This window comes from Pseudomonas sp. UBA3153, from assembly GCF_002364635.1.
GTDB lineage: Bacteria > Pseudomonadota > Gammaproteobacteria > Pseudomonadales > Pseudomonadaceae > Pseudomonas_O > Pseudomonas_O kuykendallii.
This window is the reverse complement of record NZ_DEYR01000067.1, coordinates 1-46,984: the sequence shown is the minus strand read 5'-3', so window position 1 is coordinate 46,984 and position 46,984 is coordinate 1. Positions and strand designations below refer to the sequence as shown.

Here is a 46,984-nt window from a genome sequence, read left to right as displayed (position 1 = left end):
GACGGCCGGCTCGGCGGCGCCTGGCGCGCCGAGCGGCTGGTCTGGACGCAGGGCGAACGACGCGTCGAGCTGGTCGCGCCGCAGCTGGACTGGTCGCCGGGCTGCCTGCTGCGCCTGACGTTGTGCCTGGACCGCGTGGTCGCCGAGCAGGTGATCCTCGCCTTGCCGCCGTCCACAGACGACGAAGAAGGCCCGGGTGGACTGCCGGATATCGGCCTGCCGCTATCCCTGCGTCTGGGCGAGGTTCAGATTGGCAGCCTGCTGCTGGACGGACAGGAAGAATTGCGCGGCCTGCGTCTGGCCGGGCAATGGACCGACGAGGGCCTGCGCATCGACTCGCTGAGCGTGCAGCGCGATGCGCTTTCCCTGCACCTGCAAGGCCTGCTCACGCCCACCGGCGACTGGCCGCTGAAGGCCGAGGGCTCGCTGTCGCTGCCGGCACCGGGGGAGCAGCCGTGGACGCTGGCGATCACCGTCGATGGCGACCTGCAACGCGAACTGAGCCTGCACGCCGACAGCAGCGGCTACCTGCAGGGCCGGCTGGACGGCCGGGTGAGCCCGCTGGCCGAACACCTTCCGGCGCGCCTGCGGGTCGTGGTGCCGAGCTTCAAGGCCAGCGCGGAACTGCCGGATACTCTGGTCCTGAACGATCTGGAGCTGACCGCCGAGGGCGATCTCGCCGCCGGTTATCAGGTGCTCGGCAACGCCCAACTGCCAGCTCAGGAACGGCCGATCAGCCTTGGCCTCAACGGCCATGTCACCGCCGAGGGCGCGCGTATCGAGGCGCTCGACCTCACGGCGAGCGCGAAGCAGCGTCTGGCGCTGACGGGCGAGCTGGACTGGCGCGAAGGGCTGATCGCCGATGCGCACATCGACTGGCAGGATTTCCCCTGGCGCCGGCTGTATGCCGAAATCGACGAACCGCCGGTGGCGCTGAAGACCTTCAAGGGCGATCTGCATTACGACAACGGCAGTTACCTGGGCAACTTCGCCGCCGACCTGCTGGGGCCGGCGGGGCCCTTCAGCCTCAGCAGCCCGCTGAGCGGCGACCTCGAACAGCTGAATTTGCCTTCACTGCGCCTGGTGGCCGGGCAGGGCAACGCCGAAGGGCAGTTGAACCTCGGCTTCGCCGAGGGCATCGCCTGGAAGGCGGCGCTGCAGCTCGACCGGTTCGATCCGTCCTACTGGCTCGCCGAGCTGCCCGGTAGCCTGGCCGGTCCGCTGCGCAGCGAAGGCAGCCTGACGAATGGCGAACTGGCACTGAACGCCGACCTGCGACTGGACGGCCGGCTGCGCGGGCAGACGACCCGGCTGCAACTCGCCGCAGAGGGCGCCGGCGAGCGCTGGAACCTGGCCAACCTCGACCTGCGTGTGGGCGACAACCGGGTGCAGGGCAAGGGCCAGCTGGATCAACGCTTGCAGGGGCAACTTGCGCTCGATCTACCGCGTCTGGGCCAGCTGTGGCCCGAGCTGCAGGGCGCGCTGAACGGCACGTTGAACCTGGCTGGCAGCCTCGCGGCCCCCCAGGGCCGATTGGCGCTGAAGGGGCAGACGCTGTCGTTCGGCGACCGCCGCCTGGCCACGCTGGATCTGCAGGCCACGCTCGATGCGGCGCAGCGCGGCACGCTGACGCTGAACGCCCGTGATATCCACTCGGGCGACACCGCGCTGGGCGATCTGCGCCTGACCGGGCAGGGCGACCGCAAGGATCAGCGCCTCGACCTGAGCCTGGTCGGTCCGCTGCTGCGTACCGCGCTTGGCCTGTCCGGGCGCTTGGATGGCGATGGGACGAAGGGATGGCACTGGCGCGGCCAGCTCGGCAACGGCGAAGTCGCCGCCGGCGGCCAGACCTGGACGCTGCGCACGCCCGCCCGCCTGGAGCGCCGTGCCGATGGCCGGCTGGAGCTGGGCGCACACTGCTGGGCCTATGGCGACGCCAGCCTGTGCGGCGAGGAACAGCGGCTGATGCCGGAACCCAGACTGCGCTATCACCTGCGCAATTTCGCCCTCGAGGGGCTGGCGCAGTTCCTCCCCGAAGACTTCGCCTGGAAGGGCAAGCTGAACGCCGACCTGCAGCTCGACCTGCCGGCCGCCGGCCCCAGCGGCCACATTCTTGTCGACGCCGGCAACGGCACCCTGCGCGTGCGCGATGGCGACGACTGGGTGGATTTTCCCTACCGGCAGCTGAGCCTGGACAGCCAACTGCAACCCAGCCGGGTAGACACCCAGCTGAGTTTTGCCGGCGGCCCCTTGGGCGAGCTTTCGCTGCACGCGCGCATCGACCCTCGGGCGGCAAACAAACCACTGCGCGGAGAGTTTTCCCTCAGTGGCCTCGACCTGTCGGTGGCGCGGCCGTTCGTGCCCATGGTCGAGCGCCTCGAAGGCTATCTGGACGGTTCCGGCACCTTGTCCGGCGATCTGCAGGAGCCACGCATCGACGGTCGCCTGCAACTGCGCGGCGGCCACGTGTCCGGGGCGGAACTTCCGACGCGCCTGGAAAACCTCCAGGTCCAGGCGCTGATCGCCGGGGAAAACCTGCAGCTCAGTGGCGACTGGAGTGCCGGTCGCGAAGGGCAGGGCAGCATCAGCGGATCGCTGGATTGGAGTCGTACGCTGGACCTCGACCTGCGCATTCGGGGCGACCGCCTGCCGGTATCGGTGGCGCCCTATGCCGACCTGGAAGTGGCGCCCGACCTGCAGGTCGCCTTCGATGGCGAGCAACTGGCGCTCAGCGGCAAGGTACGGGTGCCCCGCGGCAGCATCATCGTTCGCGAGCTGCCGCCGTCCACCGTGAAGGTCTCGGCGGACGCCGAAATCGTCGGCGCGGAGGCGCCGGTCAAGGGCGCATCGCCGGCTCTGCGGATGAGCGTCGACGTGGCGGTCGGCGAAGACAAGCTGACTTTCAGCGGCTTTGGCCTGAATGCCGAGCTGGCGGGGCAGATTCACGTTGGCGACAATCTCGACACGCGGGGCGAGCTGAGTCTGAACAAGGGCCGCTACCGCGCCTACGGCCAGCGCCTGACCATCCGCCGCGCGCGCCTGCTGTTCACCGGGCCGATCGACCAGCCCTATCTCGACGTGGAGGCGGTGCGCGTGGTCGACGAAGTCACCGCCGGCATCCGCCTCACCGGCAGCGCCGCCGCGCCACGTAGCGAAGTGTTTTCGGAACCGGCGATGAGCCAGGAGCAGGCGCTGTCCTACCTGGTGCTGGGTCGCCCCTTGGGCGGTGACAGCGGCGACAGCAACATGCTCGCCGAAGCCGCCCTCGGTCTGGGCCTGGCGCAGAGTGCCTCGATTACCGGCGGCCTGGCGCGCAACCTCGGCATCGAGAACTTCCAGCTCGACACCGAAGGCACCGGCAACACCACCAGCGTGGTGGCCAGCGGCAGCCTCACCGATCGCCTCAGCCTGCGCTACGGCGTCGGCGTGTTCGAGCCGGCGAATACCGTGGCACTGCGTTACGAACTGACCAGGCGCCTGTACCTCGAAGTCGCCAGCGGGCTGGCCAGCTCGCTGGACCTGTTCTACAAGCGCGACTTCTGATCGACACGAGCGTCCGGAACTCTATGGTCGGCGATACTGCCGTCTAAACGTCGAGCATCTTCATCACCTGTTCCGGATAGCGCCCGCCGGCCACCGCATCGGCCGGGAAGATCGCGTCGATCTGCGCCCGCTCGGCCGCGCTCAGCACGACGTCCAGCGCGCCCACGTTTTCTTCCAGGTACGTGCGCCGCTTGGTGCCGGGAATCGGGATGAGATCGTCGCCCTGGGCCAGGACCCATGCCAGGGCCAGTTGCGAAGGCGTCACGCCCTTGGTTTCGGCCATCGCCTTCACCTTCTCCACCAGCAGCAGGTTGCGGGTGAAATTCTCGCCTTGGAAGCGCGGGCTGAAGCGCCGGTAATCGTCCTCGGCGAAGTCTTCCGGCGAGGTCAGCGCACCGGTGAGGAAGCCGCGCCCCAGCGGGCTGTAGGGCACGAAGGCGATGCCCAGGCGCCTGCACGCCGCCAGCGTGCCGTTGCTTTCCGGGTCGCGCGTCCACAGCGAGTACTCGCTTTGCAGCGCGCTGATCGGATGTACGGCATGGGCGCGCTCCAGGGTCGCCGCCGACGCCTCGCTGAGGCCGAGGTAGCGCACCTTGCCTTCCTTCACCAGCGCGGCCATGGCGCCCACGGTTTCCTCGATCGGCACCTGCGGATCGATACGGTGCTGGTAATAGAGGTCGAGGTGGTCGACGCGCAAACGCTTGAGGCTGCCTTCAATGGAGGAGCGCACGTACTCCGGGCGTCCGCTGACACCGCGCAGCGCCGGGTTGGCCGGGTCGCGGAGGATGCCGAACTTGCTGGCGAGGAATACCTGGTCGCGTTTGCCGCGAATCGCCTTGCCGATCATTTCCTCGTTGCTGAACGGCCCGTACATGTCGGCGCTGTCGAGTAGGCTGACCCCCAGTTCCAGCGCGCGGTGCAGGGTAGCGACGGATTCCGCTTCGTCGCGTCCGGCGCCGTAGAAATCGCTCATGCCCATGCAGCCAAGGCCGATGGCGGAAACCTGCGGGCCGTCGCGGCCCAGTTGGCGAGTCTTCATCGAGGGGTTCTCCGTGGGAAATGTCGGTCCAGTGTCTGCCTCGCTCCTGGCTGGATAAACCCACCAAAAATGTATTGACTATTCGTAATTTCTACATAGTGGATCGGCAGATGGACCGCTTTCTCGCCATGCAGCTGTTCACCCGCATCGTCGAAATGGGCGCCTTCGGCCGTGCCGGCGAAAGCCTCGGGCTGGCTCCGGCGTCCGCCAGCCAGTTGATCAAGCAGCTGGAAAGCCACCTCGGCGTGCAATTGCTGCAGCGCACCACGCGCCAGGTCAGCCCGACCGTGGATGGCGCCGAGTTCTACGAGCGCTGCGTGCGCCTACTGGCGGACCTGGACGACGCCGAGGGCTCGTTTTCCGAGGCGCGGCGCAACCCGCGAGGCAAGCTGCGCATCGACCTGTCGCATTCGCTGGCGCGGCTGGTGGTGATCCCGCGACTCCCGGCGTTCTGCAGCCGCTACCCGCAGATCGAGCTGGAAGTGGGCACCTCGGACCGCACCCTCGACCTGATCCGCGAAGGCGTCGACTGCGTGCTGCGCGGCGGTGCGCCGCTGGACCCGGGGCTGGTGGCGCGGCCGGTGACGCAGCTGACCCAAGTCACCTGCGCCAGCCCGGCGTACCTCGCCGCCCATGGCGTGCCGCGCACGCTGGCGCAGCTCGACGGCCATCGCGCCATCGACTTCATCGGCTCCAGCGGCCAGCGCTTCGAGCTGGAGTTCCAGATGTCCGGCGGAACGCAGACGCGGCGTCTGCCCGCGCAGATCGCGGTGAACGGGGCGGATGCCTACGTCGCCGCCTGCGAAGCCGGTTTGGGGCTGATCCAGGTGCCGGTCTACCACGTCACCGAACAACTGCGCGCCGGCAGCCTGGTGGAAGTCCTCGCCGACTGCAGGCCGCCGGCCTACCCGCTGAGCGTGGTCTACCCGCCGCATCGCCAGCTGTCGCGGCGGGTGAGGGTGTTCGTCGACTGGCTGGTGGAGCTGTTCGAACAACCCGACTGGATGGCGCGGCCGAACCCCTGACGACTGAAAACAGGCGAAAACGCACGCTTTCCCGGCCGCGCGACCTGCCATTTTCTGGCGCGGGCATGATTTACTGGGCGCTCCATCCTCCCCACAAGAAGGAAACCTCCCATGCCCCAAGTGACCCGCCGCGGCAGCCCCGTGGACATCGACGGCGAGCTGCCGAAGGTCGGCCAGGCCGCGCCCGCATTCAGCCTGGTCAATGGCGATCTCGCCGATGTGACCCTCAAGGACTTCGCCGGAAAACGTAAAGTGCTGAACATCTTCCCCAGCGTCGATACGCCGACCTGCGCCACCTCGGTACGCAAGTTCAACGCCGAGGCCAGCAAGCTGAACAACACCGTGGTGCTATGTATCTCCGCCGACCTGCCGTTCGCGCAGAAGCGCTTCTGCGGCGCCGAAGGGCTGGAGAACGTGGTCAACCTGTCGACCCTGCGCGGCCAGGCGTTCCTCCGCGACTACGGCGTGGCCATCGCCAGCGGTCCGATGGTGGGCCTGGCGACCCGCGCGGTCGTGGTGCTGGACGAGAACGACCAGGTGCTGCACAGCGAGCTGGTCCCCGAGATCGGCCAGGAGCCGGACTACCAGGCCGCCATCGGCGTACTCGGCTGATACGCCGGGTGCCGACCGAACGGTCCGCCGCGGCGGGCCGTTTTTTTGCCGGCGTCTGAACCGTTGTCCCTGCGCGGAAACTTTTTGTTTTCAGCTCATACACTTGGCGAGGCAAGTAAAGGGTAAATAGGCGGTAAAGAGCCTTTGCATCGGGGGCAACAGTCCTTATCGTTCAGGCTCCTTCAAATTCCGAATCCTATTCATGTCCGAGCAAACGCCGCCCCCCGCGTTTTACCGTCGCCCGCGCGCCTGGCTGATCGGTATCGTCGTCCTCCTACTGCTGGCCGCCGTGGCCTGGAAATTCTGGCCCGCCAGCTCCACGTCTACCGATGCGGCGCAGCACACCAGCCGCCGGGGCCCCGGTGGAGCCGGCGTCGGCCGCGGTCCCGGCGGCATGGGAGGTCCGGGCGGCGGGCTGTTCAACAACGAGCCGACCCCGGTACGCGTGGCTGCCGCCCGGCAGGGTGACTTTCCCGTCTACTACAAGGCGCTCGGCACCGTTACCGCGCTGAACACGGTGAGCGTGCGTGGCCGGGTCGACGGCGAGCTGGTCAAGGTGGCGTTCGAGGAAGGGCAGAAGGTCAAGGCAGGCGACCTGCTGGCGGTGATCGACCCGCGCACCTACCAGATCGCCCTGCAGCAGGCCCAGGGCACCCTGGCGGAAAACCAGGCGCAGCTGAAGAACGCGCAGATCGACTACGACCGTTACCGCGGGCTGTATGCCGAAGACAGCATTGCCAAGCAGACGCTGGACACCCAGGAAGCACTGGTCAATCAGTACAAAGGCACGCTGCAGGGCAACCAGGCGGCGGTAAACCAGGCCAAGCTGAACCTCGACTTCACCAACGTGCGCGCGCCCATCTCCGGCCGCCTGGGCCTGCGCCAGGTCGACGTCGGCAATCTGGTCGGCTCCAGCGACACCACCGCGCTGGTGACCATCACCCAGACGCAGCCGATCAGCGTCGCCTTCACCCTGCCGGAAAACGAGCTGCCCACGGTGGTCCAGCGCTTCCGCGCAGGCGAGAAGCTCCGCGTCGAGGCCTGGGACCGCGCCGAAACCCGCCTGCAGGCCGAAGGCGTGCTGCAGAGCCTGGACAACCAGATCGACACCACCACCGGCACCCTGAAGTTCAAGGCGCGCTTCGGCAACGACCAGGAAACCCTGTTCCCCAACCAGTTCGTCAACGTGCGGGTACTCGCCGATACGCTGCGCAACGTGGTGCTGGTGCCGACCCCGGCGGTGCAGTTCGGCAATGCCGGCTCCTTCGCCTACGTCATGGACGGCGACGACAAGGTCACCATCCGCACGCTCAAGGTCGGCCCCAACGACGGTGCCAATACGGTGATCCTCGAAGGCCTGGCCAGCGGCGACCGTGTCGTACTGGAGGGTACCGACCGCCTGCGCGAAGGCAGCAAGGTGCTGGTGGTGCATGACAGCGACGCCATGCCGACCTCACCCAGCGAGCAACTGCAGGGCTCGCCGAAAGCCCCTGCGGGCGCTCCCGACGCGGCGGCGAAAGACGCCCGATGAACGTCTCGCGGCTGTTCATACTGCGTCCGGTCGCCACCACGCTGAGCATGCTGGCGATCCTCCTCGCCGGGCTGATCGCCTATCGCATGCTGCCGGTGTCGGCGTTGCCGCAGGTGGACTACCCGACCATCCGCGTCCTCACGCTATACCCCGGCGCCAGCCCGGACGTCATGACCAGCGCGGTCACCGCGCCGCTGGAGCGCCAGTTCGGGCAGATGCCGGGGCTCGCGCAGATGTCCTCGACCAGCTCCGGCGGCGCCTCGGTGATCACCCTGCGTTTCAGCCTGGCGATGGACCTGGATGTCGCCGAGCAGGAAGTGCAGGCGGCGATCAATTCCGCCAGCAACCTGCTGCCTAACGACCTGCCGGCGCCGCCGGTGTACAACAAGGTCAACCCGGCCGACACCCCGGTGCTTACCGTGGCGGTCAGCTCCAAGACCATGCCGTTGCCCAAGCTGCACGACCTGGTCGACACGCGCATGGCGCAGAAGCTCTCCCAGGTGAACGGCGTCGGCATGGTCAGCCTCGCCGGCGGCCAGCGCCAGGCGGTGCGGGTGAAGGTCAACGCGCAGGCGCTGGCCGCCGCCGGACTGAACCTGTCCGACGTGCGCACGCTGATCACCTCGTCCAACGTCAACCAGCCGAAGGGCAACTTCGACGGCCCCACGCGCACCTCGATGCTCGATGCCAACGACCAGCTGCGCTCGCCCGAGGAGTACGCCAACCTGATCCTCGGCTACAACGCCGGCGCCGCGCTGCGCCTGCGCGACGTGGCGGAGGTCGTCAGTGGCGCTGAAAACGAGCGCCTCGCCGCCTGGGCCAACCAGAACCAGGCCGTGCTGATCAACATCCAGCGCCAGCCCGGCGCCAACGTCATCCAGGTGGTCGACCGGATCAAGGCGCTGCTGCCGGCGATCACCTCGACCCTGCCTTCGGGGCTCGACGTCGCCGTGCTCACCGATCGCACGCAGACCGTGCGCACGGCGGTCAGGGACGTGCAGCACGAGCTGCTGCTTTCCATCGCACTGGTGGTGATGGTCACCTTCCTGTTCCTGCGGCGCTTCTCGGCGACCATCATTCCGTCGATCGCCGTGCCGCTGTCGCTGGTCGGCACCTTCGGCGTGATGTACCTCGCCGGTTTCTCGGTGAACAACCTGACGCTGATGGCGCTGACCATCGCCACCGGTTTCGTGGTGGACGACGCCATCGTCATGCTGGAGAACATCGCGCGATTCGTGGAGGAGGGCGACTCGCCGCTGCAGGCGGCGCTGAAGGGCGCGCGGCAGATCGGTTTCACCCTGATCTCGCTGACCTTCTCGCTGATCGCCGTACTGATTCCGCTGCTGTTCATGGCCGACGTGGTCGGCCGGCTGTTCCGCGAATTCGCCATCACGCTGGCGGTGGCGATCCTGATTTCCCTGGTGGTTTCGCTGACGCTGACGCCGATGATGTGCGCACGGCTGCTCAAGCGCGAACCGCCGGAAGCCGAGCAGGGCCGTTTCTACCGCGCCAGCGGTGCCTGGATCGACTGGCTGATCGAGCGCTATTCCGGCGGCCTGCGCTGGGTGCTCAGGCATCAGCCGCTGACCCTGCTGGTGGCCGTGGCCACCCTCGGCCTGACCGTGGTGCTCTACCTGGCGGTGCCCAAGGGCTTCTTCCCGGTGCAGGACACCGGGGTCATCCAGGGCATTTCCGAGGCGCCGCAGTCGGTGTCGTTCCGCGCCATGAGCGAGCGCCAGCAGGAGCTGTCGCGGCTGATCCTTGAGGACCCGGCGGTCGCCAGCCTGTCGTCCTACATCGGCGTCGACGGCGACAACGTCACGCTGAACAGCGGTCGCCTGCTGATCAACCTGAAACCGCACGCCGAGCGCGACGTCAGCGTCACCCAGGTGATCGAGCGCCTGCAACCGAAGCTGGCGCGGCTCAGCGACATCCGCCTGTACCTGCAACCGGTCCAGGACCTGACCATCGAGGACCGGGTCAGCCGCACCCAGTTCCAGTTCAGCCTGGAGTCACCGGACACCGAGCTGCTCAGCGAATGGAACGGCAAGCTGGTGGACGCGCTGCGCCGCCAGCCCGAACTCACCGATGTCGCCAGCGACCTGCAGGGCAAAGGGCTGCAGGTCTACCTGAACGTCGATCGCGACCTCGCCAGCCGGCTCGGGGTGAACATGAGCGCGATCACCGATGCGCTTTACGACGCCTTCGGCCAGCGCCAGATCTCCACCATCTTCACCCAGTCCAGCCAGTACCGCGTGGTGCTGCAGGCGGCCGCCGGCGAGCAGATCGGCCCGCAGGCGCTGGGGCAGATCCATGTCGCCACCCGCGAGGGCACCCAGGTGCCGCTGTCGAGCCTGGCGCGGATCGAGGAGCGGCAGGCGCAACTGGTGATCAACCACATCGGCCAGTTCCCCTCCAGCACGCTGTCGTTCAACCTCGCCGACGGCGTATCGCTGGGCAAGGCGGTCGAAGTGATCGAGCGCACCCAGCAGGAAATCGGCATGCCGGCCGGCGTGCAGAGCCGCTTCCAGGGCGCCGCCGAGGCCTTCCGCGCCTCGCTGTCGTCGACCCTGCTGCTGATCCTGGCGGCGGTGGTGACCATGTACATCGTGCTCGGCGTGCTCTACGAGAGCTATGTGCATCCGATCACCATCCTCTCGACGCTGCCGTCGGCCGGTGTCGGCGCGTTGCTCGCGCTGCTGCTGACCGGCAACGACCTCGGACTGATCGCGATCATCGGCATCATGCTGCTGATCGGCATCGTCAAGAAGAACGCGATCATGATGATCGACTTCGCCCTCGACGCCGAACGCCACCAGGGCATGGCACCGGAAGCGGCGATCTACCAGGCGGCGCTTCTGCGCTTCCGGCCGATCCTCATGACCACCCTGGCGGCGCTGTTCGGCGCGGTGCCGCTGATGCTCGCCAGCGGTTCGGGCGCGGAGCTGCGCCAGCCGCTGGGCCTGGTGATGGTCGGCGGGCTGCTGGTCAGCCAGGTGCTGACGCTGTTCACCACGCCGGTGATCTACCTGTACTTCGACCGCCTGGCCACGCGTTTCCGCCGGCCACGAGGCGAAGAAGGCGAGGTTCCGGCATGAACGCGTCGATGACCCTGCGATGAACCTTTCCGCGCCCTTCATCCGCCGGCCGGTGGCGACCATGCTGCTGAGCCTGGCGATCCTCCTGCTCGGCAGCCTCAGCTTCGGCCTGCTGCCGGTGGCGCCGCTGCCGCAGATCGACTTCCCGGTGATCACCGTGCAGGCCAACCTGGCGGGGGCGAGCCCGGAGATCATGGCGTCCAGCGTCACCACGCCGCTGGAGCGCTCGTTCGGCAGCATTGCCGGCATCACCCAGATGACCAGCCGCACCAGCCAGGGCTCGACGCGGATCATCCTGCAGTTCGAGGCGGACCGGGACATCAACGGCGCCGCGCGCGACGTGCAGGCGGCCATCAACGCCTCGCGCAACCTGTTGCCCAGCGGCATGCGCAGCATGCCCACCTACCGCAAGGTGAACCCTTCGCAAGCGCCGATCATGGTGCTCTCGCTGACCTCCGACGTGCTACAGAAGGGCCAGCTGTACGACCTGGCCTCGACCATCCTGGCGCAGAGCCTGTCGCAGGTGACCGGCGTCGGCGAAGTGCAGATCGGCGGCAGCTCATTGCCGGCGGTGCGCGTCGAGCTGGAGCCGCAGCTGCTCTACCAGTACGGGGTTTCCCTCGACGAGGTGCGCAGCGCGATCACCGCCGCCAACGTGCGGCGGCCGGTCGGCGCGGTGGAGAACGACCAGCACAACTGGCAGATCCAGGCCAACGACCAGCTCGAGCGCGCCGCCGACTACGAGCCGGTGATCATCCATTACCAGGACGGCGCGGCGCTGCGCCTGCGCGATGTGGCGAAGGTCAGCGACGGCGTCGAGGACCGCTACAACAGTGGCTTCTACAACGACGAATCGGCCGTGCTGCTGGTGGTCAACCGGCAGGCCGGGGCGAACATCATCGAGACCATCCGGTCGATCAAGGACCAGCTTCCGGCGTTGCAGGCGGTGCTCCCGGCGAGCGTCAAGCTGAACCTGGCGATGGACCGCTCGGCGACCATCCGCGCGACCCTGCACGAAGCCGAGCGCACCCTGCTGATCGCCGTGGCGTTGGTGATCCTGGTGGTGTTCCTGTCGCTGGGCAACCTGCGCGCCTCGCTGATTCCGGCCCTGGCCGTGCCGGTGTCGCTGATCGGCACCTTCGCCGTGATGCACCTGGCCGGCTTCTCGCTGAACACGCTGTCGCTGATGGCGCTGATCCTCGCCGCCGGGCTGGTGGTGGATGACGCCATCGTGGTGCTGGAGAACATCGCCCGGCACATCGACAACGGCGAGCCGCCGTTTCGCGCGGCGCTGCTGGGCACCAAGGAAGTCGGTTTCACCCTGCTGTCGATGAACCTGTCGCTGGTCGCGGTGTTCGTCTCGATCCTGTTCATGGGCGGCATCGTCGGCCAGCTGTTCAAGGAGTTCTCGATCACCCTGGCGGCGGCGATCATCGTCTCGCTGGTGGTCTCGCTGACGCTCACGCCGATGCTCTGCGCGCGCTGGCTGAAACCCCACGACCCGGCACGGCAAAGCCGCCTGCAACGCTGGAGCGAGGCGCAACACCAGCGCCTGGTGCGCTTCTACGACCGCACGCTGGGCTGGGTGCTGCGCCATCCGAAGCTGACGCTGCTGAGCCTGCTGGCCACGGTGGTGCTCAACGTCTACCTGTACGTCGCGGTGCCGAAGACCTTCATGCCGCAGCAGGACACCGGCCAGCTGACCGGTTTCATCCGCGGCGACGACGGCCTCTCGTTCAGCGTCATGCAGCCGAAGATGGAGACCTTCCGCCGCTCGCTGCTCAAGGACCCCGCGGTGGAAAGCGTCGCCGGCTTCATCGGCGGCAACGGCGGGACCAACAACGCCTTCATGATCGTCCGGCTGAAACCTATGAAGGAACGTTCGCTGTCCGCGCAGCAGGTCATCGAGCGGCTGCGCAAGAACATGCCCAAGGTTCCCGGCGGCCGGCTGATGTTGATGGCGGACCAGGACCTGATGTTCGGCGGCTCGCGCGAGCAGGACAGCTCGCAGTACCAGTACCTGTTGCAGACCGACGAGCTGAGCCTGCTGCGCAAATGGCTGCCGCAGGTCGCGGCGGCGCTCAAGGCGCTGCCCGAACTGACCGCGATCGACGCCAATGACGGTGGCGGCACCCAGCAGGTGACCCTGCAGGTCAATCGCGACGAAGCCCGTCGCCTCGGCGTGGACATGGCGATGGTCAGCGCCGCGCTGAACAACGCCTACAGCCAGCGGCAGATTTCCACCATCTACGACAGCCTCAACCAGTACCAGGTGGTGATGGAGGTCAACCCGAAATACGCCCAGGACCCGAAGACCCTGGAACAGGTCTATCTGGTTACCGCGGAGGGTGGGCGCGTTCCGCTGTCGGCGGTGGCCAGCTACGCCAACAGCCTGGCGGACGACCGGGTCAACCATGAGGGCCAGTTCGCCTCGGAAGCGATTTCCTTCGACCTGGCGCCCGGCGTCAGCCTGGATGCGGCCACCGTCGCCATCGACAAGGCGGTGGCGGCGATCGGCATGCCCACCGAAGTGATCGGCCGCCTCGGCGGCGCCGGCGACGCCTTCAAGAGCACCCAGCAGAACCAGCCGTGGATGATCCTGGCCTCGCTGGTGCTGGTTTACCTGGTGCTCGGCATCCTCTACGAAAGCTACATCCACCCGCTGACCATCCTCTCGACGCTGCCGTCGGCCGGGGTCGGCGCGCTGCTGACGATCATCCTGATCCGCGGCCAGTTCAGCCTCATCTCGCTGCTCGGGCTGTTTCTGCTGATCGGCATCGTCAAGAAGAACGCGATCATGATGATCGACCTCGCGCTGCAACTGGAACGCGAGGGGCAGTCGCCGGCGGAGTCGATCCGCCAGGCCTGCCTGCTGCGCCTGCGGCCGATCCTGATGACCACGCTGGCGGCGATCCTCGGCGCCTTGCCGCTGCTGATCGGCGGCACCGAGGGCGCGGAAATGCGCCAGCCGCTGGGTGTCACCATCGTCGGCGGTCTGGTGCTGAGCCAGATCCTCACCCTCTACACCACCCCGGTGGTCTACCTGTCCCTCGACCGCCTGCGCCACCGCTTCAATCGCTGGCGCGGCGTGCGTACCGATGCCGCCCTGGATACTCCGCTATGAGCCTTTCGCACCCGCCGCTTCGTCCCGTCGCGCTCGCCCTGTTCGTACTGCTGTCCGGCTGCGCCCTGGGGCCGGACTACCAGCGGCCGTCCGTGGACACCCCGGTACAGTTCAAGCAGGCGCAGGGCTGGAAAGCCGCGGCGCCGGCCGATGCGCTGGAGCGGGGCGCCTGGTGGGAGCTGTATGGCGACGCCGAGCTGAATACGCTGGTGGAGAAGCTCAACGTCTCCAACCAGAACGTCGCCGCGTCCGAGGCCGCCTACCGCCAGGCGCGCGCCCTGGTGCAAAGCGCGCGGGCGGCGTTCTATCCGACGCTGTCGGCGAACACCAGCATGACCCGTTCGGGGCAGGGCGGCGGCAGCAACACGGTGCGCACCTCGGACGGTTCGGTGATCACCAGCTCGGGCGGCGGCGGCATCTCCAAGAGCTACAACGCGAATCTCGGGGTGAGCTGGGAGCTGGACGTCTGGGGCCGCCTGCGCCGTGGGCTGGAGGCCGACCGCGCGAGCGCCGAGGCGAGCCTCGCCGACCTCGCGGCGGCGCGCCTGAGCCTGCAATCGGAACTGGTGCAGAACTACCTGCAACTGCGCGTGATGGATGAGCAGAAGCGCCTGCTGGATGCCACCGTGGCGGCCTATCAGCGCTCGCTGCGGCTGACCCAGAACCAGTACAACGCCGGCATCGTGCCGAAGTCCGACGTCAGCCAGGCGCTGACCCAGCTGAAAAGTACCCAGGCGCAGTCCATCGACCTCGACTGGCAACGCGCGCAGCTGGAACACGCCATCGCCGTGCTCACCGGCGCGCCGCCGGCGGAGTTTTCCATCGCCGTGCGCGAGTCGATTCCACAGCTGCCGGCGGTTCCCCTGGAACTGCCCTCGGAACTGCTCGAGCGACGCCCGGACATCGCCTCCGCCGAGCGCAGCGTGATCGCCGCCAACGCGCAGATCGGCGTGGCCAAGGCCGCCTATTTCCCCGACCTGAGCTTGTCCGCCAACGGCGGCTACCGCAACGACAGCTTCGCCGACTGGATCAACGTGCCGAACCGCTTCTGGTCGCTCGGCCCGTCCCTGGCACTGACCCTGTTCGACGGCGGCGCCCGCGCCGCCGAACTGGAGCGCAGCCGCGCCGGCTACGATCAGACCGTCGCGCAGTATCGCCAGGCAGTGCTCGACGGCTTCCGCGAGGTGGAGGACTACCTGGTGCAGCTGCAGGTGCTCGAGCGCGAATCCGGCTACCAGCGCGAGGCCCTCGACGCCGCCCGCGAATCCCTCCGCCTGATCGAAAACCAGTACAAGGCCGGCACCGTGGATTACAACGACGTCGTCAGCGTGCAGGCCACCACGCTGTCCAACGAGCGCACCAACCTGACCCTGTTGGGCAGCCGGCTTACCGCCAGCGTGCAACTGATCGCCGCGCTGGGCGGCGGCTGGAGTTCGGACCAGTTGAGCGAAGAGCCGGCGGCGAAGTAACGGGAAACCTCTGCGGGGCAGCGGTGGGCTGAAGCCCACCCTACACACCCGAGCAACCGTAGGGTGGGCTTCAGCCCACCATCCGTACTGATCGCCGCGCTGGGCGGCGGCTGGAGTTCGGACCGATTGAGCGAAGAGCCGGCGGCGAAGTAACGGGAAACCTCTGCGCGGCAGCGGTGGGCTGAAGCCCACCCTACACACCCGAGCAACCGTAGGGTGGGCTTCAGCCCACCATCCGCACTGATCGCCGCGCTGGGCGGCGGCTGGAGTTCGGACCAGTTGAGCGAAGAGCCGACGGCGAGGTAACAGGGGAACCTCTGCAGGGGCAGCGGTGGGCTGAAGCACACCCCACACACCCGAGCAACCGTAGGGCGGGCTGAAGCCCACCCTACACGCCCCGGCAACCGTAGGGTGGGCTTCAGCCCACCATTCTGCACGTCAGCCCACCATCCGCACTTCAGCCACGACCCCACTTCCGTCCTCCGCCGCTTCCTTCTCGATCCAGCGCAGGAACGCCTGCACCGCCGGTTGCCGCTCCCGTCCGGGTACGCACACCGCGCGGTACTGCGGGCCGGGCAGGGTGACGTCGCTGCGATAGGGCTGCAGCAGGCCAGTGGCGACGCTGTCCGAGGCCAGCACCGAGCTGGCCAGCACCAGGCCCTGGCCGGAGATCGCCGCCTGCAGCGCATAGTGCTCGTCCGGGTAATCGCGCCGCGCGGCCTGCGCCACCCAGTCCTCGCCGATGGCCGCGTTCCAGTCTTCCCAGCTCGGCAGCTCGCCGACCTGCGGCGTGGTCCAGGCCACGTTGATCAGCTCCACCCCGGCTTCCGGCAGGCTCGCCAGCAACTGCGGCGTGCCGTAGGCGCAGAAGTGTTCGCTCATCAGCGGGAAGCGCAGCAACTGCGGAACCTCCTCGAAACCGCAGCGGATCGCCAGGTCGATGCTGGCATCGCGCTGCAGGTCGGCGAGGCCGTTGCTGGTCTCGATGCGCACACGGATCTGCGGGTGCTTGCGGTAGAAGCGGCCGAGGCGGGGAATCAGCCAGAGCGCCGCGAACGCCGGGGTGGTGGTCAGGCTCAGGCTGTCGTCGCGGCCCACCGGCTGGAAGCTTTCCAGGCTGCGGCTGATCTCCAGAAAGGCGCCGTGCAGGCTGCGCTGCAGGCGCTCGCCGTCGGCGCTGAGGCTGACGCGCCGGCCAAGGCGCTCGAACAGCGAGACCCCGAGCAGTTCCTCCAGCGCACGAATCTGGTGGGACACCGCGGTGGGGGTGACGCAGAGCTCTTCGGCGGCGCCCTTGAAGCTGGCGAGGCGCGCGGCGGACTCGAAGGTGCGCAGGGCGGTGAGCGGCAAACGGGCGAACACGGCAATCCCTCGGATGATTTTAATTAACCTGAAGAGACTACAGCTCATTTGTCCCTCGCGCACCGCCCACATAGAGTCTCGTCCATGAGCGCAGCTGATTCGCCGCGCAGCACCGAACGTGGAGATGAAATCATGCAAGGCACCAAACGAAAGGTCGTCCAGGCGCTGCTTTACGAGCTTTGCGCGATGGGTTTCGTGTCGCCCGCGATCGCGTTCGCCTTCGACCGCAGCATGAGTTATTCGGGGATTCTGGCGGTGATGCTGTCATCCATCGCGATGTCCTGGAACATGCTGTTCAACGCCCTGTTCGAGCGCTGGGAAGCGCGCCAGCCGAGTCGCGAACGCACCCTGCGCCGGCGCCTGCTGCATTCGCTGGGTTTCGAGGGCGGCCTGACCCTGCTGCTGGTCCCGGTGATGGCCTGGTGGCTGGAGATCAGCCTGGTCGCCGCGCTGTTCACCGATATTGGTCTGCTGGCGTTCTTCTTCGCCTACGCGTTCGTCTTCCAGTGGTGTTTCGACCGCCTGTTCGGCGTGCCGGACTCGGCGCGCGACGTGCCGGGGTGTGCCTGAGCGTCCGCCGTAGGGTGCGCCGTGCGCACCGAATCATGCGAAGTGGTCCCCGGTGCGCATGGCGCACCCTACGTCGTGCTCCGCTGCCCGTAGGGTGCGCCGCGCGCACCGCGTTACGCCGAGCAGGCTTCACCTTTCCCAAGCCCAAAAAAAACCCCACGGCCAGGAGCGGTATCCGTGAGGTTGGAAAAAGCCGGCCAGGGGCAGCCGGCTCGGAGGAGCTCGATCAGCCCTGCAGTTGCCACCCGCCGCCAAGGGCCTTGTAGATGGAAACGATGCCGCGATAGAGGTCGATCTCGGCCTGCGCCTGCGCGTCTTCGGCGGCCAGGCGCTCGCGTTCAGCGTCCAGCAGCACGAGGAAATCGACGGTGCCTTCGCGATAGCGGATGCCGGCCTGCTCGGCCGCCGCGCGGCTGGCTTCGGACTGGCGGATCAGCGCGAGCAGGCGTTGCTGAGTCTTGCCGTAGTCGCTGAAGGCGTTCTCCGACTCTTCCAGCGCCAACAGCACCTGCTGCTCGTAGTTGGCCAGCGCGCCTTCGCTGTCGGCCTTGGCGCCGCGCAGACGGGCACGCACGCTGCCGAGGTCGAAGGCCGCCCAGGTGATCGTCGGGCCGAGGCCCCAGGCCTGCGCCGCGCTGGAGCCGATCTGCGAGCCGCGGCCGGCGGTGAAGCCGAGGAACCCGGACAGGCTGACCCGCGGGAACAGGTCCGCGGTGGCCACGCCGATGTTGGCGGTGGAGGCCGCCAATTGGCGCTCGGCGGCACGCACGTCCGGACGACGGCGCAGCAGCTCGGCCGGATCGCCCACCGGCAGCGCCTTGGAAATGCTCGGCAGCTTCTTCGGCGAGAGGTCCACGGTCAGCTCGGCAGGACGCTGGCCGAGCAGGGTGGCGATGCGGTTGCGCGCGCGGACCTGTTCGGCCTGCAGCACCGGCAGGCTGGCCTCGACGGCGGCGACCCGCGCATCGGAACGCAACACGTCCAGCTCGCTGCCGACGCCGGCGTCGCGCAGGTCGACCGTGACGCCACGCGAGGCGCGCTGGTTCTTCAGGTTGTCGCTGGCGATCTGCTCGCGCAGCTGGGCACCGCGCAGGTCACCGTAGGCATCCACCAGTTCGGCGATCAGGCTGACCTGCAGTTGGTACAGCTCCGCTTCGGAGACCTCGATCTGCGCTTCGCTGGCTTCCAGCTGGCGCTGGATACGACCGAACAGGTCGACCTCCCAGGCCATGTCCAGGCCCAGGTCGTAGCGCTCGAGGTTGACCCGGTCGGAGGTCTGCCCGGGCTGCTGGCCCTTGCCGATTTCCGAACTGGCGCGGCTGGTGACGGTGGGCAGGTTGTCGTTGGCGACGTCGTCGCGGATCGCCCGGGCCGCCTTGAGGCGGGCGAAGGCGACGCGCAGCTCGCGGTTCTGGCCGAGCGCCTCGGTGACCAGCGAATCGAGGATCGGGTCCTCGAACTGCTGCCACCAGGCGGCCTCGAAGCGGCTGTGGTCATAGTCCGTGCTCTGCGCGGCGGTGACCAGCGCCGCCTCGGTCTGCGGCGCCTTGTAGTCCGGGCCCACCGCACAGGCGCTCAGCGCGAGGACGAGCAGGGTAGGGGCGAAGATCGCTTTCATGCGTGCAGCTCCTGCGAACGGGCCTTGCGGGCCTCGCGCTTCTCGACGAAGGCGCGGATCAGTACATAGAACACCGGGGTCAGCAGCAGGCCGAAGAAGGTCACGCCGAGCATCCCGGAGAACACCGCGACCCCCATGGCGTGGCGCATCTCGGCGCCGGCGCCGGAGGAAAGCACCAGCGGCACCACACCCATGATGAAGGCGATGGAGGTCATCAGGATCGGCCGCAGACGCAGGCGGCAGGCTTCCAGGATCGCCGCCATGCGGTCCATGCCTTCTTCCTGCTTGTCCTTGGCGAACTCGACGATGAGGATCGCGTTCTTGCACGCCAGGCCCACCAGTACGATCAATCCGATCTGGGTGAAGATGTTGTTGTCGCCACCGGAGAGGATCACCCCGCTGATCGCCGAAACCAGCGTCATCGGCACGATCAGGATCACCGCCAGCGGCAGGCTCCAGCTTTCGTACTGCGCCGCGAGCACCAGGAACGCCAGCAGCACGCAGAGCGGGAAGACGAACAGCGCGGTATTGCCGGCGAGAATCTGCTGGTAGGTCAGGTCGGTCCACTCGTAGGTGATGCCGATCGGCAGTTCTTCCTTGAGCAGGCGACTGATCGCCGCTTCCGCCTGGCCGGAGCTATAGCCCGGCGCCGGTGCACCGTTGATCTCGGCGGTGACGAAACCGTTGTAGTGCATGACCCGGTCGGGACCGGAGGTACCGTCGACCTTGACGAAGCTGGACAGCGGGATCATCTCGCCACGGTCGTTGCGCACCTTCAACTGGCCGATCTGCTCGGGCTCGAGGCGGAACTGCTGCTCGGCCTGCACGTTGACCTGGTAGGTCCGGCCAAAACGGTTGAAATCGTTGGCGTACAGCGAACCGAGGTAGACCTGCAGGGTGTCGAAGATGTCGCTGATCGCCACGCCGTGGGTCTTGGCCTTGTCGCGGTCGATTGCGGCCTCGACCTGCGGCACGTTCACCTGGTAGCTGGAGAACACCGACATGGGCGCCAGTTCAGGCAGCTGACGGGCCTTGTTGATGACGTTCTGGGTCTGCTTGTACAGCTCGTCGTAGCCGAGGTTGCCGCGGTCCTGCACCTGCAGGCGGAAGCCCCCGATGGTGCCCAGGCCCATTACCGGCGGCGGCGGGAAGATCGCGATGTAGGCATCCTGAATCCCGCCGTACTGCGCGTTCATGTCGGCGACGATCGAGGCGGCGGACAGCGAAGGGTCCTTGCGCTGGTCGAAATCCTTGAGCGCGAAGAACACCACGCCGCTGTTCGGGCTGTTGGTGAAGCCGTTGATGTTCAGGCCGGGGAAGGCAACGCTGTGGTCGATGCCGGGGTTCTTCAGGGCGAGTTCGGACATCTTGCGGATCACCGACTCGGTGCGGTCGAGGCTCGCCGCATCGGGCAACTGGGCGAAGGCCACCAGGTACTGCTTGTCCTGCTGCGGCACGAAACCGGTCGGCGTGCTGGCGAAGCCCGCCCAGCCGAGGCCGAGCAGCCCGAGGTAGACCACCAGGGCGATGCCGCTGCCGCGCAGTACGCGCTTCACGGTGCCGACGTAGCCGTTGCTGGCGCGGTCGAAGAAGCGGTTGAACGGACGGAACAGCCAGCCACCGAAGATCGTGTCCAGGACACGCGAGAAGCGGTCCTTCGGCGCATCGTGGTCACGCAGCAGCACCGCGGCCAGGGCAGGCGAGAGGGTCAGCGAGTTGAACGCCGAGATGATCGTCGAGATGGCGATGGTCAGCGCGAACTGCTTGTAGAACTGCCCGGTGAGGCCGGAAATGAACGCGGTCGGCACGAACACGGCGCACAGCACCAGCGCGGTGGCGATGATCGGCCCGGTGACTTCGCCCATGGCTTTCTTGGTCGCTTCGACCGGTTTCAGCCCGAGGCCGATGTTCCGCTCGACGTTTTCCACCACCACGATGGCGTCGTCCACCACGATGCCGATCGCCAGCACCAGGCCGAACAGAGACAACGCGTTGAGCGAGAAGCCGAACATGTGCATGACCGCGAAGGTGCCGATCAGCGAGACCGGCACGGCGGCCAGCGGGATGATCGAGGCACGCCAGGTCTGCAGGAACAGGATCACCACCAGCACCACCAGCAGCAGCGCTTCGAACAGCGTGTGCACCACCGCCTCGATGGAACCACGAACGAAGATGGTCGGGTCGTAGACGATCGAATAGTCCATGCCCTGCGGGAAGGATTTCTTCAGTTCAGCCATCTTAGCGCGGACCTGGTTGGACACCTCGATGGCGTTCGAGCCCGGACGCTGGAAGATCGGGATGGCGACGGCCGGCTGGTTGTCCAGCAGCGAACGCAGGGCGTACTGGGCGGAACCCAGCTCGACCCGTGCTATGTCGCGCAGGCGGGTGATCTCGCCGTTCGGGCCGCTGCGGATGATGATGTTCTCGAACTCTTCCTCGCTGACCAGGCGACCCTGGGTGTTCACCGACAGCTGGAAGCTGGTGTCGCCGGGCGACGGCGGCGCGCCGAGCTGGCCGGCGGCGACCTGGCGGTTCTGCTCGCGAATCGCGGTGACCACGTCGGTGGCGGTCAGGTTGCGCTGGGCGACCTTGGCCGGATCCAGCCACACGCGCAGCGAGTACTCGCCAAGGCCGAACAGCTGCACGTCACCGACGCCGCCGAGGCGGGCCAGTTCGTCCTTCACGTTGAGCACCGCGTAGTTCGACAGGTAGAGCATGTCGTAGCGGTCATCCGGCGAGGTCAGGTGGACCACCATGGTCAGCTCGGGGGAGCTCTTGTCCACGGTGATACCGATCCGGGTGACCTCCTCGGGCAGCTTGGGCTGGGTCCGCGTCACGCGGTTCTGCACCTGCACCTGGGCGTTGTCCAGGTCGGTGCCGAGGGCGAAGGTCACGGTCAGCGTCATCTTGCCGTCGGCGGTGGCCTGGGACGACATGTAGAGCATGCCTTCGACGCCGGTGATCGCCTGTTCCAGCGGCGCGGCGACGGTTTCGCCGATCACCTTGGGGTTGGCGCCCGGGAAGTTGGCGCGCACCACCACGGTGGGCGGCACGACTTCCGGGTACTCGCTGATCGGCAGCTGGAACAGCGAGATGGCGCCGCCGATCAGGATGATCAGCGACAGCACCGCGGCGAAGATCGGCCGCTGGATGAAGAACTGGGAGAAGTTCATCGGGGTATTCCTTTGTGAAACGAACAGGCACAGCCGTTCCCCGCCCCCTCGGATCGAGAGAACGGGTGGAGGCATTCCAGGTGGTTAACGGACGGGCGACCCGTCCGGACCTCTCCGAAGAGAGGCAGAACGGCTTACTTCAGGCTGACCTTTAGCGCTTCCGGCTTGCCTGGCCGCTGGGCCAGGGCTTCGCGTTGCTCTTTCAGCGCGGAGAGTGTCTGCTCGCTGGCCATCGGCACGGTTTCCGGGTCCACCGGTGCACCGGGGAATGCCCGCTGCAGGCCGTTGACGACGATCCGCTCACCCTTTTCCAGGCCCTTGCGGACGATCCGTAGACCTTCCAGCTTGGGGCCCAGCTCGACCGGCCGGTAGGCGACCTTGCTGTCGGCATCGAGCACCAGGACGAATTTCTTGCCGAGGTCGGTGCCCACGGCGACATCCTGGATCAGCATGGCGTCGTAGGTGTTGCTACCCACCAGCTTGAGCCGCGCATAGAGGCCCGGGGTGAACTGGCCGTCCTTGTTGTCGAACACGGCGCGACCACGGATGGTGCCGGTGCGCGGGTTGACCTGGTTGTCGAGGAAGTCCAGCTGGCCCAGATGCGGGGTGCCGTCTTCGCTGGTCAGGCCCAGGTAGACCGGGCTGGCATCGCGGGTGTCGGCGCCGCGGCTGCGGGCGAGGGCGGAATACTTGAGGAAGGCGCGTTCGTCGGCGTCGAAGTAGGCATACACCTTGTCGGTCGAGACCAGCGAGGTGAGCAGTGACTGACCGGCATTGACCAGGTTGCCCGCGGTGATCTCGGCGCGACCGACGCGACCGTCGATGGGCGCGGTGACACGGGTGAAACCGAGATCAAGGCGGGCGTTTTCCAGTTGCGCCTGGATGGCCGCGACCGCGGCCTTGGCCTCGGCAGCGGTGCTGGTGCGGGCGTCGGCGAGCTCGGCGGAAATCGCGTTACTCTGGCGCAGACGGTCGCCGCGACGGGCTTCGTTATCGGCGCGGCTCAGCGCGGCGCGGGCTTGTTGCAGTTGCGCCTGCAGGCGTTCGACCTCGGCCTGGAAGGGGCGCGGATCGATCTGGAACAGCAGGTCGCCTTTCTTCACCAGCGAGCCTTCCTCGAAGGCCACCTTGTCGACGTAACCGGAAACGCGCGGACGGATTTCCACCGACTCGGGGGCTTCCAGGCGACCGGTGAACTCGTCCCACTCGTTGACCGGTTGTTCGATCACCTCGGCGACGCTGACTTTCGGCACCGGCATCTGCTGGGCGGTTTCCGTGTTCTTGCCACAGGCAGTCAATACCAGCAGAGCCGCGAGGCTCAGCGGCAGACGCCAGAGTGAATTGATTGACTGTTCCATAGGGTTGCTCCGCCAGACGATTGCTGAATGGAGCGGAGTCTGCTTCGGAGGCCACGGCTAGGCGAATCGAACGAGCCGAATGTGATTATCGATATGGCTGATGGATACATCTCGCGATATCGATAGTTCCATCACAGGTGTTTCCGCGCGCGTCGAATCGCCCGCGGTTGCCGGTCAGAGGCTGTCCGGATCACCGATGAACATCTGGATGCGCGAACGCAGCCAGCGTTCGGCCGGGTCGTTGTCCTGGGCGCCGCGCCAGGCCATCGACAGCTCGAAGGAGCGGGTGCTGTCGAACGGCAGCGGCTCGACGCGCAGCCCGCCTCCGGCGGCCATCACGTCGGCGGCGTAGTCCGGCACAGTGGCGATGATGTCGGTGCCGGCGATCAGCGTGCTCAGGCCGTTGAACTGAGGCACGGCGAGCACCACGCGGCGCTTGCAGTTGACCAGTTCGAGTTCCTCGTCGATGAAGCCGTTGAGGTCCCCGGCGAACGAGACCATCGCGTGCGGCCTCGAGCAGAAATCCTCCAGCGTCAACGGGCCGGGAATCGAGTCGGCGCGCAGCACCTTGGGTTTGCTGCGGCGCAGGACCTTGCGCTTGGCGTTGGCCGGCAGCTCGTCGGTGTAGCTGACGCCAACGGAAATCTCGCCCGAGGCCAGCAGGTTCGGCATCAACAGGTAGTTGGCGCGACGCACCACCAGCACCACGCCGGGGGCCTCGGTTCGGATGCGGCGCAGCAGCGGCGGCAGCAGGGCGAACTCGACTTCATCGGAGAGGCCGATGCGGAACACCAGGTTGCTGGTGGACGGCTCGAACTCGCTGGCACGGCTGACCGCAGTGGAAATCGAATCCAGCGCCGGCGAGAGCAGGGCGAAGATTTCCTGCGCCCGCGCGGTCGGTTCCATGCTGCGTCCGGTGCGCACGAACAAGGCGTCGTCGAACAGGCTGCGCAGGCGGGACAACGCCGCGCTGATCGCCGGCTGACCGAGGAACAGCTTCTCCGCGGCGCGGGTCACACTGCGCTCGTGCATCAGCGTCTCGAAGACGATCAGCAGGTTGAGGTCGAGGCGACGCAAGTCGTTGCGGTTCATTCCCTTCACTCGCGGCACGGGGTCTAGGCGGGGCTCCCGGACGTACGCCGGGCATTTTTTTCGTTTCGGCATCTTACTCAGCCGGGCCTGGATTTGAAGGCTTTTTTGCAGCCTGCCGGCACATCGAATCACTGCCAGGCATGACCACTATCGATGCCGACAGGTAGAGTTGCCTCCCTTCAACGGATAAAGTCCGTAGGCATTGAGAGTGAATTCGAGGTATGCGATGAACCGCGTGATCCGTTTCCACCAGTTCGGTCCGGCCGATGTGCTGAGGATCGAAGAACAGTCTGTTCGCCAGCCGAATGCCGGTGAAGTGCTGGTGCGTGTCGAGGCGATCGGCGTCAATTGGGGCGATGTGCTCTGGCGCCAGGACCTGGCACCGCAGCATGCGCAACTCCCCGCGGGGCTCGGCAGCGAGCTGGCCGGCGAGGTCATCGCGATCGGTAGCGAAGTCACTCGTTTCAAGGTCGGCGACCGTGTCGCGAGCTTCCTGGGCCACAGCGTCAACGAGTATCCGGCGTATGGCGAATGCATGCTGATGCCGAGCACTTCGCTGACCCATTATCCGGACGTGCTCAGCGCCGAGCAGGCCGCGGTGCACTACATGCCGCTGCTGATCGCCTTCCTGGGCTTCACCGAGCTGGCGCGAATGAAGGCCGGCCAGCGGGTACTGATCACCGATGCCAGCCACTGTTCGGGGCCATCCTCGATCCAGATGGCCAAGGCGCTGGGCGCCCAGGTGTTCGCCACCAGCGACACCTCGGACGATCGCGACTACCTGATCGGCCTCGGCGCCGACAAGGTCATCGCCACCGAGGAAGAAGACCTGGTCGGACGCCTCAAGAAGCTCACCGACGGGCACGGCGTGGATGTGGTGCTGGATGCCTGCGGCGGCCCGCAGATGGGCCTGCTCGGCGACATCATGGCGCCGCGCGGCAAGCTGATCCTCTACGGACTGAACGGCGGCAACCAGACACCGTTTCCGGCCTGTGCGGCGTTCGAGAAGAACTTCAAGTTCTTCGTGCACTGCCTGGTGGATTTCACCGGCAGCCCGGAGCTGGGCATCCAGCCGGACCACGAGGTGGTCGAGCGGGCGCTGGCGCAGATCAACCAGCTGACCCGCGACGGGCTGCTGCGGGCGAACATCGACAAGGTCTTCGCGTTCGACGACGTGGTCGCGGCGCACCAGTACCTGGAAAGCGGCGACTGCCGTGGCCGGGTCGTGCTGAAGGTCTGATGCGCGTTTCGTGATACACAATGCCGCCTTCGGGCGGCATTTTTTTTGCGCGCCGGAAGCCGCGGTAGCCCGGACGGCGGCGCCTGACGGCTGGTCGTCCCGGCGAAACTTTTTTTCGCCCGGCCCACTCCTCATAGGACGTGAGAAACGAGGAGAGCGACATGCCGAGGGTAATCTGGAAGGGCGCGGTGAGTTTCGGCCTGGTGCACATTCCCGTGGCGCTGGTGCCGGCGACTACGCGCCAGGGCGTCGACTTCGACTGGCTGGACAAGCGCAGCATGGACCCGGTGGGCTACAAGCGGATCAACAAGGTCACCGGCAAGGACATCGAGAAGGAAAACATCGTCAAGGGCGTCGAGCTGGAGAAGGGCAACTACGTGGTGATCAGCGAGGAGGAAATCCGCGCCGCGCACCCGAAAGTCACCCAGACCGTGGATATCGTCGCCTTCGTCGATGCCGAGAAAATCCCCTTCCTGTTCATCGATACGCCGTACTACCTGACACCCGACCGCCGCGGCGAGAAGGTTTACGCGCTGCTGCGCGAGGCGCTAGTAGCCACCGGCAAGGTCGGCCTGGCGAATGTCGTGCTGCACACCAAACAGCACCTGGCGGTGGTCATGCCGCTGGGCGAGGCGCTGGTGCTCAACACCCTGCGCTGGGCCGACGAGGTCCGCGGGATCGAGGCACTCGAACTGAAGGACGAGGCGATCAAGCCCGACCTGGCCAAGCGTGAACTGGACATGGCGACCCGGCTCATCGAGGAAATGAGCGAGGACTGGCAGCCGGAACAGTACAAGGACACCTTCCAGGAACAGATCATGGCGCTGGTGGAGCAGAAGGCGAAGGAGGGCAAGGTGGAAGCCGTCAGCGAGCCCGACGAAGACGGTGGCGAGCGTCGCAGCGCCGACGTGATCGACCTGACCGAACTGCTCAAGCGCAGCCTCGGCGCCAAGCCCGCCGCGAGCAAGCCGGCGGCGAAGGCGGCGCTAAAGAAAACCGAAAAGACCGAGAAAGCCGAAAAAGCCGAAAAACCGGCGCGCAAACCGGCGGCCAAAACGGCGACGAAACCGGCCGCAAGCCGTACAACGAAGAAAAAGGCCAGTTGAGCGGGCGGCTGTCGGAGAATGGCCGAACGCCCGCGCCGCAGAGGCCTCGCCGATCCATCGGTGGCAGCGACGGGCGTCGCGCAGGAGGAACTTTTGTCAGGCCTCCCGTTCGGAATTAACAGGGTCGCAGCGCACCGCGGCCATCTCTTTTCGGCCTCTCCTACCGCCTTCAACGATCAGCTTCTTGCCAGGGCGGCAGGCGAAGCAGTTCACCCGATGCGCCATTCAGGAGTCGCTCGATGCCAGATGCTCCCATCCACGATCCACGCGAACAGGGCACTCTGCTGACGCTGGATCGCGCCCTGCAACTGCCACGAATCGCCATCGAAGCGTGTCAGCCCACGCTCGATGAGGGCCGTTTCGCCGCCAAGACCATCGCCGGACAACCGGTGATCGTCGACGCGAAGATTTTCGCCGATGGCCACGACAAGCTCGGCGCCTGCATCGCCTGGCGCGCCGACGACGAAACCGAGTGGCACCGGGTGCCGCTCGCCGAGCTGGGCAACGACGCCTGGCAGGGGCACTTCACGCCGATCCGCGTCTGTCGCCACCATTTCGTCGTCGAAGCCTGGTGGGACCTGTTCGAGTCCTATCGCTACGAGTTGAGCAAGAAGCACGCAGCCGGCGTGTCCATCGACCTCGAAATCGAGGAAGGTCGCGCGCACCTGATGCGCGTCTTCGGCTTCGCCCAGGGCCAGGCCCGCGACGTGATCAGCGGACTGCTGGACAAGTTCGGCACGGCGCCGGACCAGACCGCCAGGGTCGCCGTGCTGCTCTCCGACGAGGCGGCGCAGGCGATGGCCGAGGCGGACGAAAAGAAGCACCTGGTGCGCAGCAACGTGTTCCCGCTGGAGGTGGAGCGCACGCAAAGCCAGTTCGCCAGCTGGTACGAGCTGTTCCCGCGCTCGCAGACCGACGACCCGGCGCGCCACGGCACCTTCAACGATGTCATCGGCCAGTTGCCGCGCATCCGCGACATGGGCTTCGATGTTCTGTACTTCCCGCCGATCCATCCGATCGGCCGGGCGCATCGCAAGGGCCCGAACAACTCCCTGTTCGCCGGGCCGGACGATCCCGGCAGCCCGTATGCCATCGGTAGCGCCGACGGTGGCCACGAGGCGATCCATCCGCAACTCGGCAGCCGCGAGGATTTCCGCGAGCTGGTAGCCGCGGCGGCGGAGCACGGCCTGGAGATCGCTCTGGATTTCGCCATCCAGTGTTCCCAGGACCATCCCTGGCTCAAGGAGCATCCGGGCTGGTTCGCCTGGCGTCCGGACGGGACCATTCGCTACGCGGAGAACCCGCCGAAGAAGTACCAGGACATCGTCAACGTCGACTTCTACGCCGAAGACGCCATGCCCGACCTGTGGATCGCCCTGCGCGACGTGGTGGCCGGCTGGGTGGAAGAGAGCGTTAAGATTTTCCGCGTCGACAACCCGCACACCAAGCCGCTGCCCTTCTGGGAGTGGCTGATCGCCGATATCCGCCACAAGCATCCCGAGGTGCTGTTCCTCGCTGAGGCCTTCACCAAGCCGGCGATGATGGCGCGCCTGGGCAAGGCCGGCTTCAACCAGAGCTACACCTACTTCACCTGGCGCACCACCAAGGACGAGCTGACCAGCTACTACACCGAGCTGAACCAACCGCCGCTGCGCGACTGCTACCGACCGAATTTCTTCGTCAACACGCCGGATATCAACCCGGTGTTCCTGCATGAAAGCGGGCGCGCCGGATTTCTCATCCGCGCCGCCCTGGCGACCATGGGCTCCGGCCTGTGGGGCATGTATTCCGGCTTCGAGCTGTGCGAGGCCGCGCCGATACCGGGCAAGGAAGAGTACCTGGACTCCGAGAAGTACCAGCTGCGCCCGCGCGACTACACCGCGCCCGGCAACATCAGCGCCGAGATCGCCCAGCTCAACCGCATTCGCCGGCAGAACCCCGCGCTGCAGACGCACCTGGGCTTCCAGGCCTACACCGCCTGGAACGACAACATCTTCTACTTCGGCAAGCGCACGGCGGATCGTTCCAACTTCATCCTGGTCGCCGTCTGCCTCGATCCGTTCAACGCCCAGGAAGCGCACTTCGAGTTGCCGCTCTGGGAACTGGGCCTGCCCGACCATGCAGACACCCACGGTGAAGACCTGATGACCGGCCACCGCTGGACCTGGCACGGCAAGAACCAGTGGATGCGCATCGAACCCTGGCACCAGCCGTTCGGAATCTGGCGCATCAGCGCGAACTGAACCCAACCGCCTCACAGCGAGATTTCGGGCGCCGCGCGCCCGGCCAAGAAGGAAAGCCACGATGGCGAAGCCCAAGAAAAGCCCACGTTCCCGCAAGCCTGCCGCGTTCATCGATGATCCGCTCTGGTACAAGGACGCGGTCATCTACCAGGTCCATGTGAAATCCTTCTACGACTCCAACAACGACGGAATCGGCGATTTCCCCGGCCTGATCGAGAAGCTCGACTACATCGCCGAACTCGGCGTGAACACCATCTGGCTGCTGCCGTTCTACCCCTCGCCGCGCCGCGACGATGGCTACGACATCGCCGAATACCGTGGCATCCATCCCGACTACGGGACCATGGCCGACGCCCGCCGCTTCATCGCCGAGGCGCATGCCCGCGGGCTGCGGGTGATCACCGAGCTGGTCATCAACCACACCTCGGACCAGCACCCGTGGTTCCAGCGCGCGCGCAAGGCGAAGAAAGGCTCCAAGGCCCGCGACTTCTACGTCTGGTCCGATACCGACCAGAAGTACGACGGCACGCGGATCATCTTCCTCGATACCGAGAAATCCAACTGGACCTGGGACCCGGTCGCCCAGCAGTACTTCTGGCACCGTTTCTATTCGCACCAGCCGGATCTGAACTTCGACAACCCGCAGGTGATGAAGGCGGTGATCTCGATCATGCGCTACTGGCTGGACATGGGTATCGACGGCCTGCGCCTGGACGCGATTCCCTACCTGATCGAGCGCGACGGCACCAACAACGAGAACCTGCCGGAGACCCATGCGGTGCTCAAGCAGATCCGCGCCGAGATCGACGCCAACTATCCGGACCGCATGCTCCTGGCCGAGGCCAATCAGTGGCCGGAAGACACCCAGCTGTACTTTGGCGACGGCGACGAGTGCCACATGGCGTTCCACTTCCCGCTGATGCCGCGGATGTACATGGCGATCGCCCAGGAAGACCGCTTCCCGATCACCGACATCCTGCGCCAGACCCCGGAAATCCCGGCCAACTGCCAATGGTCGATCTTCCTGCGCAACCACGATGAGCTGACCCTGGAAATGGTCACCGACCGTGAGCGCGACTACCTGTGGAACTACTATGCCGCCGACCGCCGCGCACGCATCAACCTGGGCATCCGCCGCCGCCTGGCACCGCTGCTGGAGCGCGACCGCCGGCGCATCGAGTTGCTCAACAGCCTGCTGCTGTCGATGCCGGGCACCCCGACGCTGTACTACGGCGACGAGATCGGCATGGGCGACAACATCCACCTGGGCGACCGTGACGGCGTGCGTACGCCGATGCAGTGGTCGGTGGACCGCAACGGCGGCTTCTCGCGCGCCGACCCGGCCAGCCTGGTGCTGCCCTCGATCATGGATTCGCTGTACGGCTACCAGGCGATCAACGTCGAGGCACAGTCGCGCGATCCGCATTCGCTGCTCAACTGGACGCGGCGCATGCTCGCCGTGCGCAAGCAGCAGAAGGCCTTCGGCCGCGGCACGCTGAAGATGCTGGCGCCGAGCAACCGGCGCATCCTCGCCTACCTGCGCGAGTTCGACGGCCCCAACGGCGAACACGAAACCATCCTCTGCGTGGCCAACGTGTCCCGCGCCGCCCAGGCCGTCGAGCTGGACCTGTCCGCGCTGGAAGGCCGGGTACCGGTGGAAATGCTCGGTGGCAGCGCCTTCCCGCCCATCGGTCAACTGCCGTACCTGCTGACGCTGCCGCCCTATGGCTTCTACTGGTTCCTGCTGGCCTCCGAGGCGACCATGCCAAGCTGGCACCAGGTTCCGGTCGAAACGATGCCGGACTTCCCGACGCTGGTGCTCAAGCGCCGCGTCGAGGAACTGCTCGAGGAGCCGTCGCGCGGCGTGCTGGAAGGCACCTCGCTGCCGGCCTATCTGCCCAAGCGGCGCTGGTTCCCCGGCAAGGATTCGGTGATCAGGAACGTCAGGATCGCCTACGCGACGCGCCTGAACGACGGCCCACGGCCGATGCTGCTCAGCGAGATCGAGGTGGAAACCGATACCGCCACCAGCCGCTTCCAGCTGCCGCTCGGCTTCCTGCCGGAAGAGGAATTCGGCGCCGCGCTGCCGCAGCAACTCGCGCTGGCGCGCGTGCGCCGCGGTCGCCAGGTCGGCCTGCTGACCGACGCCTTCACCCTGGAGAGCTTCGTCCGTTCGGTGCTCCAGGCGTTGCGCGGCGAGCAGCAGGTGAGCAGCGAGGCCGGCGAAATCCGCTTCGTGCCTACGCCGCAGCTGGCGGCCATCGAGGAACCCGCCGAGTCCAGCGTGCGCTACCTGTCCGCCGAGCAATCCAACAGCTCGGTGGTGATCGGCGACTCGATGGTGCTCAAGCTGTTGCGCCGCGTGTCCGCCGGTGTGCATCCGGAACTGGAGATGGGCCTGTACCTCACCGCCGGGGAATTCCCCAACATCGCCGCGGTGCTGGGCGAAGTGCAGCGCATCGACGCCAACGGCGAAGGCCACGTGCTGATGATCCTGCAGCGCTACATGGCCAACCAGGGCGATGCCTGGGAATGGACGCAGAACAGCCTGGAACGGGCGATCCGTGATGAGATCGCTGGCGGGCTCTCCGGCCACGAGAACCAGTACAGCACCCTCGCGGAACTGCAGGATTTTTCGCGCCTGCTCGGGCAGCGCCTGGGCGAGATGCACAAGGTGCTCGCCGTGCCGACCGACAATGCCGACTTCAAGGCGGAGCCGACCAGCAAGAAGGACGGCGCCGCCCTGGCGAAGAGCATTCGCCAGCAGCTCGAACATGCATTCTCCCTTCTCGAAGGCCGCAGCGCTGTCGACGCGGAAACCGGCGAGGCCATCGCCGCGCTGCTCAAGCAACGCAAACGCCTGCTCGGCGCCGTCGATACGCTGGCCAAGCGGGCGGTGGGCGGCCTGCGCATCCGCGTGCATGGCGACCTGCACCTCGGCCAGGTGCTGGTGGTGAAAGGCGATGCCTACTTCATCGACTTCGAGGGCGAGCCGGCTCGGTCGCTGGCGGAGCGGCGCGCCAAGCACAGCCCGTACAAGGACGTCAGCGGCATCCTGCGCTCGTTCGACTACGCCGCCGCGATGGCGATCAGGAGCACACATACGGCGGACGTTTCCGCCGAGGCTGATGCCGCCCGACGCAAGATCGCCGAGACCTATCAGCAGACGGCTGGTCTGGTTTTCCTCGAAGCCTACCGGGCCGCCGCTGCCGATTTGCCGCACGCGTGGTCAGAGGAGGGTGGAGACGAGGCTGCGCTGGTATTGTTCAGCCTCGAGAAGGCCGCTTACGAGATTGCCTACGAAGCCGAGAACCGCCCGGCGTGGTTAAGCGTGCCGGTGCAGGGCCTGCTCGACCTGGCGCAACAGCTATCCGATGGAGACACCAACTCATGAGTGACCGCCCGGCCATTTCCCTCCCAGGGGTCGGCCTGCTGCCCGACGATTCCGCCGTGGAGGCGCTGATTCGCGCCGAGCATGGCGACCCGTTCTCGATTCTCGGCCCACACCCGGACCGCGACGGGCTGATCATCCGCGCCTACCTGCCCAACGCGCTGGGGGTGGATGTCCTCGAACGCGACACCGGCAACCGCATCTGCGCGATGGACCAGGCGCAGGCTCCCGGCCTGTATTTCTGCCGTCTCGACATCGCCCAGCCGTACCTGCTGCACATCCGCTGGGCGACCGGCGAGCAGATCACCGAAGACCCCTATAGCTATGGTGAGCTGCTGGGAGAAATGGACCTCTACCTGTTCGCCGAAGGCAATCACCGCGACCTCGGGCGCTGCCTCGGCGCGCAGGTGGTCACGCTCGGCGACGTCGAAGGCGTGCGCTTCGCCGTGTGGGCGCCCAATGCCCGGCGGGTCTCGGTGGTCGGCGCCTTCAACGGCTGGGACGGTCGTCGCCACCCAATGCGCCTGCGCCATCCGAGCGGGGTATGGGAGATCTTCATCCCGCGGCTGCAGCCCGGCGAACCCTACAAGTTCGAGCTGCTCGGCCAGGACGGCGTGCTGCCGCTGAAGGCGGACCCGATGGCGCTGTCCACGGAGACGCCGCCCAGCACCGCGTCCATCGTCGCCGCGCCGCTGCGCCACGACTGGCAGGACCGCGAGTGGATGGACCAACGCGGGCAGCGCCAGGCGCTGAGCGCCCCCTTGTCGATCTACGAACTGCACGCCGCCTCCTGGCGCCGCGAGGGCGGTGACGAAGGGCGCCTCTACAACTGGCGGGAACTGGCTGAACGGCTGATTCCCTATGTCCAGGAAATGGGCTTCACCCACATCGAACTGCTGCCGATCATGGAACACCCGTTCGGCGGCTCCTGGGGTTACCAGCCGCTGTCGCAGTTCGCCCCGAGCGGACGCTTCGGCACGCCACAGGACTTCACCGCCTTCGTCGACGCCTGCCACGGTGCCGGCATCGGTGTGATTCTCGACTGGGTGCCCGCGCATTTCCCCACCGACCCGCACGGCCTGGCGCGTTTCGACGGCACGGCGTTGTACGAGTACGAAAACCCGCTCGAAGGCTTCCACCAGGATTGGGAAACCTACATCTACAACCTCGGCCGCACCGAGGTGCACGGTTTCATGATCGCTTCGGCGCTGCACTGGCTGAAGGATTTCCACATCGACGCGTTGCGTGTGGATGCGGTGGCCTCGATGCTCTACCGTGACTATTCGCGCAAGCAGGGCGAATGGGTTCCGAACCGTTTCGGCGGGCGCGAGAACCTCGAAGCCATCGACTTCCTCCGCCACCTGAACGATGTGGTGAACGTCGAGGCGCCCGGCGCCCTGGTGATCGCCGAGGAATCCACCGCCTGGCCGGGCGTCAGCAAGCCGACGTCTGAAGGCGGGCTGGGCTTCGATTACAAATGGAACATGGGCTGGATGCACGACAGCCTCAAGTACATCGAAGAAGATTCGATCAACCGGCGCTATCACCATGACAAGCTGACGTTCGGCCTGCTGTACGCCTTCTCCGAACGCTTCGTGCTACCGATTTCCCATGACGAAGTGGTGCACGGCAAACGTTCGCTGATCGACAAGATGCCCGGCGACCGCTGGCAGAAGTTCGCCAACTTGCGTGCCTACCTGTCATTCATGTGGACGCATCCGGGCAAGAAGCTGCTGTTCATGGGCTGCGAGTTCGGCCAGTGGCGCGAATGGAGCCACGACCGCGAGCTGGACTGGTACCTGACGAAGTACGCCGATCACCAGGGCGTGCAGCGCCTGGTCAGCGACCTCAACCGGCTGTATCGCGAGCAGCCCGCGTTGCACGAGCGCGACTGCGATGCGGAAGGCTTCCAGTGGCTGATCGGGGACGACTCGGGGAATAGTGTTTACGCCTGGTTGCGCTGGAGCCTGGCGGGCGAGCCCTTGCTGGTGGTCGCCAACTTCACGCCGGTGCCACGTCACGGTTATCGCATCGGTGTGCCGCGTGAAGGCAACTGGCAGGAGCTGTTCAACAGTGACGCCGAATGCTACGCCGGCTCGAACCTGGGCAATTCAGGGGCGATCCTCGCCGAAAGCATCGACAGCCATGGGGAGAAGCAGTCGCTGTCACTCAACCTGCCACCGCTTGGCGTGCTGATCCTGCGCCCCGCCTGATCGACTCTCGCGCGCCGGGCTGGCGCGCCTTCCGCTGAAAAGCAAACGCCGGACATTATCGTCCGGCGTTTTGCATTTACGGATGGGTCGGGACGGGAAGGGCGAAAGCCCGACCGTGAACACGGCCGGGCAGAGGCTTAAAGGCTGTAGCTCATCTGCTTGCGGAGTTTGGCGACGGACAGCTCCTGGCGAATCTCCAGGACCAACTGGGAAATCGCACGGATGGTGGCGTAGCGTTCGGGCGCTATGGCTGTGACCACCAGTTGCGGCTCGCCGCTTTGCGCGTGGAACAAACGGACAGTAATGCCCTGTTCCTCTTCCTTGCATTCGCAGGCAAGCGGCACGAAGGACAGCTCGATGATTTGCCGAGCCTCCTGAAAAGATATCGTCATCATTGTTGGCTCATCCACATTCGTAGTGTCCAACAAGGCTAGCCGCATTTGGTGACATTTCAACGAAACGAACCAGCGTTCCGCCCGCTGGTGCACCTACCGGGCGACCATTCCGGGTGAGAATCAGCCCTGCTTGTCGCTGTTCATGTTGCGCAGTTTCTTCGCCTGGGACTCCAGCAGGAGGTACACCAGCGAGGCGATCAGCAGCGGGATCAGGAAGTAAAGCACCCGATAGCCGATCAGCGCGGCGAGCATGCTGCCCTTGGAAACCTGCCCCTGCAGCAAGGTCACGAAAACCGTCTCCAGCACGCCCAATCCCGCGGGAATGTGCGTGACGACACCGGCGATGCTGCTGATCAGCAGGACGCCCAGCACGGTTGGATAATCGACCTTGTCCTGCAACATGATGTACACCACCAGCGCCATCAGCCCCCAGTTGCAGCCGCCAACCACCAGCTGGCTGGCGGCCATGCGCAATGAGGGCAGGCCGATTTCGTGCCCCCGGATCGTCCAGGAACGGCGCTTGGAGAAGGCGCAGAGGCCGAGGTAGATCAGCGTCACCGCGACCAGCAGGACACCGATCAGACGCAGCGTGCCCGTACCGATGGACCAGCTCTCCGGCATTTTCACCCAGCCCAGGGCGAACACAGTCCCGCCCAGCGCCATGTAGCCGAGCCAGTTGGTCATCAGGCTCAAGGTGAAGATCTGGGTGATCACCGAATTCTTCAGGCCGAGGCGCGAGTACAGTCGGTAGCGGAAGGCGATGCCACCGACCCAGGCACTGAGGTTGAGGTTGAAGGCATAGCAAACGAAGGTCACCGGCAGGATTTGCGACGCCGGCAGGCTATGCCGCGTGTAGCGTTTCCCGAGCAGGTCGAAGCTGGTGTAGACGAGGTAGCTGCCTAGCGTCGCCAGGCCGGCGAGCAACAGCGTCTTCATGCTGTATGCGCGCAGGGTGGTGATCACCTCGTCCCAGTCGACCTTCTTCGCCAGGGCGACCAGCAGCACCACCACCATGATGAAGAACGCATAGGTCAGCAGTTTCTTGGCGATCGGCCACCATCGATGGCGCTCGGCGAACGAGGACTGGCGGGTTTCGCTGGATGCGCTCATTGACCGTCTCGCTGCAGGTTGGCGACGGCGGGGGATTCCACCGTCGGAGGTTCGACAAGGGCGAGGCGCGGCTTACTGGCCGGGAGCTTGGCGATCATCGAGGGGAAATAGCGCAGAAAGTGGAATATCAGGAACACCAGAGGGGCGCGCCAGAAATACCCGCGCACCATGCGCTCCAGGGGAACCGTCTTGCAGTGGTCCTGAATGAGCAGGTCCAGCCGCTCGTGCAGGTGCCGGTTGAACACCGGGTCGCGAATGATCACGTTGGCTTCAAGGTTCAGCGACAGACTCAGCGGGTCGAGGTTGCTGGAACCCACGGTGGACCAATCGTGGTCGGCCAGCGCCACCTTGCCGTGCAGCGGACGCTGGCAATATTCGAGAATCTGCACGCCGTCGCGCAGCAGGTAGTTGTAGAGCATTCGCGCGGCGAGTTTGGCGATCGGCATGTCCGGCTGGCCCTGCAGCACCAGACGCACGCGCACCCCGCGGCGGGCCGCGTTGCGAATCTCTCGCAGCACGCGATAACCGGGGAAGAAGTAGGCGTTGGCGATCAGCAGATGGCTGCGCGCCGAACGGATCGCCTCGAGGTAGTGCTCCTCGATGTCATTTCGATGGTTCTCGTTGTCGCGGGTGACCAGGAGTACGCGGGCGTTGCCGCGGCTGTGGTTGTAGGTTCGGCCGATGGACTCCTGTACGCGGCGCTGCCACCAGCGCTTCGGATGCTCGCGGGGGGCGATGGTCTTCAGCGCGAAGCGATGGATGTCGTCCACGGCCGGCCCTTCGATCTCCACGGCATAGTCCTGCTTGGCTTCCGGGCCGAAGTCAGCGAGATGATCGGCGGAGTAGTTGATTCCGCCGATGAAGGCGCGCTCCCCGTCGATCACCACGATCTTGCGATGCAGGCGGCGGAACAGATTGGTGCGCATGCCCAGGAACTTGGGCTGCGGGTCGAACAGGTGCAGGCGCACGCCAGCGGAGGTCAGCCCGGCGATGTAGTCCGGGGTGAGGTCCGCGCAGCCATAGCCGTCCAGCGTGATGTCGACGCGCACGCCGCGTTGGGCGGCGTCGATCAACACGTCGCGTAGTTCGTTACCGACCTTGTCCTGATAGACGATGAAGGTCTCCAGCAGAACTTCCTTCTTCGCCTGACGAATCGTCTCGAATACGCGTGGGAAGAATTCCTCACCGTTTTCCAGCAGCTGCAGGCGGTTTCCATCACGCCAGCTGAATTTCATAGGTGGATCTCCACGGCCAGGGGTACATGGTCTGACAAGTGCGACCAGGGCCGGTTCGACAGAACCTGCGGGTTGCGCGTGGTGGCGTTGCGCACGTAGACGCGGTCCAGGCGCAGCAGCGGCCAGTGCGCCGGGAAGCTCCTGGCGACGATGCCGTGCGCCTGGGCGAAGGCCTCGTGCATGTTCGCGCCGCGCTCCAGCACCGGGCTGGCCTTGAGCCGCCAGTCGTTGAAGTCGCCGGCCACCACCACCGGCGCATCCGGCGGCAGGCTGGAGATCAGTTCGCAGAGCAGGCCCAGCTGCTGCTGGCGGTGCGCCTCGCGCAGGCCGAGGTGAACGCAGATGGCGTGGAAGGCGTCGTGACCGGGCACCTGCAACTCGCAGTGCAGCAGCCCGCGCCGCTCCGGACCGCTGATGGACACGTCGAGGTTCTGGTAGCGCAGGATCGGAAACTTGGAGAGCAGCGCGTTGCCGTGGTCGCCATCCTGGTAGACCGCGTTGCGGCCGTAGGCGAAGTCGCTCCACATGCTGTCGGCGAGAAACTCGTACTGCGAGGTGGCCGGCCAGTCGGGAAACCGCAGCGCGTGCTTCTCATGGGTGCCGTGGACTTCCTGCAGGAACACGATGTCGGCAGAAATGCTGCGCACCGCATCGCGCAGCTCGGGCAGGATGAAGCGCCGATTGAACAGCGTGAAACCCTTGTGCGTGTTCACCGTCAGCACCTTGAGCGAATGCACCGAACTCGCCAGGTGCGCATCCAGTTGGGAGCTTTGCAAATTCAAATCTGAACTCCTTGGCGTCTTTGCCGGGGCGGGGCGCTCAATGGGCCTGGGCCACACCAAGCAGCACGGTGCTCTGGGCGCGATCACTGAAGGTGCTGGCGATGTTGCCGAGCGACACCACGCCGACCAGGCGTTTCTCACGATTGAGCACCGGCAGACGGCGCATCTGGTTGTGCGCCATGTTGCGGGCGACCTGCTGCACGTCTTCGTCATCGAAGCAGTAGCGCACGCCCGAGCTCATGATCCGGCGAACCGGCGTCGCAGCGTCGAGCCCTTCGGCGACGGCGCGCAGGGTGATGTCGCGGTCCGTCACCATGCCCACCAGACGGCCGTTCTCGTGAACCAGAAGGGCGCCAGTGTCGATCCGCGCCATCAGCGTCGCCGCATCGCGGATGCTCTGCTCCGGACGCAGGGTCTGCACGTTGCGGGTCATGATCTGCTTGATCTTCATGGGCTCGCTCCTTTGCATAAGAACCGGCGCTGCGGCCGCAAGGCCGCAGGCTGCACCCGCGATGGGCGCCTAGTTATTCCGACTGATCAGGAGGAGCAGGGTTCCGGCACGAGACGTGCCAGAGGGCGATGACGGGGGGGCGACGATTCGGCGAGCCGAACCCTGGATCAGGCCAGGCCTTCGCGCGCGGCCACGCTGGTGCCGTCGCGCGACCACGACTGCATGACGAAATCCGGCTCGGTGTGGGTCATCAGGCATTCCATCTGCAGGGCGTCGCCAAGTAGCTGATGCACCTGGTCGCCCATCAGCGGGCAGCCGTCGATGGGATGCCGCCAGTGGCAGGCGACGAGAATTCCGTCCTCGGTGAGCGACGAGCGCATGCATTCGGCCAGGGCCAGGAGATCGTCCTGGGCCAGGTAGTAGCCGACCTCGCTGAGGACGATCAGGTCGAAACGCTGCTCCGGCCAGCCCTGCGGCAGACGCATCTGCTCGACGCGGGCATGGGGGAACGCTTCCAGACGCTGGCGCGCCAGTCGAACGGCGGCGGCCGAGGTATCGCCGCAGAGCAGGCTGTCGCAACGCTCGGCCAGTTCCGCGCTCAGTTCGCCATTGGCGCAGCCGGGTTCGAAGGCCGCGGCGAAGCGGTCGCGGGGCAGGGCGGCCAGGGTCAGGGCGCGCTTGCGACGCTCGTACCAGCGCTGGCGAAACGCCCAGGGATCGTCGTTGCCGGCGAACAACTCATCGAAATAGGCATCGCCCACGCTCATAGGAAGAACACCTCGAAGGGTCGCAACAGGCGCTCGAGCGCATGCGCGTCCAGCACCGGTGGCAGATTAATGTCGGGATCGCCTTCCAACTGGCTGGCGTGCGCCTGCATGGCCTGGCGCTTGCGCGCGAGCATGGCCTCGTCGATGACCATCTTGCGGGCGCGTTGCCAGGGCAGGCGTGGGTCCTCCGGGTCCGCCCAGTGCCAGGCCCAGATCGGTACTTCCACCAGGCGGGCACCTGCCGCGCGCGCAGCCGCCGCCGCGGCGCGTCCGACCGCTTCGTGGTCGCAGTGGCCGTCCTCGCGCCAGGTGGCGAAAACCACGTCGCCCGGCTGCAAGGCCTCGGCGATGAGGGCTTGCAATTCGTCTTCCCGGGAGGCCACGGCGCTGTCGGGCAATGCCGCGCGAATCCACGGCAACGCGTCGACATCGATCTGCAGCCGACGCAACGCTTCGGCGCTTTCCAGCGGGCGGGCCTGGACCAGCCGTTCCACCGGCCAGCGCCGCGAGCCGGGATGGCTGGCATCGCCGTCGGTGACGGAAATCAGCAGAAGCGGATTGCCGGCGCGCGACAGCGCCTGCAACAGACCGCCGCAGCCCAGCACCTCGTCGTCCGGATGCGGCGCGACGATCACCGCGCGACTGCCGGCCGAGACCAGATGCTGCAGGTCGATTTCTTCCACTTCCGCCAGGTGCCGGGAGCCGGCCCAGGCCTCGATCGAGGTGCCGCTGCCGACGATGGGATTGGCCTTCATAGCAGCCAGCTGCCCGCCGGATCCCTCACCACCAGTTCGCCGAGTGCGGCCAGGTCGCGTTCGGCATGGCTCTGGCGCAGGAACACCGGCAGATCGGTGGCCAGCCGGGCGTAGCGCCGGTTCAGGCACAGCGGCGCAGCGCCGAGCGCGCGGCCGACGTGCCGCAGCAGCGACTCCGCGGCGTCCTCGCACACGGCACGGGAACGGCGGACCGCCAATTCGGCGCTGGCGGTGGGGTTGCGATCGATCCACTCGGCACAATCGCGCAGCAGTGCAGCACTGGCCTGCAAGGCCGCGTCCACCGCGCCCAGATGGGCCAGCGTGTGCGGCTCGCCACGACGGCCCTGGCCGCGCAGGTATTCCGCCAGGGCCTGAGCCGCACCGTGCCAGCAGGCCGCGATGCCGCCACCGCCCTGCCAGAATCCGGGACGACGAAGGTAATCGCCCGGCCCGCCGACGAGCACGCCATGGGCACGGCGGAAACTGACCTCGACGCTCTGCGTGGCACCCATGCCGATCGCCTGCCAGCTAGCGCTGTTGGTGCTGATGCCGGGTTGGTCCATCTTCACCGCCACCAGCTGCTGCTCGCCGTTGGCGTTCCAGGCGGTGAGCAGGCCGTGGGTGAGCTGGTCGGCACCCGAGCACCAGGCCTTGGTGCCGTCCAGGCGCACTTCGCCACCGGACTCGGCAACGATGCGCACCTTGGCCTGCGGCGGTTCGGCCGCCCACATGCCCCACAGCGAATCTTCCTCCGGCGCCGGCGCGCCCAGTTCGGCCATCACCGCCAACGCGTCGGTGTGGCCTTCGTAGAGCTTGCACAGGTTGAGGTCATGGCTGGCGACGCAGGAGAGCGCGCGCCAGCGTTGGAGGGTCTGCCCGGAACCGGGCAGAGGTAGATCGTCCAGGCCGGCGAGGCGCAGCTCGCGCAGGCAGGCGATCAACTCGCCCAGCCCCGCGTGGCCATCCTCGCGGCCGTTCAGCCATTCGCCCAGCGCTGCGGGCAACAGAGCCCGTTCATTCACGCCGACTTCACCTTCTGCAGTTCGAAGAGCAACAGCGAGCGGCCGGTGATGCCGTACTCGGTGTCGAACTCGAAGAGTTCCTCACCGCTGGCGTCCGCGCGGTTGGTATCCACCAGGCAGGTCCAGTGCTCGCCCTCGGGCACCGCTGGCAGGCGGAAATTCACCACGTCGAAGTGCGAGTTGAAGATCAGCAGCAGGGTGACGTCGGCGCCGGCGCGGCGGATGCCGGTCGGCTGGGCGCGGCCGTCGAGCAGCATGCCGAGGCATTTGCCGTGCGGGTCGTGCCATTGCTCGACGGTCATTTCCTCGCCATTCGGCGCGACCCAGGTGACGTCCTTGACGCCCAGTTCCTCGTTGTAGGCGCCGACCAGGAAACGCCCGCGACGCAGCATCGGGTACTTCAAGCGCAGCTGGATCGCCTGACGAACGAAGGCGAGCAGGGCTTCGCCGTCTTCATCGAGGTTCCAGTCGATCCAGCCGATCTCGCTGTCCTGGCAGTAGGCGTTGTTGTTGCCATGCTGGGTACGGGCGAATTCGTCACCGGCGACCAGCATCGGCGTGCCTTGCGAGAACAACAGGGTGGCCATGAAGTTGCGCATCTGGCGCAGCCGCAGCGCGCGGATTTCCGGATCGTCGGTGGGGCCCTCGACGCCGTGGTTCCAGGACAGGTTGTTGTTGCTGCCGTCCTGATTGTTCTCGTCGTTGTCCTCGTTGTGCTTGTCGTTGTACGACACCAGGTCGTGCAGCGTGAAGCCATCGTGGGCGGTGATGAAGTTGACCGAGGCGAATGGCCGGCGACCACGCTGGTTGTACATGTCGCCCGAGGCAGTGATGCGCTTGGCGAACTCGGACAGCTTGCCCTCGTCGCCTTTCCAGAACGAGCGCACGGTGTCGCGGAAACGGTCGTTCCACTCCATCCAGCCCGGCGGGAAGCCGCCCACCTGATAGCCCCCGGGGCCGCAGTCCCAGGGCTCGGCGATCAGCTTGGTCTGGCTCAGCAGCGGGTCCTGGCGACAGGCGACCAGGAAGCCGTGGCGCTCGTCGAAGCCGTCGTGCTCGCGACCCAGAATGGTCGCCAGGTCGAAGCGGAAACCGTCCACGTGCATCTCGCCGGCCCAGTAGCGCAGCGAGTCGGTGACCATCTGCAGCACGCAGGGGTGCGAGAGGTCGAGGGTGTTGCCGGTGCCCGAATCGTTGATGTAGTAGCGCTTGTCGTCCGGCATCAGGCGGTAGTAGCTGGCGTTGTCGATGCCGCGCATCGACAGCGTCGGGCCGAGCTCGTTGCCCTCGGCGGTGTGGTTGTAGACCACGTCGAGGATCACTTCGAGGCCGGCATCGTGGAGGTGCGCGACCATCTGCTTGAACTCGCTGATGCTGCTGCCCGCCAGGTACTTCGCATGCGGTGCGAAGAACGCGATGCTGTTGTAGCCCCAGTAGTTGGACATGCCCTTTTCCAGCAGATGCTGGTCCTGGACGAAGCCATGGATCGGCAGCAGTTCCACCGAGGACACGCCGAGCTTGCGGATGTACTTGACGACGGACTCGTGCATCAGCCCGGCGAAGGTGCCCTGGAGGTTTTCCGGCACGTCCGGATGGCGCTTGGTGAACCCGCGAACGTGGGTTTCGTAGATGATCGTGCGGTCCCACGGCACACGTACCGGGCGGTCGTCGCCCCAGGTGAATGCCGGGTCGACCACCTTGCACTTCGGCACGAAGGGCGCGCTGTCGCGCTCGTCGAAGCTGAGGTCTCCGTCCTTGTGGCCGATGGTGTAGCCGAACAGCGACTCCGACCATTTCAGCTCGCCGATGAGCTGCTTGGCGTAGGGATCGATGAGCAGTTTGTTGGGGTTGAAACGGTGGCCTTCGCTCGGCTCGTAGGGCCCGTGCACGCGGTAGCCGTAGATCAGTCCGGGATGGGCGTCAGGCAGGTAGCCATGCCAGATCTCGTCGGTGTACTCGGGCAGTTCGATGCGTTCGAGTTCCACTTCGCCCGTTTCGTCGAACAGACAGAGTTCGACCTTGGTGGCGTGCGCGGAAAAGATCGCGAAATTCACGCCCAATCCATCCCAAGTCGCGCCGAGAGGATGGGGCAGCCCCTCGCGTATTCGCGAAGGGCTGGTCACGGATGCAGCGGCTTTACGCTCAGTACTCATGCTTTCTCCTATGCGCAATGGCAAGCGCACTGCAAGGGACGTTCAGGCTTTAGGGGCGGTTGGCTTGGCAGCCGGCTTGGCGGGCTTGGAAGCGGCGGGTTTCGGCGCAGCTGGTTTGGCCTCCTTGGGCGCGCTCGACTTGGGCTCGGCCGGCTTGCGCGGCTTCTTCACCAGGGCAGGCTTCTCGCTGGCGCCGGCAGCGGGTGCGGCGGCTGCGGGTTCCGGTGCTGCCTTGGGCTTGCTGGCCTTGCGCGGCTTGGCCGGAGCCTTGGCCTTGCTCGCGGGCAGCGCCTCGGCGGCGGCCAGCTTGCGGGCCATCTCCCAGTGCCGCTCCTCCTGACCGTCTGGGCGGCCTTCGGACTCCCAGATCTGGTAGGCGAATTCGCGTATACGCTCGTCTTTAGCACTCATGTTGAAGTCTCCATGTTTTACGTTGGTTCAGATCGCAAAATGCCTAGCGGAAACGTAGCCAGGACCTCGGCAAGCCGCACCTGCTCGTTGTGTGTGACTGCGCCACCGTCAAAAAGTCCCCTCAGCCCCCGATTCGCCAGACTTTCAGGCAGTTGCACGTAGGTATCGCCCCAGCTATCGGGCGCGATGGCCGGATTATCACCACCTCCGAGCAGCGTGAACGTCAGCCGCGGCACTATGACCACGACGCTCCTCCCTTCATGGCGGCGGGCGAACGCGAGAACGCGCTCCGCCTGCTCGCCATGCACCTCCAGCGGCAGGTAATCACCTGCCGTGAACAGTTCCGGCAGCTCCGCACGCAGCTGCAACGTCTGGGCGATCAGCCACTGTTTGATACGTCCATCGCGCCAGCTGGCAATCAGTTCGGCGGGACTCCGCTCGGCGGGACCTCGCTCGGCGGCGAGGGCCTGGCGGCGGGCGACGAAGTCGACCGGGCGGCGGTTGTCCGGGTCGACCAGGCTGAAGTCCCAGAACTCGGCGCCCTGGTACAGATCGGGCACGCCGGGCGCCGTCATTCGCAGCAAGGTCTGGACCAGACCATTGAGTGCGCCGGCCGGGGCGATGCTCATCGCCGCCGCGGCGATCTCGCGACGCAACTGCGCGCCTTCGTCCTGTTGCAACAGACGCTCCAGATAGGCGCGGCAGGCGCCTTCGTACGCCTCGTTGGGCGCGCTCCAGGTGCTGCGCAGCTTGGCTTCGCGGACGGCCTTCTCCTGCCACTGGCCGATCCGCCCTGCGTACTCCTGCATGCCGGCATCGTCGTCGGGATCGAGGTCCAGCGGCCAGCTGCCGAGCAGGATCTGCATCAGCATCAGCTCGTCACCGGGCGACGGCGCGACGCCATCGGCGAGGTCCGCGCGCAGCGGTGCGGCCATTTCCAGCCAGCGGTCCACCTGCTCGGCGAACCAGGACGCACGCTCGCTGAGCACGGTGATCCGCGCCCGGGTGTCCTCGCCCCGTTTGTGGTCGTGGGTGGCAGTGGTCAGCAGGTTGCGCGGAAACGCCTCGGCACGCTCCAGCGCGGCGGCGTGGAAGGCCTGGGGCGAGGCGCTGAACAGCTGCGGGTCGAAGCCGACGTCGTTGCGCGAGAGCAGCACGGCGCTGCGGTAGCAGGCGGTGTCCTCCACCGCCTTGGCCGCCGCCGGCGAGGTGAGCTGCTGGAAACGCACGCAGGCCTGCTTGCGGGCGGCCCGGATCGGCCCCGGCGGCACGTCGCGCAACGGTTCGCCGCCGAGCCAGCGCTCCAGGCGCGCGAGCAGCGGCCAGTCGGCCTCACCGAGCGTGGTGCGCGCGCCTTCCAGCGCCTGCTGGAAAAACGGTTCGTCCGATTCTCGGCGGCCGGTGGCGCCGATGTAGGTGCGGTACACCGGGAAATGCACGATCAGTTCGAGCAGCGCGCGGCGGATCGCGCCGAGCGTGAGGTCGCGGGTCATCAGGTCGCCACGGGCGACCTGCAGCAGCAGTTGAGCGACCGTCTCGTAGTCGCCGGCCAGGGAACCGGTGACGACGAGTTGCTTGGCGGCGCGCACTTCCTCCATGAAATCCGCCGTGCGCTCGCTGACCCGGCTCCACAGTTCGCCGAGCACCGCCTCGCCAGCCGGGTCGTGCTGCAGCAGCGACACCTGGTTCATGAATTCGTAGCCGGTGGTGCCGTCTACGCCCCAGTCGCGTTGCAGTTGCTCCTCGGGGCCGAGGATTTTCTCGACGTAGATCGGGAAGTGCTCCAGGGCGGTCTCTGACGGGCGCCCGGCGATCAGCCGTTCGACACGCCGACGCAGCTGGCGACAGTAGCCGCGCGGGTTGGCCAGGCCGTCGACATGGTCGATGCGCAGGCCGTCGACCTGTCCGTTGGCGACGAGCTCGAAGATTTTCGCGTGGGTTTCCTCGAACACCATCGGCCGCTCGACGCGCAGACCGCCGAGCTCGTTTATGTCGAAGAAGCGCCGCCAATTGATGTCGTCGCCAGCCGTGCGCCAGCTCGCCAGGCGGTAGTGCTGGCGTTCGAGCAGGGCATGCAGGCGCTGGAAGCCGTCTGGCTGGGTGGCGTCGAAGCGCGCCAGCATGCGCTGGATATCCTCGGCGGCATCGCCCCGGCTCGCGGCCTCGGCCAGCTCGGCGCGCAGTTCCTTGGCGCACTGGTAGGGATTTTCCTGCTCGCGCAGGGTGGCGAAGCGTTCGCCGAGCGCGATCAACTCGGGGTTACCGCTGCCGCTGAGCAGCTCGACATAGCTGGGCGGGCTGATCGGGAAGCGGTGCTCGTAGTGCTCCGCGTAGAACGCGCCACTGGCGGCGTCGAACCGAACGACGATCTCGCCGGCCTGCAGCACCTCGCCGTAGTCGGAGCGCAGGAAGGGCACCAGCAATTGTCCTTCCAGCAAGGGGTCGGGCGAATTCCACTGGATGTCGAAGAACTGCGCGTAGGGGCTGCGGGTGCCCCACTCGAGCACGTCGAGCCACCAGGGATTGTTCGATCCGCCCACGGCCATGTGGTTGGACACGATGTCGAGGATCAGCCCCATGCCGCGCTCGCGCAGCGCCGCGACCAGGCGATGCAGCGCGGCTTCGCCGCCGAGTTCCGGGTTGATCGCGGTGGGGTCGACGACGTCGTAGCCGTGCATCGAACCGGGGCGGGCTGTAAGCAGGGGCGAGGCATAAAGGTGGCTGATGCCCAGGCTGGCGAAGTAGTCGACCAGCGGGACGGCATCGTCCAACGTGAAGCCTTTATGGAACTGCAAGCGCAGCGTGGCGCTGAGTGGCTTCATCTAGTGTTGCTCCGTTTGGTGGCGGGCCTTGTCGAGAACCAGCAGGCGCTGGCGGGGTAGCGGGGCGTCGAGCAGGTCGGCGCAGTCGCCTTCCCAGCGGCGCCGCCAGTTCGGGTGTTCGTCGGTGGTGCCGGGGAGGTTGGGTTGCTCTTCCAGGCCGAGCACGTCCTCCATCGGCAGCAACGCCAGCGGCGCGGGCGTCAGGCCGATGAAGGCGGCCGCGGCGTCACCCAGCGCGGGGGACTGCGCGGTGACGTCGGCGGGCAGATCGCAG

The 46,984-nt window shown here is 66.5% G+C and carries 31 protein-coding genes; 13 read left to right on the top strand and 18 right to left on the bottom strand.

Annotated features, from left to right (window positions below; genetic code table 11):
- A partial coding sequence (locus B2X67_RS15960; protein ID WP_286786082.1) for a translocation/assembly module TamB domain-containing protein occupies positions 1 to 3,543 on the top strand: 3,543 nt, incomplete at its 5' end.
- 43 nt (positions 3,544 to 3,586) lie between these two features.
- On the opposite strand, the gene B2X67_RS15955 is transcribed toward B2X67_RS15960, so the two are convergent.
- Positions 3,587 to 4,582, bottom strand: a complete 996-nt coding sequence (locus tag B2X67_RS15955) for an aldo/keto reductase (RefSeq protein ID WP_286786081.1) — start codon at positions 4,580 to 4,582, stop codon at positions 3,587 to 3,589.
- Between the two features lie 110 nt (positions 4,583 to 4,692).
- On the opposite strand from B2X67_RS15955, the gene B2X67_RS15950 reads away from it, so the two are divergent.
- The 6 genes from B2X67_RS15950 (at position 4,693) to B2X67_RS15925 (ending at position 15,441) form a co-directional block, all read left to right on the top strand.
- On the top strand, positions 4,693 to 5,607 hold the full coding sequence (locus B2X67_RS15950; protein WP_273230669.1) for a LysR family transcriptional regulator: 915 nt from the start codon (positions 4,693 to 4,695) through the stop codon (positions 5,605 to 5,607).
- 111 nt (positions 5,608 to 5,718) lie between these two features.
- Positions 5,719 to 6,219 carry a thiol peroxidase gene (gene tpx / locus B2X67_RS15945; RefSeq protein ID WP_273230671.1) on the top strand — a complete coding sequence of 167 codons (501 nt, stop codon included), beginning with the start codon at positions 5,719 to 5,721 and terminating at the stop codon, positions 6,217 to 6,219.
- 202 nt (positions 6,220 to 6,421) lie between these two features.
- Positions 6,422 to 7,750, top strand: coding sequence for an MdtA/MuxA family multidrug efflux RND transporter periplasmic adaptor subunit (locus B2X67_RS15940; RefSeq protein ID WP_286786080.1), 1,329 nt, complete (start codon positions 6,422 to 6,424; stop codon positions 7,748 to 7,750).
- Positions 7,747 to 10,848 (top strand): MdtB/MuxB family multidrug efflux RND transporter permease subunit, encoded by a 3,102-nt coding sequence (locus tag B2X67_RS15935; protein ID WP_286786079.1) that lies wholly within the window; start codon positions 7,747 to 7,749, stop codon positions 10,846 to 10,848. Before B2X67_RS15940 ends, B2X67_RS15935 begins: the two co-directional genes overlap by 4 nt.
- 19 nt (positions 10,849 to 10,867) lie before the next feature.
- Positions 10,868 to 13,972, top strand: a complete 3,105-nt coding sequence (locus tag B2X67_RS15930; protein WP_273230676.1) for an efflux RND transporter permease subunit — start codon at positions 10,868 to 10,870, stop codon at positions 13,970 to 13,972.
- Entirely contained in the window at positions 13,969 to 15,441 is a 1,473-nt protein-coding gene (locus B2X67_RS15925; RefSeq protein WP_273230678.1) for an efflux transporter outer membrane subunit, read from the top strand. Before B2X67_RS15930 ends, B2X67_RS15925 begins: the two co-directional genes overlap by 4 nt.
- Before the next feature lie 438 nt (positions 15,442 to 15,879).
- Here the strand turns inward: B2X67_RS15925 and B2X67_RS15920 are convergent, their stop codons facing one another.
- On the bottom strand, positions 15,880 to 16,803 hold the full coding sequence (locus tag B2X67_RS15920; protein ID WP_286786078.1) for a LysR substrate-binding domain-containing protein: 924 nt from the start codon (positions 16,801 to 16,803) through the stop codon (positions 15,880 to 15,882).
- Between the two features lie 132 nt (positions 16,804 to 16,935).
- On the opposite strand from B2X67_RS15920, the gene B2X67_RS15915 reads away from it, so the two are divergent.
- Positions 16,936 to 17,373, top strand: coding sequence for a PACE efflux transporter (locus B2X67_RS15915; protein ID WP_273230758.1), 438 nt, complete (start codon positions 16,936 to 16,938; stop codon positions 17,371 to 17,373).
- A gap of 226 nt (positions 17,374 to 17,599) precedes the next feature.
- On the opposite strand, the gene B2X67_RS15910 is transcribed toward B2X67_RS15915, so the two are convergent.
- The 4 genes from B2X67_RS15910 to B2X67_RS15895 all read right to left on the bottom strand — a co-directional run bounded on the left by B2X67_RS15910 (position 17,600) and on the right by B2X67_RS15895 (position 24,614).
- Positions 17,600 to 18,991, bottom strand: a complete 1,392-nt coding sequence (locus tag B2X67_RS15910; RefSeq protein ID WP_273230681.1) for an efflux transporter outer membrane subunit — start codon at positions 18,989 to 18,991, stop codon at positions 17,600 to 17,602.
- Positions 18,988 to 22,164: an efflux RND transporter permease subunit gene (locus B2X67_RS15905; RefSeq protein WP_286786077.1), complete on the bottom strand. Its 3,177-nt coding sequence runs from the start codon at positions 22,162 to 22,164 to the stop codon at positions 18,988 to 18,990. The genes B2X67_RS15910 and B2X67_RS15905 overlap by 4 nt, the downstream gene beginning before the upstream one ends.
- A gap of 134 nt (positions 22,165 to 22,298) precedes the next feature.
- Positions 22,299 to 23,522 (bottom strand): multidrug efflux RND transporter periplasmic adaptor subunit MexE, encoded by a 1,224-nt coding sequence (gene mexE, locus B2X67_RS15900; protein ID WP_286786076.1) that lies wholly within the window; start codon positions 23,520 to 23,522, stop codon positions 22,299 to 22,301.
- 174 nt (positions 23,523 to 23,696) lie between these two features.
- Entirely contained in the window at positions 23,697 to 24,614 is a 918-nt protein-coding gene (locus tag B2X67_RS15895) for a LysR family transcriptional regulator (RefSeq protein ID WP_273230685.1), read from the bottom strand.
- A gap of 226 nt (positions 24,615 to 24,840) precedes the next feature.
- Between B2X67_RS15895 and B2X67_RS15890 the strand changes: the two genes are divergently transcribed.
- The 5 genes from B2X67_RS15890 to glgB all read left to right on the top strand — a co-directional run bounded on the left by B2X67_RS15890 (position 24,841) and on the right by glgB (position 34,807).
- A complete protein-coding gene (locus B2X67_RS15890) occupies positions 24,841 to 25,854 on the top strand; it encodes a zinc-dependent alcohol dehydrogenase family protein (protein WP_286786075.1) in 1,014 nt (337 codons plus the stop codon).
- A 161-nt stretch (positions 25,855 to 26,015) separates the two neighbouring features.
- Complete coding sequence (locus tag B2X67_RS15885; RefSeq protein WP_286786074.1) at positions 26,016 to 26,960, top strand: Ku protein; 945 nt, start codon at positions 26,016 to 26,018, stop codon at positions 26,958 to 26,960.
- Positions 26,961 to 27,199: 239 nt separating this feature from the next.
- The gene (locus B2X67_RS15880; RefSeq protein ID WP_286786073.1) at positions 27,200 to 29,203 is read left to right on the top strand and encodes an alpha-1,4-glucan--maltose-1-phosphate maltosyltransferase; all 2,004 of its coding nucleotides are present in this window, start codon (positions 27,200 to 27,202) and stop codon (positions 29,201 to 29,203) included.
- 61 nt (positions 29,204 to 29,264) lie between these two features.
- Positions 29,265 to 32,597: a maltose alpha-D-glucosyltransferase gene (gene treS, locus B2X67_RS15875; RefSeq protein ID WP_286786072.1), complete on the top strand. Its 3,333-nt coding sequence runs from the start codon at positions 29,265 to 29,267 to the stop codon at positions 32,595 to 32,597.
- Complete coding sequence (gene glgB / locus B2X67_RS15870) at positions 32,594 to 34,807, top strand: 1,4-alpha-glucan branching protein GlgB (protein WP_286786071.1); 2,214 nt, start codon at positions 32,594 to 32,596, stop codon at positions 34,805 to 34,807. The genes treS and glgB overlap by 4 nt, the downstream gene beginning before the upstream one ends.
- A gap of 137 nt (positions 34,808 to 34,944) precedes the next feature.
- Here the strand turns inward: glgB and B2X67_RS15865 are convergent, their stop codons facing one another.
- From B2X67_RS15865 to B2X67_RS15810, 12 genes are all read right to left on the bottom strand, one after another.
- Positions 34,945 to 35,202: a DUF1652 domain-containing protein gene (locus tag B2X67_RS15865; protein WP_286786070.1), complete on the bottom strand. Its 258-nt coding sequence runs from the start codon at positions 35,200 to 35,202 to the stop codon at positions 34,945 to 34,947.
- Between the two features lie 120 nt (positions 35,203 to 35,322).
- The gene (locus tag B2X67_RS15860) at positions 35,323 to 36,312 is read right to left on the bottom strand and encodes a lysylphosphatidylglycerol synthase domain-containing protein (RefSeq protein WP_286786069.1); all 990 of its coding nucleotides are present in this window, start codon (positions 36,310 to 36,312) and stop codon (positions 35,323 to 35,325) included.
- A complete protein-coding gene (clsB, locus tag B2X67_RS15855) occupies positions 36,309 to 37,547 on the bottom strand; it encodes a cardiolipin synthase ClsB (protein ID WP_273230696.1) in 1,239 nt (412 codons plus the stop codon). The genes B2X67_RS15860 and clsB overlap by 4 nt, the downstream gene beginning before the upstream one ends.
- The gene (locus tag B2X67_RS15850) at positions 37,544 to 38,329 is read right to left on the bottom strand and encodes an endonuclease/exonuclease/phosphatase family protein (protein WP_286786068.1); all 786 of its coding nucleotides are present in this window, start codon (positions 38,327 to 38,329) and stop codon (positions 37,544 to 37,546) included. Before B2X67_RS15850 ends, clsB begins: the two co-directional genes overlap by 4 nt.
- Before the next feature lie 37 nt (positions 38,330 to 38,366).
- Positions 38,367 to 38,780 (bottom strand): CBS domain-containing protein, encoded by a 414-nt coding sequence (locus B2X67_RS15845; protein ID WP_286786067.1) that lies wholly within the window; start codon positions 38,778 to 38,780, stop codon positions 38,367 to 38,369.
- A 167-nt stretch (positions 38,781 to 38,947) separates the two neighbouring features.
- On the bottom strand, positions 38,948 to 39,547 hold the full coding sequence (locus B2X67_RS15840) for a class I SAM-dependent methyltransferase (RefSeq protein WP_286786066.1): 600 nt from the start codon (positions 39,545 to 39,547) through the stop codon (positions 38,948 to 38,950).
- Positions 39,544 to 40,302 carry a PIG-L deacetylase family protein gene (locus tag B2X67_RS15835; protein WP_286786065.1) on the bottom strand — a complete coding sequence of 253 codons (759 nt, stop codon included), beginning with the start codon at positions 40,300 to 40,302 and terminating at the stop codon, positions 39,544 to 39,546. Before B2X67_RS15835 ends, B2X67_RS15840 begins: the two co-directional genes overlap by 4 nt.
- Positions 40,299 to 41,324, bottom strand: coding sequence for an acyl-CoA dehydrogenase (locus B2X67_RS15830; protein ID WP_376747751.1), 1,026 nt, complete (start codon positions 41,322 to 41,324; stop codon positions 40,299 to 40,301). The genes B2X67_RS15835 and B2X67_RS15830 overlap by 4 nt, the downstream gene beginning before the upstream one ends.
- Positions 41,321 to 43,477 carry a glycogen debranching protein GlgX gene (gene glgX, locus B2X67_RS15825; RefSeq protein WP_273230705.1) on the bottom strand — a complete coding sequence of 719 codons (2,157 nt, stop codon included), beginning with the start codon at positions 43,475 to 43,477 and terminating at the stop codon, positions 41,321 to 41,323. Before glgX ends, B2X67_RS15830 begins: the two co-directional genes overlap by 4 nt.
- A 42-nt stretch (positions 43,478 to 43,519) precedes the next feature.
- A complete protein-coding gene (locus B2X67_RS15820; RefSeq protein WP_286786064.1) occupies positions 43,520 to 43,888 on the bottom strand; it encodes a DUF2934 domain-containing protein in 369 nt (122 codons plus the stop codon).
- A gap of 17 nt (positions 43,889 to 43,905) precedes the next feature.
- Positions 43,906 to 46,710 carry a malto-oligosyltrehalose synthase gene (locus tag B2X67_RS15815; protein ID WP_286786063.1) on the bottom strand — a complete coding sequence of 935 codons (2,805 nt, stop codon included), beginning with the start codon at positions 46,708 to 46,710 and terminating at the stop codon, positions 43,906 to 43,908.
- Positions 46,711 to 46,984 (bottom strand): 4-alpha-glucanotransferase (locus B2X67_RS15810; protein ID WP_286786062.1); only part of this gene is annotated, 274 nt, incomplete at its 5' end.

Excerpts from the sequence above, each read along its gene's own strand:
- B2X67_RS15955 (WP_286786081.1), bottom strand. The coding sequence starts at position 4,582 with ATGAAGACTCGCCAACTGGGCCGCGACGGCCCGCAGGTTTCCGCCATC.
- B2X67_RS15950 (WP_273230669.1), top strand. The coding sequence starts at position 4,693 with ATGGACCGCTTTCTCGCCATGCAGCTGTTCACCCGCATCGTCGAAATG.
- tpx (WP_273230671.1), top strand. The coding sequence starts at position 5,719 with ATGCCCCAAGTGACCCGCCGCGGCAGCCCCGTGGACATCGACGGCGAG.
- B2X67_RS15940 (WP_286786080.1), top strand. The coding sequence starts at position 6,422 with ATGTCCGAGCAAACGCCGCCCCCCGCGTTTTACCGTCGCCCGCGCGCC.
- B2X67_RS15935 (WP_286786079.1), top strand. The coding sequence starts at position 7,747 with ATGAACGTCTCGCGGCTGTTCATACTGCGTCCGGTCGCCACCACGCTG.
- B2X67_RS15930 (WP_273230676.1), top strand. The coding sequence starts at position 10,868 with ATGAACCTTTCCGCGCCCTTCATCCGCCGGCCGGTGGCGACCATGCTG.
- B2X67_RS15925 (WP_273230678.1), top strand. The coding sequence starts at position 13,969 with ATGAGCCTTTCGCACCCGCCGCTTCGTCCCGTCGCGCTCGCCCTGTTC.
- B2X67_RS15915 (WP_273230758.1), top strand. The coding sequence starts at position 16,936 with ATGCAAGGCACCAAACGAAAGGTCGTCCAGGCGCTGCTTTACGAGCTT.
- B2X67_RS15910 (WP_273230681.1), bottom strand. The coding sequence starts at position 18,991 with ATGAAAGCGATCTTCGCCCCTACCCTGCTCGTCCTCGCGCTGAGCGCC.
- B2X67_RS15905 (WP_286786077.1), bottom strand. The coding sequence starts at position 22,164 with ATGAACTTCTCCCAGTTCTTCATCCAGCGGCCGATCTTCGCCGCGGTG.
- mexE (WP_286786076.1), bottom strand. The coding sequence starts at position 23,522 with ATGGAACAGTCAATCAATTCACTCTGGCGTCTGCCGCTGAGCCTCGCG.
- B2X67_RS15895 (WP_273230685.1), bottom strand. The coding sequence starts at position 24,614 with ATGAACCGCAACGACTTGCGTCGCCTCGACCTCAACCTGCTGATCGTC.
- B2X67_RS15890 (WP_286786075.1), top strand. The coding sequence starts at position 24,841 with ATGAACCGCGTGATCCGTTTCCACCAGTTCGGTCCGGCCGATGTGCTG.
- B2X67_RS15885 (WP_286786074.1), top strand. The coding sequence starts at position 26,016 with ATGCCGAGGGTAATCTGGAAGGGCGCGGTGAGTTTCGGCCTGGTGCAC.
- B2X67_RS15880 (WP_286786073.1), top strand. The coding sequence starts at position 27,200 with ATGCCAGATGCTCCCATCCACGATCCACGCGAACAGGGCACTCTGCTG.
- treS (WP_286786072.1), top strand. The coding sequence starts at position 29,265 with ATGGCGAAGCCCAAGAAAAGCCCACGTTCCCGCAAGCCTGCCGCGTTC.
- glgB (WP_286786071.1), top strand. The coding sequence starts at position 32,594 with ATGAGTGACCGCCCGGCCATTTCCCTCCCAGGGGTCGGCCTGCTGCCC.
- B2X67_RS15865 (WP_286786070.1), bottom strand. The coding sequence starts at position 35,202 with ATGATGACGATATCTTTTCAGGAGGCTCGGCAAATCATCGAGCTGTCC.
- B2X67_RS15860 (WP_286786069.1), bottom strand. The coding sequence starts at position 36,312 with ATGAGCGCATCCAGCGAAACCCGCCAGTCCTCGTTCGCCGAGCGCCAT.
- clsB (WP_273230696.1), bottom strand. The coding sequence starts at position 37,547 with ATGAAATTCAGCTGGCGTGATGGAAACCGCCTGCAGCTGCTGGAAAAC.
- B2X67_RS15845 (WP_286786067.1), bottom strand. The coding sequence starts at position 38,780 with ATGAAGATCAAGCAGATCATGACCCGCAACGTGCAGACCCTGCGTCCG.
- B2X67_RS15840 (WP_286786066.1), bottom strand. The coding sequence starts at position 39,547 with ATGAGCGTGGGCGATGCCTATTTCGATGAGTTGTTCGCCGGCAACGAC.
- B2X67_RS15835 (WP_286786065.1), bottom strand. The coding sequence starts at position 40,302 with ATGAAGGCCAATCCCATCGTCGGCAGCGGCACCTCGATCGAGGCCTGG.
- glgX (WP_273230705.1), bottom strand. The coding sequence starts at position 43,477 with ATGAGTACTGAGCGTAAAGCCGCTGCATCCGTGACCAGCCCTTCGCGA.
- B2X67_RS15820 (WP_286786064.1), bottom strand. The coding sequence starts at position 43,888 with ATGAGTGCTAAAGACGAGCGTATACGCGAATTCGCCTACCAGATCTGG.
- B2X67_RS15815 (WP_286786063.1), bottom strand. The coding sequence starts at position 46,710 with ATGAAGCCACTCAGCGCCACGCTGCGCTTGCAGTTCCATAAAGGCTTC.